This is a genomic window from Mesorhizobium vachelliae (assembly GCF_033977325.1).
In the GTDB taxonomy this organism is placed as follows: Bacteria; Pseudomonadota; Alphaproteobacteria; order Rhizobiales; family Rhizobiaceae; genus Mesorhizobium; species Mesorhizobium vachelliae.
The window spans coordinates 1-56200 of sequence record NZ_JAVIIR010000014.1; the positions used below are offsets into that span (position 1 = coordinate 1).

Annotated in this window: 57 protein-coding genes (1 of these 57 cut by a window edge); 36 read left to right on the top strand and 21 right to left on the bottom strand. The window is 64.4% G+C overall.

Features of this window, described 5'->3' with window-relative positions:
• Window positions 1–276 precede the first annotated feature (276 nt).
• The gene (locus RFM41_RS25375) at window positions 277–1251 is read right to left on the bottom strand and encodes a threonine/serine dehydratase family protein (protein ID WP_320252299.1); all 975 of its coding nucleotides are present in this window, start codon (window positions 1249–1251) and stop codon (window positions 277–279) included.
• A gap of 165 nt (window positions 1252–1416) precedes the next feature.
• The gene (locus tag RFM41_RS25380) at window positions 1417–2670 is read right to left on the bottom strand and encodes a DNA recombination protein RmuC (protein ID WP_320252298.1); all 1254 of its coding nucleotides are present in this window, start codon (window positions 2668–2670) and stop codon (window positions 1417–1419) included.
• A gap of 104 nt (window positions 2671–2774) precedes the next feature.
• Between RFM41_RS25380 and def the strand changes: the two genes are divergently transcribed.
• The 4 genes from def to truA all read left to right on the top strand — a co-directional run bounded on the left by def (window position 2775) and on the right by truA (window position 5648).
• Window positions 2775–3305 (top strand): peptide deformylase, encoded by a 531-nt coding sequence (gene def, locus RFM41_RS25385; RefSeq protein ID WP_040984875.1) that lies wholly within the window; start codon window positions 2775–2777, stop codon window positions 3303–3305.
• Between the two features lie 5 nt (window positions 3306–3310).
• Window positions 3311–4246 (top strand): methionyl-tRNA formyltransferase, encoded by a 936-nt coding sequence (fmt, locus tag RFM41_RS25390; protein WP_320252297.1) that lies wholly within the window; start codon window positions 3311–3313, stop codon window positions 4244–4246.
• Entirely contained in the window at window positions 4243–4749 is a 507-nt protein-coding gene (locus RFM41_RS25395; RefSeq protein ID WP_320252296.1) for a GNAT family N-acetyltransferase, read from the top strand. Before fmt ends, RFM41_RS25395 begins: the two co-directional genes overlap by 4 nt.
• 116 nt (window positions 4750–4865) lie before the next feature.
• Window positions 4866–5648, top strand: a complete 783-nt coding sequence (gene truA / locus RFM41_RS25400; protein WP_320252295.1) for a tRNA pseudouridine(38-40) synthase TruA — start codon at window positions 4866–4868, stop codon at window positions 5646–5648.
• On the opposite strand, the gene RFM41_RS25405 is transcribed toward truA, so the two are convergent.
• Together RFM41_RS25405 and dapE are read right to left on the bottom strand one after the other, a co-directional pair.
• On the bottom strand, window positions 5645–6250 hold the full coding sequence (locus RFM41_RS25405) for a transporter (protein ID WP_320252307.1): 606 nt from the start codon (window positions 6248–6250) through the stop codon (window positions 5645–5647). The genes truA and RFM41_RS25405 overlap by 4 nt on opposite strands.
• Window positions 6251–6252: 2 nt before the next feature.
• A complete protein-coding gene (gene dapE, locus RFM41_RS25410; protein ID WP_320252294.1) occupies window positions 6253–7452 on the bottom strand; it encodes a succinyl-diaminopimelate desuccinylase in 1200 nt (399 codons plus the stop codon).
• Between the two features lie 116 nt (window positions 7453–7568).
• Here dapE and RFM41_RS25415 point away from each other — a divergent pair, with 116 nt between their 5' ends.
• Window positions 7569–8603 (top strand): 2-dehydropantoate 2-reductase, encoded by a 1035-nt coding sequence (locus tag RFM41_RS25415; protein WP_320252293.1) that lies wholly within the window; start codon window positions 7569–7571, stop codon window positions 8601–8603.
• Between the two features lie 100 nt (window positions 8604–8703).
• Here RFM41_RS25415 and RFM41_RS25420 read toward each other — a convergent pair whose 3' ends face one another.
• The 3 genes from RFM41_RS25420 to dapD all read right to left on the bottom strand — a co-directional run bounded on the left by RFM41_RS25420 (window position 8704) and on the right by dapD (window position 10768).
• Window positions 8704–9405, bottom strand: coding sequence for a hypothetical protein (locus tag RFM41_RS25420; RefSeq protein ID WP_320252292.1), 702 nt, complete (start codon window positions 9403–9405; stop codon window positions 8704–8706).
• A gap of 7 nt (window positions 9406–9412) precedes the next feature.
• Entirely contained in the window at window positions 9413–9784 is a 372-nt protein-coding gene (locus RFM41_RS25425; RefSeq protein WP_320252291.1) for a DUF805 domain-containing protein, read from the bottom strand.
• A 129-nt stretch (window positions 9785–9913) separates the two neighbouring features.
• Window positions 9914–10768 (bottom strand): 2,3,4,5-tetrahydropyridine-2,6-dicarboxylate N-succinyltransferase, encoded by an 855-nt coding sequence (gene dapD / locus RFM41_RS25430; protein WP_320252290.1) that lies wholly within the window; start codon window positions 10766–10768, stop codon window positions 9914–9916.
• Window positions 10769–10912: 144 nt separating this feature from the next.
• Between dapD and RFM41_RS25435 the strand changes: the two genes are divergently transcribed.
• Window positions 10913–11752, top strand: a complete 840-nt coding sequence (locus RFM41_RS25435; RefSeq protein WP_320252306.1) for an LOG family protein — start codon at window positions 10913–10915, stop codon at window positions 11750–11752.
• 30 nt (window positions 11753–11782) lie between these two features.
• Here RFM41_RS25435 and RFM41_RS25440 read toward each other — a convergent pair whose 3' ends face one another.
• A complete protein-coding gene (locus tag RFM41_RS25440; RefSeq protein WP_320252289.1) occupies window positions 11783–12406 on the bottom strand; it encodes a response regulator in 624 nt (207 codons plus the stop codon).
• Between the two features lie 298 nt (window positions 12407–12704).
• Window positions 12705–13385, bottom strand: a complete 681-nt coding sequence (locus RFM41_RS25445; RefSeq protein ID WP_320252288.1) for a sensor histidine kinase — start codon at window positions 13383–13385, stop codon at window positions 12705–12707.
• Window positions 13386–13661: 276 nt separating this feature from the next.
• Between RFM41_RS25445 and RFM41_RS25450 the strand changes: the two genes are divergently transcribed.
• From RFM41_RS25450 to RFM41_RS25460, 3 genes are all read left to right on the top strand, one after another.
• Window positions 13662–14078, top strand: coding sequence for a hypothetical protein (locus tag RFM41_RS25450; RefSeq protein WP_320252286.1), 417 nt, complete (start codon window positions 13662–13664; stop codon window positions 14076–14078).
• Between the two features lie 207 nt (window positions 14079–14285).
• On the top strand, window positions 14286–14750 hold the full coding sequence (locus tag RFM41_RS25455) for a hypothetical protein (protein WP_320252284.1): 465 nt from the start codon (window positions 14286–14288) through the stop codon (window positions 14748–14750).
• A complete protein-coding gene (locus tag RFM41_RS25460) occupies window positions 14750–15217 on the top strand; it encodes a hypothetical protein (RefSeq protein ID WP_320252282.1) in 468 nt (155 codons plus the stop codon). Before RFM41_RS25455 ends, RFM41_RS25460 begins: the two co-directional genes overlap by 1 nt.
• A 65-nt stretch (window positions 15218–15282) precedes the next feature.
• Here the strand turns inward: RFM41_RS25460 and RFM41_RS25465 are convergent, their stop codons facing one another.
• Window positions 15283–15990, bottom strand: coding sequence for a pyrimidine 5'-nucleotidase (locus RFM41_RS25465; RefSeq protein ID WP_320252281.1), 708 nt, complete (start codon window positions 15988–15990; stop codon window positions 15283–15285).
• Window positions 15991–16140: 150 nt separating this feature from the next.
• Between RFM41_RS25465 and RFM41_RS25470 the strand changes: the two genes are divergently transcribed.
• From RFM41_RS25470 to RFM41_RS25480, 3 genes are all read left to right on the top strand, one after another.
• Window positions 16141–16902 carry a GGDEF domain-containing protein gene (locus RFM41_RS25470; protein WP_320252279.1) on the top strand — a complete coding sequence of 254 codons (762 nt, stop codon included), beginning with the start codon at window positions 16141–16143 and terminating at the stop codon, window positions 16900–16902.
• 171 nt (window positions 16903–17073) lie between these two features.
• Entirely contained in the window at window positions 17074–17247 is a 174-nt protein-coding gene (locus RFM41_RS25475) for a hypothetical protein (protein ID WP_320252277.1), read from the top strand.
• Window positions 17244–18683: a GMC oxidoreductase gene (locus tag RFM41_RS25480; RefSeq protein ID WP_320252275.1), complete on the top strand. Its 1440-nt coding sequence runs from the start codon at window positions 17244–17246 to the stop codon at window positions 18681–18683. Before RFM41_RS25475 ends, RFM41_RS25480 begins: the two co-directional genes overlap by 4 nt.
• Window positions 18684–18819: 136 nt before the next feature.
• On the opposite strand, the gene RFM41_RS25485 is transcribed toward RFM41_RS25480, so the two are convergent.
• The 5 genes from RFM41_RS25485 to hslV form a co-directional block, all read right to left on the bottom strand.
• Complete coding sequence (locus RFM41_RS25485) at window positions 18820–19854, bottom strand: DUF1402 family protein (protein ID WP_430691562.1); 1035 nt, start codon at window positions 19852–19854, stop codon at window positions 18820–18822.
• Window positions 19855–19949: 95 nt separating this feature from the next.
• Window positions 19950–21260, bottom strand: a complete 1311-nt coding sequence (gene hslU, locus RFM41_RS25490) for an ATP-dependent protease ATPase subunit HslU (RefSeq protein WP_320252271.1) — start codon at window positions 21258–21260, stop codon at window positions 19950–19952.
• Between the two features lie 5 nt (window positions 21261–21265).
• On the bottom strand, window positions 21266–21865 hold the full coding sequence (locus tag RFM41_RS25495; RefSeq protein ID WP_320252269.1) for a DUF2585 domain-containing protein: 600 nt from the start codon (window positions 21863–21865) through the stop codon (window positions 21266–21268).
• Window positions 21866–21869: 4 nt separating this feature from the next.
• The gene (locus tag RFM41_RS25500; protein ID WP_320252267.1) at window positions 21870–22394 is read right to left on the bottom strand and encodes a GNAT family N-acetyltransferase; all 525 of its coding nucleotides are present in this window, start codon (window positions 22392–22394) and stop codon (window positions 21870–21872) included.
• Window positions 22395–22439: 45 nt separating this feature from the next.
• On the bottom strand, window positions 22440–22991 hold the full coding sequence (gene hslV, locus RFM41_RS25505) for an ATP-dependent protease subunit HslV (protein ID WP_201412722.1): 552 nt from the start codon (window positions 22989–22991) through the stop codon (window positions 22440–22442).
• Window positions 22992–23206: 215 nt separating this feature from the next.
• On the opposite strand from hslV, the gene hisB reads away from it, so the two are divergent.
• From hisB to coaA, 9 genes are all read left to right on the top strand, one after another.
• Window positions 23207–23803, top strand: a complete 597-nt coding sequence (gene hisB / locus RFM41_RS25510) for an imidazoleglycerol-phosphate dehydratase HisB (RefSeq protein WP_320252266.1) — start codon at window positions 23207–23209, stop codon at window positions 23801–23803.
• 4 nt (window positions 23804–23807) lie between these two features.
• A complete protein-coding gene (locus RFM41_RS25515) occupies window positions 23808–24281 on the top strand; it encodes a DUF2628 domain-containing protein (RefSeq protein WP_320252264.1) in 474 nt (157 codons plus the stop codon).
• Window position 24282: 1 nt separating this feature from the next.
• Complete coding sequence (gene hisH / locus RFM41_RS25520; protein ID WP_320252262.1) at window positions 24283–24933, top strand: imidazole glycerol phosphate synthase subunit HisH; 651 nt, start codon at window positions 24283–24285, stop codon at window positions 24931–24933.
• 2 nt (window positions 24934–24935) lie between these two features.
• On the top strand, window positions 24936–25226 hold the full coding sequence (locus RFM41_RS25525; protein WP_320252260.1) for a DUF1330 domain-containing protein: 291 nt from the start codon (window positions 24936–24938) through the stop codon (window positions 25224–25226).
• A 3-nt stretch (window positions 25227–25229) separates the two neighbouring features.
• Window positions 25230–25973: a 1-(5-phosphoribosyl)-5-[(5-phosphoribosylamino)methylideneamino]imidazole-4-carboxamide isomerase gene (hisA, locus tag RFM41_RS25530; protein WP_320252258.1), complete on the top strand. Its 744-nt coding sequence runs from the start codon at window positions 25230–25232 to the stop codon at window positions 25971–25973.
• Complete coding sequence (locus tag RFM41_RS25535) at window positions 25973–26812, top strand: arginase family protein (protein WP_320252257.1); 840 nt, start codon at window positions 25973–25975, stop codon at window positions 26810–26812. Before hisA ends, RFM41_RS25535 begins: the two co-directional genes overlap by 1 nt.
• Window positions 26809–27603, top strand: coding sequence for an imidazole glycerol phosphate synthase subunit HisF (hisF, locus tag RFM41_RS25540; protein ID WP_320252256.1), 795 nt, complete (start codon window positions 26809–26811; stop codon window positions 27601–27603). Before RFM41_RS25535 ends, hisF begins: the two co-directional genes overlap by 4 nt.
• Before the next feature lie 9 nt (window positions 27604–27612).
• Window positions 27613–27936 carry a phosphoribosyl-ATP diphosphatase gene (locus tag RFM41_RS25545; protein ID WP_320252254.1) on the top strand — a complete coding sequence of 108 codons (324 nt, stop codon included), beginning with the start codon at window positions 27613–27615 and terminating at the stop codon, window positions 27934–27936.
• An 81-nt stretch (window positions 27937–28017) separates the two neighbouring features.
• Entirely contained in the window at window positions 28018–28977 is a 960-nt protein-coding gene (gene coaA / locus RFM41_RS25550; RefSeq protein ID WP_320252252.1) for a type I pantothenate kinase, read from the top strand.
• An 87-nt stretch (window positions 28978–29064) separates the two neighbouring features.
• Here the strand turns inward: coaA and RFM41_RS25555 are convergent, their stop codons facing one another.
• Complete coding sequence (locus RFM41_RS25555) at window positions 29065–30192, bottom strand: phosphatase PAP2 family protein (RefSeq protein WP_320252250.1); 1128 nt, start codon at window positions 30190–30192, stop codon at window positions 29065–29067.
• Between the two features lie 431 nt (window positions 30193–30623).
• Between RFM41_RS25555 and RFM41_RS25560 the strand changes: the two genes are divergently transcribed.
• Genes RFM41_RS25560 through RFM41_RS25570 form a run of 3 tightly spaced genes read left to right on the top strand, consistent with a single transcriptional unit; the run spans window position 30624 to window position 33723 of the window.
• The gene (locus RFM41_RS25560; RefSeq protein ID WP_320252249.1) at window positions 30624–31661 is read left to right on the top strand and encodes a glycosyltransferase family 2 protein; all 1038 of its coding nucleotides are present in this window, start codon (window positions 30624–30626) and stop codon (window positions 31659–31661) included.
• Window positions 31662–31663: 2 nt separating this feature from the next.
• The gene (locus RFM41_RS25565; RefSeq protein WP_320252247.1) at window positions 31664–32182 is read left to right on the top strand and encodes a GtrA family protein; all 519 of its coding nucleotides are present in this window, start codon (window positions 31664–31666) and stop codon (window positions 32180–32182) included.
• Window positions 32179–33723 carry a hypothetical protein gene (locus tag RFM41_RS25570; protein WP_320252245.1) on the top strand — a complete coding sequence of 515 codons (1545 nt, stop codon included), beginning with the start codon at window positions 32179–32181 and terminating at the stop codon, window positions 33721–33723. Before RFM41_RS25565 ends, RFM41_RS25570 begins: the two co-directional genes overlap by 4 nt.
• A gap of 236 nt (window positions 33724–33959) precedes the next feature.
• On the opposite strand, the gene RFM41_RS25575 is transcribed toward RFM41_RS25570, so the two are convergent.
• The 5 genes from RFM41_RS25575 to RFM41_RS25595 form a co-directional block, all read right to left on the bottom strand.
• Window positions 33960–35135 (bottom strand): glycosyltransferase family 87 protein, encoded by a 1176-nt coding sequence (locus RFM41_RS25575; RefSeq protein ID WP_320252243.1) that lies wholly within the window; start codon window positions 35133–35135, stop codon window positions 33960–33962.
• Between the two features lie 113 nt (window positions 35136–35248).
• Window positions 35249–35866: an alpha-ketoglutarate-dependent dioxygenase AlkB family protein gene (locus RFM41_RS25580; protein ID WP_320252241.1), complete on the bottom strand. Its 618-nt coding sequence runs from the start codon at window positions 35864–35866 to the stop codon at window positions 35249–35251.
• Window positions 35867–35961: 95 nt separating this feature from the next.
• The gene (gene lysM / locus RFM41_RS25585) at window positions 35962–36441 is read right to left on the bottom strand and encodes a peptidoglycan-binding protein LysM (RefSeq protein WP_320252239.1); all 480 of its coding nucleotides are present in this window, start codon (window positions 36439–36441) and stop codon (window positions 35962–35964) included.
• 79 nt (window positions 36442–36520) lie between these two features.
• Window positions 36521–36958 carry an alternative ribosome rescue aminoacyl-tRNA hydrolase ArfB gene (gene arfB, locus RFM41_RS25590; RefSeq protein WP_320252237.1) on the bottom strand — a complete coding sequence of 146 codons (438 nt, stop codon included), beginning with the start codon at window positions 36956–36958 and terminating at the stop codon, window positions 36521–36523.
• A gap of 143 nt (window positions 36959–37101) precedes the next feature.
• A complete protein-coding gene (locus RFM41_RS25595; protein WP_320252236.1) occupies window positions 37102–38712 on the bottom strand; it encodes a phosphoenolpyruvate carboxykinase in 1611 nt (536 codons plus the stop codon).
• 341 nt (window positions 38713–39053) lie between these two features.
• Here RFM41_RS25595 and RFM41_RS25600 point away from each other — a divergent pair, with 341 nt between their 5' ends.
• The 12 genes from RFM41_RS25600 to addA all read left to right on the top strand — a co-directional run.
• Window positions 39054–39755 (top strand): response regulator transcription factor, encoded by a 702-nt coding sequence (locus tag RFM41_RS25600; protein WP_006201274.1) that lies wholly within the window; start codon window positions 39054–39056, stop codon window positions 39753–39755.
• Between the two features lie 132 nt (window positions 39756–39887).
• Window positions 39888–41672: a sensor histidine kinase gene (locus RFM41_RS25605; RefSeq protein ID WP_320252235.1), complete on the top strand. Its 1785-nt coding sequence runs from the start codon at window positions 39888–39890 to the stop codon at window positions 41670–41672.
• Window positions 41673–41686: 14 nt separating this feature from the next.
• Window positions 41687–42148: an HPr kinase/phosphorylase gene (locus RFM41_RS25610; RefSeq protein WP_320252233.1), complete on the top strand. Its 462-nt coding sequence runs from the start codon at window positions 41687–41689 to the stop codon at window positions 42146–42148.
• Between the two features lie 164 nt (window positions 42149–42312).
• On the top strand, window positions 42313–42714 hold the full coding sequence (locus RFM41_RS25615) for a PTS sugar transporter subunit IIA (RefSeq protein WP_006201271.1): 402 nt from the start codon (window positions 42313–42315) through the stop codon (window positions 42712–42714).
• Entirely contained in the window at window positions 42711–43007 is a 297-nt protein-coding gene (locus tag RFM41_RS25620; protein ID WP_320252230.1) for an HPr family phosphocarrier protein, read from the top strand. The genes RFM41_RS25615 and RFM41_RS25620 overlap by 4 nt, the downstream gene beginning before the upstream one ends.
• A 268-nt stretch (window positions 43008–43275) precedes the next feature.
• Window positions 43276–43764, top strand: a complete 489-nt coding sequence (locus tag RFM41_RS25625; protein ID WP_320252228.1) for a hypothetical protein — start codon at window positions 43276–43278, stop codon at window positions 43762–43764.
• 368 nt (window positions 43765–44132) lie between these two features.
• Entirely contained in the window at window positions 44133–45533 is a 1401-nt protein-coding gene (gene ahcY, locus RFM41_RS25630) for an adenosylhomocysteinase (RefSeq protein ID WP_320252226.1), read from the top strand.
• Between the two features lie 190 nt (window positions 45534–45723).
• The gene (locus tag RFM41_RS25635; protein WP_320252224.1) at window positions 45724–48303 is read left to right on the top strand and encodes a sensor histidine kinase; all 2580 of its coding nucleotides are present in this window, start codon (window positions 45724–45726) and stop codon (window positions 48301–48303) included.
• A 9-nt stretch (window positions 48304–48312) separates the two neighbouring features.
• Window positions 48313–49824, top strand: a complete 1512-nt coding sequence (tsaE, locus tag RFM41_RS25640; RefSeq protein WP_320252222.1) for a tRNA (adenosine(37)-N6)-threonylcarbamoyltransferase complex ATPase subunit type 1 TsaE — start codon at window positions 48313–48315, stop codon at window positions 49822–49824.
• Window positions 49821–50558 (top strand): nucleotidyltransferase family protein, encoded by a 738-nt coding sequence (locus RFM41_RS25645; protein ID WP_320252220.1) that lies wholly within the window; start codon window positions 49821–49823, stop codon window positions 50556–50558. Before tsaE ends, RFM41_RS25645 begins: the two co-directional genes overlap by 4 nt.
• Window positions 50555–53689: a double-strand break repair protein AddB gene (addB, locus tag RFM41_RS25650; RefSeq protein WP_320252218.1), complete on the top strand. Its 3135-nt coding sequence runs from the start codon at window positions 50555–50557 to the stop codon at window positions 53687–53689. The genes RFM41_RS25645 and addB overlap by 4 nt, the downstream gene beginning before the upstream one ends.
• A protein-coding gene (gene addA / locus RFM41_RS25655; protein WP_320252216.1) for a double-strand break repair helicase AddA crosses the window boundary here: on the top strand, window positions 53686–56200 show its 5' portion. The gene runs 998 nt beyond the window's last position; 2515 of the gene's 3513 nt are visible here — the first part of the coding sequence; it begins with the start codon at window positions 53686–53688; the stop codon falls past the right edge of the window. Before addB ends, addA begins: the two co-directional genes overlap by 4 nt.

The window sequence follows — 56200 nt, forward strand, 5'->3', positions numbered from 1 at the left end:
CGCCATTGGCAGCCCTGCGTCAAAATCTCCATGCCTTGCGACATCGTTGGCGTGAGCCACCACGAAAACGCAAGTTTCAGTCCATGCCAACACTATCTTAGCGCTTATGCCCACGAGGGGGGAGATCAGCTTTCACGCCGGCTTTCGCCAAACGCCAAGGTCCCAGGAAGAGCGAGGCGCCGAAATTGCCAATCTCCCCCCTCGTGGGGGAGATGTCCGGCAGGACAGAGGGGGGCGCGAAGGATCGCGGCGCTTCCTGCGTTCGATACGCAGCTCCTACGCCGCCATGATCTCCGCGTAGGTGCCGAAATCGACATTGCCGCCGGAAAGCACCACGGCAACGCATTTGCCCTTGAGATCGATCTCGCCGGACGAGAGCGCGGCCAGCGCGACGCAGCCGCCGGGTTCGACCACCAGCTTGAGATAGGCCATGGCATCGCGCATCGCCTGGGCGGCAGCCTTGTCGGAGACGGCGATGGCGCCGGCGAGGTTGCGGCGGTTGATCTCGAAGGTGATGGCGCCAGGCTCGGCGGTGAGCAGCGCATCGCAGATCGAACTGTGGCCGGGCTCGTTCGCGACCCTTTCGCCCCTGGCCAGCGAGCGGCGCGTGTCGTCGAAATGCTCGGGCTCGACCGCCCAGACCTGCGTGCGCGGCGAAGCGTCCCTGACCGCGAGCGAGATGCCGCTCGACAGGCCGCCGCCGCCGCAAGGCACGATGACGGCGTCGAGCGCCACGCCGAGCGCTTTCGCCTGCTTCATCAGCTCCAGGCCGATCGTGCCCTGGCCGGCAATGATGGCCGGATCGTCGAAGGGCGGCACCAGCACCATGCCCTTCTCGATATAGGGGCGCACGACCGTCATGCGGTCGTCCTTGAAGCGGTCGAACGGCACCACTTCGGCGCCCATCTTGCGGACATTGCCGATTTTCAGCGCCGGCGCGTCGGCCGGCATGGCGATGACCGCCTTGACGCCGAACATTGCGGCCGAAGCCGCCACGCCTTGCGCGTGGTTGCCGGAAGAGAAGGCGACGACGCCACGGCCGCGCTCTTCCTTGCTCAGGCTCGACAGCTTGTTGTAGGCGCCGCGGATCTTGAAGGAGCCGGTGCGCTGCAGCGTCTCGGGCTTGAACAGGATGCGGCCGCCATGGCGCTTGTTGAGCTCCGGCGATTCGATCAGCGGCGTTTCGACGATCAGGCCGGAAAGCCGCTCGGCGGCGGCGCGGATGTCTAAGATGCCGGGCAGGGTGGTCATGGGGCGAGGGCCTTGCGAGAACGGGATCGCCCATGGTGCACGCAAAAGGCCGCTGCGCGCCAACGAAAAAATGTCATGGAGACAAGGTTGGCGGCGGTGGCGCCGTCGGCTTTAGCCCTGAGACGCCGAAGGCGAAGACTGTGGCCCTTTCGGGTGCTTAATCGGCTACTCGTCGCCGTCGACGACCCGCAGCCTGAGCTGACCCGTCTTTGAATCGGCCACGCGCGAACCGCCGTCGGCCTTCGGCGCTGCGCTTCGCGCGGCCTCGGTTTCGACCTCGGCGAATTCCAGCGCCTCGATCTTCTGGCCGCGTTTGGTCACCTTCGACGTCGACACGAGAATGTCGTCTATGTCCCGAGCCGCCTGACCGAAATGCGTCTGCAGCCGGCGCACGCGCTCGTCGACGCGCGCCACATCCTCCATCAGCCGGATGACCTCGCCCTGGATAAGATGCGCCTGTTCGCGCATGCGGGCGTCCTTGAGGATCGCCTGGATCACCTGGATCGACAGCATCAGGAGCGAGGGCGATACGATGACAACGCGGGCGCGATGCGCCTTCTGCACCACTGCCTCGAAATTCTCGTGGATCTCAGCGAACACCGATTCCGACGGCACGAACATGAAGGCGGTGTCCTGCGTCTCGCCCTGGATCAGGTATTTTTCGGCGATATCGCGGATATGCACCTCGATGTCGCGCCGGAAAGCCTGCGCCGCAACCTTCTGCATGTCGGCGCCTCCGGCGGCGCGGATCGCGTTCCAGGCTTCCAGCGGGAATTTTGCGTCGATGGCCAGCATCGGCGCGCCATTCGGCATCCGCACCAGGCAATCGGGCCGGCTGCCATTGGAGAGGCTGGCCTGGAATTCATAGGCGCCGTGCGGCAGGCCGTCGGCGACGATCGCCTCCATGCGCGACTGGCCGAAGGCGCCGCGCGTCTGCTTGTTGGAGAGGATCGCCTGCAACTGCACGACCTGGCCGGCCAAGGACTGGATGTTGCCTTGCGCGGTGTCGATCACGGCCAGCCGCTCCTGCAGCTTGGCCAGGCTTTCATGCGTCGACTTAGTCTGCTCGGCCATTGTCTGGCCGAGACGGCCGGTCATGGCGTCGAGCCGTTGTCCGAGCGACTGGGTAAGCTCGGCCTGCCGCGCCCCGAACACTTCGGCGATGGCGCCCATGCGCCCCTGCATCTCGGCCTGCGCCTGCAGGACGTCGGCAATGCGTGCCTCGGTGTCGCGGGCGTGATCAGCGGCTTCCGCGGCTGCAACCGCACGCGCCTTGGCCGCGCGCCACAGAGCAATGACCAGCACCGCGAAAAGAACGACAAACAGAACAATGGCGAAAGCAAGCGCGTGGCCGAGCGTGATCGTAGAGGCCCCGAGCCGCGCGATCGGTTGCGAAAGAATGGAGGTCATGTCGTTCATGAGAGGCAGCATAACCGATTCGGCCGCGTGGCACAGATCAAAACGTGAACAGGTCAACTCCACACCGGTTGACGCTTTTCCAACGACGTCTTAGGTGAGACGCCATGTCGATCAAGCCGCTCATCATTCTCCCCGATCCCGTCCTGCGCCAGGTTTCCAAGCCGGTCGAGCGCGTCGATGCCGATTTGCGCAAGCTCGCCGACGACATGCTGGAGACGATGTACGACGCGCCCGGCATCGGCCTTGCGGCGATCCAGGTCGGCGAGCCGCGGCGGCTCCTGGTCATAGACCTCGCCAAGGAAGGCGAGGAGCCTCAGCCGCATGTCTTCATCAACCCGGAAGTACTCGAGAGTTCCGACCAGCGCTCGGTCTATGAGGAAGGCTGCCTGTCGATCCCCGATTATTACGCCGAAGTCGAGCGCCCGGCCTCGGTGCGGGTGAAATATCTCGACCGCGACGGCAAATTGCAGGAGATGCAGGCGGAAGGCCTGATGGCCACCTGCCTGCAGCACGAGATCGACCATCTCAACGGCGTGCTGTTCATTGACCACATCTCGAAGCTCAAGCGCGACATGGTGGTGCGGAAGTTCAAGAAGCTCGCCAAGGACAAGGCGCCGGGCAAGATGGTGGGCTAGGGGGCATGCCCCTTCGCGTCATCTTCATGGGTACGCCGGATTTTTCCGTGCCGACCTTGCGCGCCATCGCCGATGCCGGTCACGAGATCGCGGCCGTCTACACGCAGCCGCCGCGCGCCGCTGGGCGGCGCGGACTGGAGCTGACGCCCTCGCCGGTGCAGCGCGAGGCCGAGCGGTTGGGGCTCGAGGTGCGCACGCCGACATCGCTGAAGGGCGAGGCCGAGCAGCAGGCCTTCGTCGCCTTGCAGGCCGATGTCGCGGTCGTCGTCGCTTATGGATTGCTCCTGCCGAAAGCCGTTTTGGACGCGCCCAGCCTGGGCTGTCTCAACGGCCACGCCTCGCTTTTGCCACGCTGGCGTGGTGCTGCTCCCATCCAGCGCGCGATCATGGCCGGCGACGCCGAGACCGGCATGATGGTCATGAAGATGGAAGAAGGGCTGGACACCGGGCCGGTGGCAATGGTTGAAAAAATCGCCATCGCACCCGATATGACGGCCGGTGAATTGCATGACCGCCTGATGGCTCAGGGCGCTTCGCTGATGGTTGAGGCGCTTGCGCAGTTGGGGATAAATTGTCTGACATTTACCCCGCAGGCGGCGGAAGGGGTGACCTACGCCCGAAAGATCGATAAATCGGAGACACGCGTAGACTGGACGCGGCCTTCTGGCGAAGTCCACAATCACATTCGCGGCCTCTCGCCCTTCCCGGGCGCGTGGTGCGAGGTCGAAATTGGCGGCCGCATGGAGCGGCTGAAACTGCTTCGCTCGACGCTCTCTGATGGCGTCGGCGAGTCGGGAGGAATTCTCGATGACCGGCTGACGGTCGCCTGCGGGTCGGGTGCGGTCAGGCTGGTCGAAGTTCAACGGGCGGGCGGAAGGCCCGCCGCCGCGCAGGAGTTTTTGCGCGGAGCCAAGATCGCAAAAGGAATGAAACTCACATGAGCATGATGTCGATACGTGCGGCGACGCCGCGGGATCGCGAGGCGATCCGTCTCGTCGAAGAGCATGCCTTTGGCCAGCAGGCGGAAGCCGGCTTGGTCGACGCCCTGGTCACCGGCGGCGACGCCGTCGTCGAACTGGTTGCCGAGGAAGACGGCCAGGTCGTCGGCCACATCCTGTTTTCCAGGCTTTACGTGCAGAATGGCGGCAAGCGTTTCGCGGCCGTCGCGCTGGCGCCGCTGGCGGTCGAGCCCTCCTTCCACGGCACCGGCATCGGCGGCGCGCTGATCCGCGAGGCGCATATCCGCCTCAAGGACGCCGGCGAGACGCTTGCCGTGGTTCTGGGCGATCCGGTCTATTACGGCCGCTTCGGTTACACCCATGCGCGCGCTGCAGGATTCGAAAGCGAGTATCAGGGCGAAGCGCTGCAGGCCCTGGCCTGGGGAGACGTGCCCGAGACCGGCAGGCTGGTCTACGCTTCGGCCTTCACCGCGCTCGCTGCTTAGAGCATGATCCCGAACCGAAGGTCCGCGTTCGCGAAAAGTGGGAACCGGTTTTCGGGTAAGATCATGCTCTACGGAGAAGACAAGGTCTCGTTTCAGACATCGGCATTTGTCTGAACATGCCGCGTTTTCGGCTCGATATCGAATACGACGGCAGCCAGTTCGCCGGCTGGCAGCATCAGGCCGACCAGCCCTCTGTGCAGCAGGCGATCGAGCAGGCGATCGAGAAGTTCTGCGGTGAAGACCTAAGAATACGTGCCGCCGGCCGCACCGATGCCGGCGTGCACGCCACCGCCCAGGTGGCGCATGTCGATCTCGCCAAAGCGTGGTCGGGCGACAAGGTGCGCGACGCGGTCAACGCCCATCTGCAGGCGGTCGGCGCGCGCGTCGCCGTCTTGAAAGCTGCCGTCGTCGCCGACGATTTCGATGCGCGCTTTTCCGCCACCGGCCGCCACTATCTCTATCGCATCCTCAACCGCCGGGCGCCGGCGGCGCTGGAAAAGGGCAAGGTCTGGTGGGTGCCGAAGCGGCTCGACGCCGAGGCCATGCACGAGGCGGCCAAGGTGCTGCTTGGAAAGCATGACTTCACCACCTTCCGCTCCACCCAGTGCCAGGCCGAAAGCCCGGTCCGCACGCTTGACCGCCTCGATGTCGGCCGCGATGGCGACTTCATCGAGGTGCGCAGCTCGGCGCGCTCCTTCCTGCACAACCAGGTTCGCTCGATGGTCGGCTCGCTGAGGCGCGTCGGCGACGGCTCCTGGGGCGCCGCCGATCTCAAGGCGGCCCTCGAAGCGCGCGACCGCGCCGCCTGCGGCCAGGTAGCCCCGCCGGATGGGCTTTTTCTTGTCGGGGTTGACTATCCGGAGGCGCTCGGCAAATCCGCCAGGGACACCGACACCTAACCCGTCGTGCTGTCCGGTATGTCGATGCCGAGCAGCATCTGCAGGCCGAACAGGACGAGCAGCGAGGCAATGAACATGCCGACGAACACGGCCGTGCCCATCGCGGGGCCTTTGCCGATGGTTGCGTTGGTCATGCGCCAGGTCAGCACCATCGACAGGGCGAACAAAACCAGCGACAACAGGCTGGTGATCTCGCTGCTGGAGGGGAGGAAGAGCCTGAGCAGCGCCGAGGGCAGCATCAGCCAGGCGATGATCGCCGACGCCCAGTTGGAAGCAACGACGTAGTGGACGAAACGGCCGCCTATGCCGGCGCGCGGCGCGACCAGCGCCAGCGCCACCAGCGGCAGCACCCAGGAGCCGAGATCGACGGTTGCCAGCCTTATCAACATGCCGAGGCGTCCGGCGAAGGCGTCCGGGTCGCCGACCTCGTTGGCGATCCCGACCCAGCCGACGATCAGCGCCGGCGCCGCCACGACGATGGCGAAGAAGGAATTCCAGAAACCGTCCGCCGACAGGTCGAGCAGGCGTAACCCGTCGGCCTTGCCGAACATCAGCCGCCAGGCGCCGGCCAGCGAAGCATAGGTTTCGTCCGCCGAAAGCATGGTCACGAAAGGCCTTGTCCGAACCAGTCTTCGATAAAGCGTTCGTAGATTTGCGTCAGCGTCTCAAGATCGGCAAGCGCGACGCGCTCGTCCACCATATGCATGGTCTTGCCGACCAGGCCGAATTCGACCACCGGACAATAATCCTTGATGAAGCGCGCGTCCGACGTGCCGCCGGAGGTGGAGAGCGCCGGCGTCTTGCCGACCACGGCCTTGACCGAGCTGCTCAGAGTATCGATCAGCCTGTCGTCGCGGGTCAGGAAGACATGGCTCGGCCGGTCGCGCCAGACAAGCTCGTAGTCGACCGGCGTCTTCTTGCCCGGCCGGTATTTCTTGCGCCCGGCGGCCTGATCGAGCCGGTTGTGGATCTCGGCCTGCACCGTTTCGGCATCCCAAGTGTCGTTGAAGCGGATGTTGAAGGTGGCGGTTGCCTTAGCCGGGATGACGTTGGTCGCCGGGTTGCCGACATCGATCGACGTCACTTCCAGATTGGTCGGCTGGAAATCCCTAGTTCCCTTGTCGAACACCGGATGGAGCAGCGCATCGACCAGGCTCATCAATCCGCGCACCGGGTTGTCGGCAAGCTGCGGATAGGCGGCATGGCCCTGGCGGCCGTTGACGATGACGCTGCCCGACAGCGAGCCGCGCCGCCCGATCTTGATCATGTCGCCGAGCGCATCCGGATTGGTCGGCTCGCCGACGATCGAGGCGTCCCATTTCTCGCCCTTGGCCGCCGCCCAGTCGAGCAGCTTGGTGGTGCCGTTGATGGCCGGCCCTTCCTCGTCGCCGGTGATCAGCAGCGACACCGAGCCTTTCGGGCCGCCATTCCTGGCGACGTGGCGCGCCACCGCGGCGACGAAGCAGGCGACGCCGCCCTTCATGTCGACGGCGCCTCGCCCATACATCTCGCCATTGGCGATTTCGGCGGCGAAGGGCGGATGCGTCCAGGCCGCCTCGTCGCCCACCGGCACCACGTCGGTATGGCCGGCAAACATCAGATGCGGGCCGTTGCCCGAGCGCCGCGCATAGAGATTTTCGATGTCCGGTGTGCCGTCTTCCGAGAAGGTTGGGCGTTCGACCGAGAAGCCGAGCGGCTTCAGCATATCTTCCAGCGCGGCAAGCGCGCCGCCTTCGGCGGGTGTCACGGAAGGACAGCGGATCAGGGCGGCAAGGTTGGCGGCGGGATCGGTCGGCAATGTCATGGGCAAAGCGATAGTCGAAAGCGTTTGTCGTGTCACGGTGGCAGATGATCGCCGGTCATGCCGCCGACAATATGGTTTTCATCGCGTATAGTTCCGGGCCAAGCGAGGACGAATGCATGGCCAGTGAAACAAGCACCATTGCGATAGCCGGCGCCGGCAGCATCGGCTGCTATGTCGGCGGCTGCTTGGCGCTCGCCGGACGCAAGGTCGTCTTCCTCGGTCGCGGCCGCATCGTCGAGACGCTGCGCGAAGGTGGGTTGCGCATCAGCGATCTCGATGGCCGCGACCGCCGCCTCGCGACGCAGGCGATTGCCGTTGCCGACGATCCGGCGGCGGCACTGCCGGACGCGGATGTCATCCTGGTGACGGTCAAGAGCGGCGCGACCGCGGAGATGGCCAGGCTGATCGGCACCCACGGGCGCCCGGATGCTGTGGTGGTCAGCCTGCAGAACGGCGTCGACAATGCCGACAGGTTGCGCGCCGCGCTCCCCGGCTGGCGGGTGCTGACCGGCATGGTCATGTTCAACGTCGTCCTCTCGCCCTATGGCGAGGCGCCGTTGCGCGCGCATCGCGCCAGCCAGGGCGAAGTGATGATCGATACCGGCGTCGAAGGTCTCGTCGATCTGCTCGATGTCGATGGGCTTGCCGTCGAAGCGCGCGCTGACATGAAGGCGGTGCAGTGGGGCAAGTTGCTGATGAACCTCAACAATGCCCTCGTGGCGCTCTCCGACCTGCCGCTGGCAAGGCAACTGGCCGACCGAAGCTGGCGCGTCATCCTTGCCGCCGAGATCGATGAGGCGCTCGCCGCGATGAAGGCCGCGGGCATCGCGCCGGCGCGTATCACCGGCCTGCCGCCGGCGCTGCTGCCGAAAGTGCTGCGGCTGCCCGACTGGCTGTTCGGCCTTCTGGCCCGCCGCATGCTGGCGATCGACCCTCAGGCGCGCTCGTCGATGTGGGACGACCTGAAGCGCGGCCGCCCGACCGAGATCGACGAATTGCAGGGCGCCATCATTCGCCTGGCGAGGCAAACCGGGACTCCGACGCCGGTCAACGAACGCGTCGCCGCGCTGGTGCGTCAGGCGGAAGCGGAAAAGCGCGGCCCACCGAAGCTGGCAGCGGAGAAAGTCAGAGCAATTCCAGGAAAAGTGTGACGCGGTCAAGTTCGGCGCCTTCGCCGTAACCTTCCGTTCGGAATTGCGTAAAAACAAAGAGATAGAGCGGTCCGGCGTTTCCGCGAAACGCCGAACCGCTCTAGCGGCGGTCCTCGATCAGCGTGATCTTCTGCCAGATCTTGCGCGACAGGTTGGAGCTCAGGTTCTCGATGTCGTTGACGGCATTGACGACGACGTCGTCATTGACCGACTGCGCGAACAGCGCCGCGATCTTGCCGGTGATCGACAGCATTTCCGAGCAATAGTCGAGATAGCGGGCGAGGTCGGCGGCGTTGGTGATGCGGGCGGGCGAGTGCGAGGTCGGCTTGAAGTCGGCCGACAAGGTCGCCGGATCCTTGGTCAATTGATGCATGTCGATGACATGGATCAGCGAGCGCAGCCCGTGCAGCTTCCGGAAAACCTGCTTGCGCTTGATCCGCTCCTCGGTGCGGATCAGCGCCAGCAAGCCGAGCACGGCCAGGATGACCGTATTGATCGTCGCCTCGATGCCTTGCATCGACTGCACGGCATCGTCGGCGCCCGAAATGCGGTCGAGCGGCAGGATGGTGCCGACGAACAGGAACATCGCCACGCCGGCGATGAAGGCCGCGATGATGACGCCGCGCAGCCACCAGATCGGCGCTTCCAGCTCCTTGGCGGCCTTGGCGAGGTCCAGCGACAGCGACACCAGTTCGGCGGCAATGGCGCGCAGGCCCCTTTCCGGAAAACGCTCGGCGACACGCTCCTCCAGCCTTTGGGCCGTCTCGATGATCCGCGTCGGGTCGAGCGTGCGGTAGCGCATGGCGGTCTCAGCTGTCTCCCGGCGCGTTGGTGCGCCTGCCGTAGCGATTCGGTCCGGGATCGCTGCGGAAACAGGAGAGGATGATGAGCAGGATGGGCCCGATGATGAGCGAGATCAGCGCGAAATAGGTCGGCTTGCCGAAATCATGGAAGCGCTTTGCCGTCACCGCGAAGGTGGCCCAGGCCGAGATCAGCAGCACGCCCCAGCATATCATGGCCCAGTTCTGGCTGGCGGTGGTGTTCAGCTCCACCCGCGCGAACTGGTAGAACGGGAAAAACTGGACAAGCACCAGCAAGACCCCGGCCAGCGCATAGGCGACCGGGCTCAGCCGCCCTGAAAGGCTGAAGAACACCCAGAGGAATTGCGATCTTTCAGACAAACGCGTCCGCTCCGTCAAAGCATGTCTCCCGAAAGTGGGAACCGGTTTTCGGGACAAAGACATGCGCAAGATCAAAAACCTAAAGCGCAGGGAGCGAATCTGAAAGATCGCGACGCGCTTTAGGCAGGATCAATCGCGCAGCAATTCGTTGATCGAGGTCTTGGAACGGGTCTTGGCGTCGACGCGCTTGACGATCACCGCGCAGTAGAGGCTCGGGCCCGGCTCGCCATTGGGCAGCGGCTTGCCCGGCAGCGATCCGGCGACGACCACGGAATTCGCCGGCACCTCCCCGTAAAAGACCTCGCCGGTGGCGCGGTCGATGATCTTGGTCGACTGGCCGATGAACACACCCATGCCGAGCACCGAGCCTTCGCGCACGATGCAGCCTTCGACCACTTCCGAGCGCGCGCCGATGAAGCAATTGTCCTCGATGATGGTCGGGCCGGCCTGCATCGGCTCCAGCACGCCGCCGATGCCGACGCCGCCGGAAAGATGCACGTTCTTGCCGATCTGGGCGCAGGAGCCGACCGAGGCCCAGGTGTCGACCATCGTGCCCGAATCGACATAGGCGCCGACATTGACGAAGGACGGCATCAGCACCGCGCCCGGCGCGACATAGGCCGAGCGGCGCACGATCGAGGACGGCACGGCGCGGAAGCCGGCCTTCTCGAAGTCGACGGCGCTCCAGCCGTCGAACTTGGACGGCACCTTGTCCCACCACACGGCCTGGCCGGGGCCGCCCTTGATGATCTCCATCGGATTCAGCCGGAAGGAGAGCAGCACCGCCTTCTTCAGCCACTGGTTGACGTGCCACTTGCCGTCGTCCCGCTTTTCGGCGACGCGGGCGACGCCGCGATCGAGCAGGCCGAGCGCTTCCTGGATGGCGTCGCGCGTCTCGCCGCGCGTAGCGGTCGAAATCGCGTCGCGCTCCTCGAAGGCCCTTTCGATGGTCTTTTCGAGGCTCGCCAGATCGGGCTTCGACATGATTTCGCTCCATTACCAAGCTGTTAAGACGCTCAGCCTTAACCTGTTTAAAAGTCGCGCGGACCCTATGTTAAGGCTCAATGAGGGTCAATCGCGCCAGCGTCACGGGACGGCGCAAGTGAAGGAATTGGACGGGTGGATTCGATGACTCCCATGGAAAAGGCAGGGTGGACGCCGCTGCCGCATTCGGACGAGGACCTGGAGCGCTCGAAAAGCGTGCCGGATACCCCGCAGACGCGCGCCGAAACCTACCGGCTGGCCTGGAACGATCCCGACTTCATGACCAGGCGAGAATTGCGCGCCGTGCGGCTGCAGCTCGAGCTGCTGAAGCCGGAGATGATCCTGGCCGAACGCGGCATCCGCTCGACCGTCATCCTGTTCGGCGGCGCCCGCCTGCCGGAACCGGGCGGCGAGGCCTGGGCGGCCAAGAACGAGACGCAGAAGAAGAACCTCGAGGCCAACAGCAAATATTACGAGGAAGCGCGCAAATTCGCCCGCCTGTGCTCGCGGCAGTCGGCCACCTCCTATTATCGGGAATATGTCGTCGTCACCGGAGGCGGACCGGGCGTCATGGAGGCAGGCAACCGCGGCGCCGACGATGTCGGCGCACCGTCGATCGGCTTGAACATCGTGCTCCCGCACGAGCAGGCGCCTAACGCCTATGTCACGCCGGAGCTCTGCTTCAACTTTCACTACTTCGCCATCCGCAAGATGCATTTCGTCATGCGCGCCAAGGCAGTCGCGGTGTTCCCGGGCGGCTTCGGCACGATGGACGAATTCTTCGAGACGCTGACGCTGATCCAGACGGGACGCATGGAGCGCGTGCCGGTCATCCTCTTCGGCAAGGCGTTCTGGCAAAGGGCGATCGATCTCGATTTCCTCGCCGAGCAGGGCACGATCTCGCCCGGGGATCAGGATATCATCGATTTCGTCGATACGGCCGACGAAGCCTGGGACATCATCCGCCGCTTCTACAATCTTTAGAGCGGGTCCGATGACGCGCCAGTCGCCCGCTCACACGGGCAGCTCGGCCAGCCAGCCATTCGAATGCGCGAAGCGCACGATGGCTGCCCGTGAATGCAGCTCGAGCTTCTCGGTTGCCCTGGTTCGGTAGGTCTCGATCGTCTTTATGCTGAGATTGAGCCGGGACGAGATCTCCTTGTTGCTGTAGCCGAGTGCCACCAGCTGGATGACCGACCGTTCCCGTTCGCTGAGATTGCCGGGATCGCCCTGCGGGGCGCTGCGCGGGCTCAATATGCGCGCCGCAAGCGCCGGATCGACATAGTTGTCGCCGGCCAATACGCAGCGGATGGCCTGCAGCAGGTCCGTCGCGGTCGACCGCTTGACCACGAAGCCGCGCCCGCCGGCCGCCAGCACCTGGCGCAGGCAGCCGGGGTCTTCGTGCCCCGTCAGCGCTATGCAGCTGATCTCGGGAAAGCGCTCGCCGAGCCGTTCGATCAGCGTGACCCCGTTGACGCCCGGAAGCGATATGTCGACCACCACGACTTCCGGCAGCGCCTTGCCGATCCCTTCGAGGGCATCTTCGGCATTCCCGGCAAGCCCGACGATCGTCAGATCCTCCTGGCTGTTGATCATCGCGCCGACCCCCGACAGGATGATGGGATGGTCGTCGACCACAAATATTCGCCTACAGCACACCTTGTAACCTCCATCAATCGATGAAAGAGCCCATCACCTGGAAGAGGCTCTCTTGTTCTTGATGGTCTAGGCAACTGCCCCGCCTGATGCGGGACGCCCGTCTGTCTCGGCAAGCCGCGAGGCGCCGGTGCGGGTAAGCCATCCCCCGCCTAACCCAATGGGCCCGGATTGTAAGCCGGGGCTAATGTCCGGGATGTGCGGCGCTTCACGTAAGCCCACCTGACGCCGAAGATGCCATTTCAGACGTGACCACGTATTGTCGGCAAGAAGCCACCGATCAGCCGGCGAGGGGCACATCGGCGTATATGGTGGTCCCCTTGCCCCTGGCGGTTTCAACCGACAATTTGCCGCCAACCAGCGCGAGCCGCTCCCTCATCCCGGCAAGTCCCAGATGGCCCGGACCAGGTTCCGCGCCACCGTCAAAGCCGCGGCCGTCATCCTCGATCGTCAGGCGCATCCGGTCGTCATGGATGTGCGCCGTGACGCTTACGCGGCTAGGCGCGGCATGCTTGCCGATATTAGTGAGCGCTTCCTGCGCAATGCGGTAGAGCGTGAGCGCGATCTCGGCAGGCGGCGGGCTCGAAAGGGCTTCGAGATCCATCTCGCATGGAATGCCGAGTTGACCGCAAAGCACGCTGGCGAGGTCCTCGACCGAAGCTCTGAGGCCGAGGCGATCGAGGTCCGCGGGTCGCAGGCTCCAGGCGGCGTCATGCACCTTGGCGTTCAGCCGGTCGACCAGCATCGCGGCGCGCTCGAGGCGAGCGTCCATCTCCGGCGAGCCGGCACGAACCATGTGCAATTCGAGCGCGACGCTGGCGAGCATCTGGCCCAGATCGTCATGCAGCTCGCGTGACAGGCGCAGGCGCTGCTCTTCCTGCACGGCAACCAGATGCCGCGCCAGGCCACGGCGCCGGACTCCCAAGCTATCGTCTTTGCCGGTGTCGATGCCACCCTCCATCGACTTCTTTTCCCGTCAACGCCGCAACGTGCCGGCCCCGCGAGAAAAGGAACAAGGGGCTGATCCCAGCACAATATACACCCAGCATATGCCTTTATGCCTGTCAGTTTTTTCCCGATGGCTTCAAATTTTCCCGACAAGGGGATCAGCAGAAAAACCGACGGCACCTGCTGATCAGCCCGAATTCATGGGCGCCATTTCTGCATGCATCCTTCAAGCGTCCTCCCGGTCATCTTGAACTGGCCGGGAAGCTCAACGCAAACCAAGGAGAACGTCATGAGAAAGATCATCCTGGCCGCGGCCGTGCTGTCGGCTCTGACCGGTTCGGCATCCGCATTTTCGGTCGGTAGCGGCAATGGCAACGGCAATGGCAATGTCGGCGTCGGCAACGGCAATGGCAACGGAAACGCCAATACCGGCGCCTTCAACGGCAACTTCAACGGCAACGGCAATTTCGGCTTCGGCAACGGCAACGGAAACGGCAATGCCAACATGGGCGCCTTCAACGGCAACTACAACGGCAACCTGAATGCCGGCGCCGCCAACGGCAATGGCAACGGGAACGGGAACTTCGGCCTGGGCAATGGCAACGTGAACGGCAACGGCAACTTCGGCCTCGGCAATGGCAATGCCAACGGCAACGCTAATGCGGGCATTGGCAACGGCAATGGCAACGGCAACGTCAACCACTAGCGCCGTCCCACCGACAGCGTCGCCAAGCCCCAACTTGGAAAGATGCTGACGTCTCTGGGACCGCCGAGCCACGCGCCCGTCCCCCGCGCAAGGCTATCGCGATATGTCGCCGGCGGTCCCAGTCCTTTTCGACGCCGGTCCGTTTCGAAACAGGTGCCAATTTCAAAAGCCCAATTTCAAAAGCTAAGCCATGGAAGGAGCTCGCAGATGAAACGCTATGTCATATCGGCGCTATGCCTGGGGTTGTTGAGTGCAACCGCGGCGAAAGCTGACACCACGACCGGCAGCCAGGCCTTCGGCATGTCGGCCGTCCAGGCGGCGGTCGGCAAATACGGCCAAGCCATCGGCTCGAATGTCAGGAGCATGAACCCGCTCGGCAATTTCGGCGGCAATGTCGGCTACAAGAACAGCGGTACCGGCAATGTCGGCGCCTTCAACAGCGGCACCGGCAATGTCGGGGCTTTCAACGGCAACTCCAACACCTCGCCGACAAGCGGCAACGGCAACATTGGCGCCTTCAACGGCAACTCCAACACCGGCCAATACAACGGCAACGGCAACATCGGCGCTGGCAACGGCAACTTCAACGGCGGCAGCTTCAACGGCAACGGCAATGTCGGCGCCTTCAACGGCAACCACAACGGCAACTTCAACGGCGGGAGAAGCCACTGATGACCGGCTTGAGATCGTCCGCGTCCGCCCGGCTTCGCAAGCGCCGGGTGGCGGCGAGGCTGCTTGATGGAAACGGCCTCACGCTCGCCGCCCTGCTTGCCGCGTTCCTGGCCGCCGATGCCTCGACTCTGGTCAGGGTTTCCGACCTTCCAATCGGGGCCGGTGTCACCAACGGCCTTGGCAATACCGGAAATTTCAACGGCAACGGGAATACCGGCAACTTCAACGGCAATGGCAACAGCGGCAATTTCAACGGCAACGGCAATGCCGGCAGCTTCAGCGGCAATTTCAACGGCGGCAGCTTCAACGGCAACGCCAATTGCGGCAATGGCTACGGCAACGGCCATTCGTCCGATGGCAATGGCAACGGCAGTGGAGCCGGCGGCAATCCGGACTTGTGCAGGTTCTTGAAGGAACTGAACGGCCGACTGGGACTGCCGCCCGGCACGATCCCGGATTTCGACTAGATCAGGTCACTCGCGGCAGCGGAACGCGCTGCGCGCGGACGGCGTACCGGTAATCCGACCTGGGTTCAGGCCACCACGTCGACTATCGCGGTCAGGAAGCCGGCGAGGTCGTCGGTGACGAAATCGACATCGTCTTCGTTTGCGGGGTCGCGCTCCCAGATTTCCGAGAAGGTCGGCTCGAAATTGCGCGGCACCACCAGCACGGTCGTCATGCCGAGCGTTTTCGGCACGGCCAGATTGCGCGCCAGATCCTCGAACATCACCGCATTGTGTCCTGTCACCGAGTGCAATTCGGCAAAACGCTCATAGGTCTGGCGCTCCGGCTTGGGGTTCAGCCCCGCCGCGACAATGTCGAAGATGTCGTCGAAATGCTCCAATATGCCGAGCTGGCGCGCGGTGCGCTCGGCATGCCTGCGGTCGCCATTGGTGAAGATGAACTTGCGCCCGGGAAGCTGGCGGATCGCAGCGCCCAGCACCGGATCCGGCACCAGCCGCGAATAGTCGATGTCGTGCACCTTCTCGAGGAAATCGTCGGGATCGATGCCGTGCCGCTTCATCAGCCCGTTCAGCGTCGTGCCGTACTCCAGGTAGAGCTCCTTCTGCAGCTTGCGCGCCTCGTCGCGCGAAAGCGTCAGCAGCTCGCCGACATAGGCGGTCATCTTCACGTCGATCTGCGCGAACAGGTTCGAGTGATGCGGATAGAGCGTGTTGTCGAGGTCGAACACCCAGTCCGTGACATGGGCGAAGCGGGCGGGATCGGGTGTCGTTGTCATGGGTTTCTTATGGCATGCCGGCGCTGATTTTATCCACAACTTATGCGCGTCACGAATTGTGAAAAAGGCGTCTCACTTCAAATTTTAAAAGTCTCGGAAAGGTCGCCTTTAACGCTTGCTGGCACAGAGGCTCTCCGTTGGGAGCAAGTGATGAGTCGCATATTTCTGAGGGCCGCTGCCGTGGCGTTCGCTTCGGTCGCTGTCTCGCTGTTGTTGACGCTGATTGTGGTTCCGGCAATGGGCTTTCCGATGAGCCGCACCGTCTGGCTGGCGTCGACGGTCTGCCCGCTCGTGCTCGCCTGGGCTGCCAGCGCCAGCAGCTTCTGGCAGAGCGACCGGTTGCAGAATGCCCACCGCGAGCTTGCCCGGGCCCACGCGCAGCTCGCGGCGGCGCACCGGCGCCTGTCGGAAAAGGCAAGCCGCGACGACATGACCGGCATGCTCAACCGCGAGACCTTCTTTGCCGCGCTCGACGGGTCGCGGCGCAAGAGCGACCGGGGCGCGCTGCTCATCATCGACGCCGATCACTTCAAGAGGATCAATGACAGCTACGGTCATTTGACGGGGGACGAAGCGCTGCTTCTGATCGCCGGCGCCATCGAGCGCGGTGTCCGCAGCGGCGACGTGCTGGGCCGCATCGGTGGCGAGGAATTCGCGGCTTTCCTGGTCGGCGCCAGCGAACCGGAAGCCAAGCATGTCGCCGAACGCATCCGCCGCGAGGTCGAATTGATCCGTTTCCGCCCCGTCGACGAGCGCACCGTGCCGCTTACGGTCTCGATCGGCGGCATAAGCTGCGGCGAGAGCGCGGCCGTATCCGATTTGATGCGCGCCGCCGATCGCAGGCTTTACGAGGCCAAGAACCGCGGCCGCAATCTTTCGATCCTCGACCGCGAGCTTCCCGAGGCGGCTTGAAGCTTACCGGAGCGTTAGGAAAGCCCTAACCATGTCCATATTCAGCCGCGCTAAACTTCCTCGTGTAACGCGGTTTTCACCTGGCTTTGGCACGGAATTGGCTTCCCCGGCGGCATGTGTGCCGTTCAGGAACGGCATGCGTGCATCGAGGCCGCTATCGAGAGGCGTGTCATGAGCAATTTCATGAAAAGGATGTCGCGCCGCGCGATCGTGCAGGCGCTGATCGTATTGCCCGCGCTGTCGCTGTTCCGCAGCCGGACGGCCCCTGCCAACCCTAACGAGATCGACCCCGATGAAATCGTCGAGATCAATGGCTGGATCCTGCGCCGGAGCGACCTCGCATGATCTTCGACAGCTACGAAGCCTATAAGCAGGCCGGCTTCCAACCCAAGGCCTGCATCCTCGGCTCCGGTCCCGCCGGCACGACGATCGCCAGGAAGCTGGGCGCCGCAGGCATCCCGGTCGTCGTCCTGGAGGCGGGCTCGCGCGAATTCAGCGACGAGTCGCAGGATTTCTACCGTGGCAAGACGGTCGGCGATTTCTACTTCGACCTCGACATCACCAGGCTGCGCTTCATGGGCGGCTCGTCCAACCACTGGGCCGGCTGGTGCCGCGTGCTCGACAAGCAGGACTTCGAGCCCAAGGCATGGGCGCCCGACACCGGCTGGCCGATCAGCCGCGCCGACATCGAGCCCTATCTTGGCGAAGTCCATGACATCCTCGAGCTTCCGGCGTTCCGTCCGGACGTCCAGGTTTCGGACGACATCCGCTGGGTGCAGTTGATCAAGAGCCCCGCAGTGCGCTTCGGCGAGAAATTCGCCGATGAGCTCGACAAGAGCGAGAACATCGCCGTCGTCCTCAACACCTATGCGACCGAGCTTGCCGGCGACGGCAAGCGCGTCACCGGCGCGAAGCTCTGGTCGAACGGGCAGGACGCGGGCACCTTCACGGCGGACTATTTCGTCACCTGCACCGGCGGGCTCGAAAACTCGCGGCTGCTGTTGTGGTCGAATGAGGGCTCGAATGGCGGCGTGGTGCCGAACGCTACGGCGCTCGGCCGCTACTGGATGGAACACCCGACCTTCGAGGGCGGCAACGCCATCCTCGCCAACTACTCGGAATTCGAGGTCGACGGCTCGAACGAGGCCTTCTTTTCGCCGACGCTTGCCGCGATGGAGCGGCTGCAGATCATGAATTTCGGCATCCGACTGATCGAGAGCCCCTATCCCAATGTCAAGAAGCTGATCGCCGACCTCGCCTGCACCGCGCCCAACATGGCGGAGTGGATGTCGTCCCAGCTTGACCAGAGGCTGCGCTGCGCGGCTCAGCTCTACGTCGCCTGGGAGCAGGCGCCGCTCGCCTCGAACCAGATCGAGCTGTCGAAGACCGATGTCGATCACGCCGGCGTGCCGCGCATCGAACTGCACTGGAAGAAATCGCCGCTCGAGCGCCGCACCCTGCTCGAGGGCCTCAGGCTGTTCGGCACGACGATGGCGCAGAAGAATCTCGGCCGCGTCCGCATCGACGAGTGGATCAGCAATGGCGGCGATTATCCGACCAACGAGGAGACGGCGGGCCACCACCATATGGGCGGCACCCGCATGGGCACCGATGTCTTGAAAAGCGTCGTCGACGCCAATTGCAAGGTGCATGGCATGGACAATCTCTATGTCGGCGGCTCGTCAGTGTTCTGCACCTCCGGCCAGTGCAACCCTACCACCACCATCACCGCGCTCGCCTGCCGCCTGGGCGAGCATCTCGGCAAGGTGATCGCCGTCTGATCTCAAAAACGCCGGCGGCGCCGGCGCCTGGAGCGGCAACTTTAGGTCGATCGCCGACGAAATTGCGAGGGCGGCCTTGGACGCGCGGCGCGCGCCCACCCGGGACTTCGGTGCGATCTCCCCACGAAGGGCATGATCAAAACAGCGCCTTCAGCTCGTCCAGCTTGTCGTTGACCAGCCAGCCGTAATAGTTCTCCTCGGGCAGCTTTTCGGCTTGGCCTTCGGCGCGGCGTTTCTCGTTCTCGGCCTTCAGCGCATAGGCGCGCTGCTCGGGGTTGCCGACATTGTAGAGCGTCGCGGTGAGGCCCGGATTTTTCGAGATGTCGAAGCCGGCGATGCTGCGATAGGCGTCGATCGACTTCCTGATGGTCGCGGCGACGTAAGGCAGCGTCAGGTCGGGGTCCATGATGGTCTTGTAGACGGTGTTGGGATCATCGACATCGAGCTTCGGCAGGCCGGAGACCTTGTGCACCAGGTCGCTCATCTGCAGCGCGGTCAGCGGGTTCAACTGGCCGAGGCCGAAGGTCTGGCCGGCATAATAAGGCTGGAAGAAGGTGGCGCCGAAGCGGTCGTTGGGAAAATCCTCGCCGCCGACGGTTTTGCCGCGGAAGGAGCGGTTCCAGACCTGCTCGCGGCATTCCCACAGATCATAGCTGTCGTCCATGCCGGCGCATTTCTTGAATTCCGGCCGCTGGATGAAATCCGAGATATCCTCGCCGTGATAGGCGAAGGAAAGCTTGCTCGACAGGTACGAGATCGCCTTGATGTAATAGGTCTGCAGGCGGTCATAGGCGTCGACATTGTAGGTATGCTCGCCAACGATGGCGCCGACGATATGCATCGGGTCGATGCCGTAGGCCGCCGCCGCTTTCTTGATCTTGGCACGAAGGTCGGCGTCGTTCTGCAAGAGCGCGTAGACCTTGCGGTACTTGGCCTGGAAGGTGGTGTTGGTGGCCTGGGTGCGCCGGCTGGAGGCGCCTGGAATGTCCGGCTGCACACTGTTGCGGTTGCCTGGGGGCACCATGGTCGCGGCATCGGCGGTTGCCACCGCCGCCACCAAGGCAATGCCTAGAAAAAGCAGGATAAGTTTCTTCATACGCCGCCGCTTTCGAATGCGCGGCAAACTAGGTAAAGCGCGTCGCAGAGTCGAGAGAAGGCTTCGAGCCGCCACCAAGAATAGTGGCCAGATGCTTCCATTTGGCCACAGTTTGCATTGGGAGGGCGTTTCGGGCCGGCCTGAGGGCCGGCCCGAAACCACGACAGAGCTTAAAGGATGAAGCGCGACAGGTCGGTGTTGCGCGACAGGTCGCCCACATGCTTCTGCACATAGGCGGCGTCGATGGTGACCTGGGTGCCGTGGCGGTCCGGCGCGTCGTAGGAAATCTCGTCCAGCACGCGCTCCATTACCGTCTGCAGGCGCCGGGCGCCGATGTTCTCGACGCTGGCGTTGAGATCGACGGCGATGCCGGCAAGCGAATCGATGGCGTCGTCGGTAAAGCTCAGCTCGACGCCTTCGGTCTTCATCAGCGCGATATACTGCTTGATGAGGCTCGCCTCCGTCTCGGTGAGGATGCGGACGAAATCCTCCTTCTCCAGGGCGCGCAGCTCGACGCGGATCGGCAGGCGGCCCTGCAGCTCCGGCAGAAGGTCGGACGGCTTGGAAACGTGGAAGGCGCCGGAAGCGATGAACAGGATATGGTCGGTTTTGATCGGTCCATATTTGGTCGCGACCGTGGTGCCTTCCACCAACGGCAGCAGGTCGCGCTGCACGCCTTCGCGCGACGGACCGCCCGAAATGTCGCTCCTGGCAGCGATCTTGTCGATCTCGTCGAGGAAGACGATGCCGTCATTCTCGGCCGATTCCAGCGCCCTGCGCACCACCTCGTCCTGGTCGAGCAGCTTGTCGGACTCGTCGTTGACCAGCAGGGCGTAGGAATCGCGCACCGTGGTCTTGCGGGTCTTGGTCTTGCGGCCGCCCATCGCCTTCGACAGCATGTCGTTGATGTTGAGCACGCCGACATTGGCGCCCGGCATGCCGGGAATCTCGAAGCCGGGCATGCCGCCGGTGCCGGTGTCGGCCACCTCGATCTCGATCTCCTTGTCGTCGAGCTCGCCGTCGCGCAGCTTCTTGCGGAAGGAGTCGCGCGTGGCCGGGCTCGCCGTCTTGCCGACGAGCGCTTCCAGAACGCGTTCCTCGGCATTGATCTGAGCGCGGGCGGTGACGTCCTCGCGCATCTTCTCGCGCGTCAGGCCGATGGCGACCTCGACGAGGTCGCGCACGATCTGCTCGACGTCGCGGCCGACATAGCCGACCTCGGTGAATTTTGTCGCCTCGACCTTGACGAAGGGCGCGCCGGCGAGCCGCGCCAGGCGGCGCGAGATCTCGGTCTTGCCGACGCCGGTTGGGCCGATCATCAGGATGTTCTTCGGCATCACCTCTTCGCGCATCTGGCCTTCCAGCTGCTGGCGGCGCCAGCGGTTGCGCAAGGCGATAGCCACGGCGCGCTTGGCGTCCTTCTGGCCGATGATGAAGCGGTCGAGTTCCGAAACGATTTCGCGGGGAGAAAAGGTGCTCATATTACTCAAATTCCACTTTGCCACTGCCTGATAAACTCGAACGGATGCAGCAGCATGATCACGTTGAGCGTCAGATTGTCCCGGATGATGTAACCCGTGCCGAGCTCGAAGATGAGCGCCAGGGCCACGATCACCCATATAGGTAGCTTTCGCGCCATCACAAATCCCAGCGCCATGAACAGCGTGTCGGACACCGAGTTGATGATGCTATCGCCGTAGTAGCTGAGCGAGATGGTGCCGGCGCGGTAGCGCTCGATGATGAAGGGGCTGTTCTCCAGGATCTCCCAGCCGCCTTCGATGAGGACGGCCAAGGCGAGCCTCAGCCCGATCGGCGAGCGCGGGAACAGCGCCCAGGCCAGCGCGTAGAACAGGAAGCCGTGGATGATGTGCGAGAAGGTGTACCAGTCGGCGATGTGCTGGGAATTCTCCGAGCTGTTGACCACGCCATGCCAGAGCTTGACGTAGCCGCAGGTGCAGATCGGCGGATGGCCCATGCCGTACAGGGCGCCCGCCTGGAAGAGGATCAAGGCGAGCGCCAGCAGCAGGCCTATGCGCCAGCTGTCCTCATAGGCCGAAAGCGTCTTGTCCTCTCCGGATGCGGCCATTCAATCAGTCCCCCAGATTTTCATCGTCCTCGACCGCATCGACGGCCATCAGCACGACGTCCCCATATTGCGAATGCCTGCGGCCGATCGGCCTGAAGCCCGCCTTCTCATAGGCGCGGATGGCGCGGCCATTGTCGGGATGCGGATCGATGATGACGCGCGGCGCGCCTTCCTCGAACAGCTCCTCGACGAACTGCCGCACGATGGCCGAGCCATGGCCGATGCCGACCAGTTCCGGCGGGCCGATCGTGAGGTCGATGCCCAGCGTGCCGAAGGGCTGGTCGGCATAGGGATGGTCGTCCTCCATATGCGGATCGTAGCTCTGCAGATAGGCGATCGGCCTGCCGTCGAGCTCGACGATCAGCGGCTCCACCGAGACCGAATCGATATGCTCGCGAATCTCAGCGATCTCCTTGTCCGGATCGTCCCACCACCGGGCGACATGCGGCTCTTTGAGCCAGCCGGCGATCATCGGCAGGTCCTTTTCCGTGACCGGCCGAAAATCGTAGCTGTCTTCTCTTTCGACCATGATCTCTTCCGAAAACCTGCGACCACTTTTCGGGATCATGGTCGCTCAAGCGGCATCGAGCGTTTCGACAACAAAATTGTTGTTGGTGTAGACGCAGATGTCGGACGCGATCTGCATGGCCTTACGGGCGATCTCCTCGGCGTCCTTGTCGGTGTCGATCAGCGCGCGGGCCGCGGCCAGCGCGTAATTGCCGCCGGAGCCGATGGCCATGACGCCATGCTCGGGCTCCAGCACGTCGCCATTGCCGGTCAACGCCAGCGAGACCGACTTGTCGGCGACCAGCATCATGGCTTCGAGCCGGCGCAGATAGCGGTCAGTGCGCCAGTCCTTGGCGAGCTCGACGCAGGCGCGCGTCAGCTGATCCGGATATTGCTCGAGCTTGGCTTCGAGCCGCTCGAGCAGGGTGAAGGCATCGGCCGTGGCGCCGGCGAAGCCGGCAATGACGCTGCCGCCCTTGCCGATGCGGCGCACCTTGCGGGCGTTGCCCTTCATGATGGTCTGGCCAAGGCTGACCTGGCCGTCGCCGGCGATCACGACCTTGTTGCCCTTGCGCACGCTGACGATGGTCGTGGCGTGCATGGTGAGTTCATTCGACATCTTGAGCTCCGATTCGCGCTATCCCTTGAAAAGGCGATTGGCGCGGTACGAGTAAGTTTGATCGGCCATATGTATGCATAGGGCCAACGATTGCAAACCGCCCATGGCCGAGGCCGATAGCGGCCGGAATGGCAACTGGCAATCGCCGGATCATGCTGATAGAAGGCTCTCGTTTTCAAGCCCCGGGCCTCCGAACAGGCAATAAGGACAGAGCGATGACGCGTTCCGCCGAAGTCAGCCGCAAGACCAAGGAAACCGAGATTTCGGTCTCGGTCCAGGTCGACGGCAAGGGCAAAGCCGACATTTCGACCGGCGTCGGCTTCTTCGACCATATGCTCGACCAGCTGTCGCGGCATTCGCTGATCGATATGACGATCAAGGCCAAGGGCGACCTGCATATCGACGACCACCACACCGTCGAGGACACCGGTATCGCGATCGGCCAGGCTTTGAGCAAGGCGCTGGGCGAGCGGCGCGGCATCATGCGCTATGCCTCGATCGACCTTGCCATGGACGAGACGCTGACCAGGGCGGCGATCGACGTTTCCGGCCGGCCGTTCCTGGTCTGGAACGTCGCCTTCTCCTCGCCGAAGATCGGCACGTTCGACACCGAACTGGTGCGCGAGTTCTTCCAGGCGCTGGCGCAGAATGCCGGCATCACGCTGCATGTGACCAACCATCACGGCGCGAACAACCATCACATCGCCGAGACCTGCTTCAAGGCGGTGGCGCGGGCGTTGCGCGCGGCGCTGGAGCCCGATCCGCGCCAGCCCGACGCGGTGCCGTCCACCAAGGGATCCCTGAAAGGATAGCCCTATGGCGATCTATGTCGTGATGGAGCCGCCGGTCGGCAACAAAGCCGAGGACGCAATTTTCGTCCGCGACAGCTTCACCTGGCTGGGTTTCCTCGTCGCGCCGCTCTGGCTTGCCTGGAACCGGCTGTGGATCGAGGCGGCCTTGACCTTCATCGTCATGGCGATCCTGTCGGTGGCCGGCGAGAAGCTCGGGCTCGAAGGGGCCGGATCGCTGCTGTCGCTGCTGGTCTCGCTCTATGTCGGGTTCGAAGGCCGGGGCCTGCGCATCGCTTCGCTGCGGCGGCGCGGCTGGCGGGAATGGGGCGTGGTCGAGGCCGGCAATCTCGGTGATGCCGAGACGCGCCAGGCGCTGGAGACCGGCGACGACAGCGAGGAGGAAGCGCCGATGCCGCGCATCGTGCCGGATGCGTCGCTGGCGCGTCCGCCGCAAACCGGCATGGCGTTGGGGCTGACCCATACGCCTGGAAGGCCCTGACATGCGGGTAGCCATCATCGATTACGGCTCGGGCAATCTGCGCTCGGCCACCAAGGCCTTCGAGCGCGCCGCGCATGAGGCGGGCCTTGCCGCGACGATCGAGCTGACGGCCGACGCCGAGCGCGTGCGTTCGGCCGACCGCATCGTGCTGCCGGGCGTCGGCGCCTATGCCGACTGCGCCGCCGGCCTGCATGCGGTGCCAGGCATGTGGGAGGCGGTGGAGGAGGCGGCAATCGCCAAGGGGCGGCCTTTCCTCGGCATCTGCGTCGGCATGCAGCTGATGTCGCAACGCGGCCTCGAGAAGACCGTCACCAATGGACTCGGCTGGATCGCCGGCGACGTCAAGGAGATCCAACCCTCCGATCCGGCGCTGAAGATTCCGCAGATCGGCTGGAACACGATCGAGCTCCAACGCAAGCATCCGCTGTTTTCCGGCATCGACACCGGCCCGAAGGGGCTGCACGCCTATTTCGTCCATTCCTACCATCTGGAAGCAAAGAACCCGGCCGAGATCGTGGCGACCGCCGACTATGGCGGCGCGGTGACGGCCGCGGTGGCGCGCGACAACATCGCCGGCACGCAGTTCCATCCTGAGAAGAGCCAGGCGCTCGGCCTGGCTCTGATCACCAATTTCTTGAAGTGGAGGCCCTGAAATTGAGCAAGAAGGGCTATTGGATGGCGATGATCGATGTCCGCGATCCCGATGTCTACAAGCAGTATATCGAAGCGAATGCCGTCGCTTTCGCGAAATACGGCGCGAAGTTCGCGGTCCGCGCGGGCCGCTATGAGAGTCCGGAAGGAGCGATCGGCAACCGTCACGTGCTGGTCGAGTTCGACACCTACGGCAAGGCGATCGAATGCTATCATTCGCCTGAATATCAGCATGCCTCGAAGTTCCGGCTCGCCGCATCGACCGGCCATTTCGTCATCGTCGAGGGCGCCTGACCCATGATCCTGTTTCCGGCGATAGATCTCAAGGACGGCCAATGCGTGCGCCTGAAGCACGGCGACATGGCCACCGCGACCATCTACAATGACGATCCCGCCGCGCAGGCCAAAGCCTTCGAGGACCAGGGTTTCGAGTGGCTGCACGTCGTCGACCTCAACGGCGCCTTCAAAGGCCAGACCGTCAATTCGGCGGCGGTCGGCGCCATCCTGAAAGCGACGAAGAACCCGGTGCAGCTCGGCGGCGGCATCCGCACCCTGCCGCAGATCGAAGACTGGCTGGATCGCGGCCTCGCCCGCGTTATCCTCGGCACGGTCGCGGTGCGCGAGCCGGAGCTGGTCAAGCAGGCCTGCAAGGCTTTCCCGGGCAAGGTCGCCGTCGGCATCGACGCCAAGGGCGGCAAGGTGGCGGTCGAAGGCTGGGCAGAGGCCTCCGAGCTTGGCGTCATCGAGCTGGCCAAGAAATTCGAGGGCGCGGGCGTCGCCGCCATCATCTACACCGACATCGACCGCGATGGCGTGCTTTCCGGCATCAACTGGGATTCGACAATCGGCCTCGCCGAGGCCGTCTCCATTCCGGTGATCGCATCCGGCGGCCTCGCCTCGATAGCCGATATCGTGCGCATGACCATGCCCGATGCGCAAAAACTCGAAGGCGCGATCTCCGGCCGCGCCCTATATGACGGACGTATCGACCCGGCCGAGGCGCTGGCGATCCTGCGCGGCGAAAGGGCGGAGGCAGAATAGTGAACATCTCCATCATCCTGGCATCCTATGACAGCGGCCATTTCCACGGCGGCTGCGGCCAGGGCCCGGACGCGCTCATCTCGGGCGGGCTGGCCGAGGCGCTGAAGCTCGCCGGCCACGATGTCGAGGTGAACGACATCGGCAAAGTGGTCGAGGACGAAGACGAGCGCGAGATCGGCACCGGATTTTCCGTCTGCAACGCGGTTTCGGGCGAAGTCCGCATGGCGCTGGACAAGAAGCGGTTTCCCATCGTGCTGGCCGGCAACTGCCTGACCGCCGCCGGCTCCGTGGCCGGTGCCGGCGCCGACGCCATCATCTGGGCCGACCAGCATGGCGACCTCAACACGCCGGAAACCACCACGACGGGCTTTCTCGACGGCATGGCGCTGGCCACCGTGCTCGGCCTGTGCTGGCGATCGATGGCGAACCAGATCCCCGGCTTCAGGCCGGTCGATCCGTCGCGCTGCGTCCTCGTCAACGCGCGCGACCTCGACGCTGCCGAAAAGGAATTGCTGGAAAAGCTACCGATCATCCGGACCGAATGCCCGGACTGGAAGGGCGCCGCGCAAAGGCTGAAAGCCGACGGCGCACGCCAGGTCCATATGCATGTCGACCTCGACGTGCACGACCCCGAGAAGCTGCAGGCCAACCGCTATACCACGCCCGGCGGTCCGGCGCCGGAGCAGGTGCGCAGCGCGATGTGCGGCCTCGCCGGGCCGCTCAGCATCGCCGGGCTCACCATCTCCGCCTACGATCCGGCCTTCGACCCCAAGGGCGACGTGCCGCCGCTGGTCGGCGAGCTGGTTGTCGATCTGCTCTCGACCCTGGAAGGCAAGTGATGCTGAAGGCCCGCGTCATCCCTTGCCTCGACGTCAAGAACGGCCGCGTCGTCAAGGGCGTCAATTTCGTCGATCTCGTCGATGCCGGCGACCCGGTGGAGGCCGCCAAGGCCTATGACGCTGCCGGCGCTGACGAGCTCTGCTTCCTCGACATCACCGCGTCGTCCGACAATCGCGAGACGATCCTCGACGTCGTCGCCCGTACGGCCGAGCAGTGCTTCATGCCGCTCACCGTCGGCGGCGGCGTGCGCCAGGTGGCCGACATCCGCAAGCTGCTTCTGGCCGGCGCCGACAAGGTGTCGATCAACACCGCGGCGGTGAAGAACCCGGATTTCGTCGCGGAAGCGGCCGACAAATTCGGCAACCAGTGCATCGTCGTGGCGATCGACGCCAAGAAGGTGTCGGCGCAAGGCGAGGCCGACCGCTGGGAGATATTCACCCATGGCGGACGCGAGAAGACAGGCATCGACGCCGTCGACTTCGCCAGGCGCATGGTCGAGCGCGGCGCCGGCGAGATCCTTTTGACGTCCATGGACCGCGACGGCACCAAGGCGGGCTACGACCTTGCGCTGACACGCGCGATCGCCGACGCGGTGCGCGTGCCGGTGATCGCTTCGGGTGGCGTCGGAACGCTCGATCACCTGGTCGAAGGCATCCGGGACGGCCATGCGGGCGCGGTGCTTGCCGCCTCGATCTTCCATTTCGGCACCTACACGATCGCCGAAGCCAAGGCGCATATGGCCGGGGCCGGCCTGCCGATGCGGCTGGACTTGGCCGCCCATCGGACTTAAACCACTGCTATGGCTCAATTTTCGCTCGCCGAGCTGGAAACGATCATCCACCAACGCGCCCATTCCGGCGACCCGGAATCGTGGACGGCGAAGCTGTTCGCCAAGGGCATGGACAAGGCGGCCCAGAAGCTCGGCGAGGAAGCGGTCGAAACCGTGATCGCCGCCATTCGCGGCGACCGCCAGGCCCTCGTTTCGGAAAGTGCCGATCTTATATATCATTGGCTGGTCGTCCTTGGCATAGCGGGCGTTCCGCTTGACGACGTGCTGAAGGAGCTCGAGGGCCGGACCGGGCGCTCGGGCATCGCTGAAAAGGCAGCCCGGTCAAAGGGTTGAAAGAAACGGGATAGCGCATGATGTCGCCCGAAAACCGCTTCGCACTTTTCGGCACCATGCTCTAGGAGGGCAGGAAACCCGATGGACCAGCTGGCTCCGACCGAGAAGTATTCCCCTTTTCGATTCTTCTCCGCCGAGCAATGGTCGCAGTTCCGCGCCGACACGCCGCTGACGCTCACCGGAGACGAGATCGACCGGCTGCGCTCGCTCAACGACCCGGTCGACCTCGAAGAGGTCAAGCGCATCTACCTCTCGCTTTCCCGGCTGCTTTCGGCGCATGTCGAGGCAAGCCAGCTGCTGTTCAGGCAGCGCCAGGCCTTCTTCAAGGTGAAGGACATCATCAAGACACCCTTCATCATCGGCATTGCGGGCTCGGTCGCGGTCGGCAAATCGACCACCGCGCGCGTGCTGAAGGAGCTTTTGGCGCGCTGGCCTTCGAGCCCGAAGGTCGACCTCATCACCACCGACGGCTTCCTCTTGCCCAACGAGATCCTGCGCCGCGAAAACCTCATGGAGCGCAAGGGGTTCCCGGAGAGCTACGACGTCGGCGCGCTGCTCAGGTTCCTGTCCGGCATCAAGTCGGCACAAGGCAGCGTCCAGGCGCCGGTCTATTCGCACCTGACCTATGACGTCATTCCGGGCGAGTTCGTCACCATCGACCGTCCAGACATATTGATCTTCGAAGGCATCAACGTCCTGCAGCCGGGCAAGCTGCCGAAGGACGGCAAGATCGTGCCGTTCCTGTCCGACTTCTTCGATTTCGCCATCTATATCGATGCCGACGAAAAGCTGATTCATCAATGGTACATCCAGCGTTTCATGCGGCTGCGCGAAACCGCCTTCCGCAATCCGGACTCCTTCTTCCACCGCTATTCGCAGCTCTCCCAGGATGCCGCGCGAGCCATAGCGGAGGGGCTGTGGGCCAACATCAACCTGAAGAACCTGCGCGAGAACATCCTGCCGACCAGGGCGCGGGCCGACCTCATCCTGCGCAAGGGCGCCAACCACCTGATCGAGGAAGTGGCGTTGAGGAAGTTGTGATCCTGGAGGGTTTCATTCGTTTCATGGAAACGGCGAAACTCTCGCAATTCCGGGGCGCGGAAAGCTGCTTCGCGGAAGCGCGCAGTCTCAGGAAGCCGCGAGAGCGGCCTCGGGACAATTCATGGTAGCGTTCGGCCCTCGCCGGGCCGGCAATCGCGGGTCCGCCGGGATCAGTTTCCGCGCGGCGAGGTAGATCAACAGCACCACAGCGGCGCCGACATAGCCGTCGATCGCATAATGCCAAGCCAGGTAGACAGAACTGGCCGCGACAAACGCCACATAGACAAACGCCAGCGTGCCGAGATGGCGGTTGTATTCGCGCAGGAACAGCGCGTTGAGCGTGACCAATCCGACATGGACGCTGGGGAATGCCGAAATGCCCGAGGCGAAGCCCGTCTGTCCGGCGTCGTTCAAGGCCCAGAGGTAGTTCTGGTAGGAAACAGCGGAGTTGGGCGCTCCGACGCCATTGGCCAGGAAAGCCAATTGGTCGCCGAAGCGCGCGGGGTCGCCTGTAACCAGACCGTAAAATGCCGGACCCGCCGACAGGAACAGGGCTGCCAACACGTTTCCGACAAGGACCCACACCGCCATGAAGCAGGCCAGATAGCGCGTTCGAACCGGCGCCGCATTGGGCGAGGTCGCGACGAAGAACAGAATGCTGAAATTAAGCAGAAACCAGAAGACGTTGTAGTTCCACTCCACCGCGACACGCACCCAGTCGGCTCCGGCCACAGCGTAAAGCCACCGCCACGGATCCACCCCGAAATGCAGGAAGGCGTCGATGTCAGCCTGCACGGTGTCGAACTGGAAGCCATCCTGCCAGACGGGCATGGCGTTCTTGACCGACGTGAATGTGCCCTGGAAGACCATGAGCCCCATGAGAAGGCACAGGCCGGACAGCGAGTATGCCAACCGGTCGGGCGAAAACGTCCGCCTGATGGCAAGACGCCGCCGGGAGCTGAAACGGTGAATGACGAGGACCAAATCGAAAATGACGGCAAATATAGGAAATACCAAGCAATTGAGCTTGGTCCAGTCGACGACATAGATCGAGTAAGCGCTGCGATCGGCGGCGTCGAGGGCATTGAGAAAGGCCATACCGGCCAAGGTGTAGACGGCAATGATGAGATAAAGGCCCGCGTCCGTGCGGACAAGCTGCGCAAGGGTCCCGCCGATCAGCCGCAGGCGATCAGGAAACGGCCATCCTACAATCATTGTCCAAGCCCTGATGTTGCAGCGCCCTGGCCGATCTGGTCCTGAATGCGTCAGACCGTTCCGGCTCCGAACTTGTCTTTACAATTCCGGGCAGAACCCCTTTGCGCCGCCTCGGTGAGATTACTTCAGCTTTATTGGAGAAATCTGTAGATTCAGTTAGTTGCGGGAAGGCCAGCGGCGGCCTCGAAACCATCCCGGCCGCGACGGCGAGGTCCAAGACGTGTTCGGCCCTTGGAGGGTCTATTTGGGCCACCTTCCTGGCGACAGAACATCCTGCCGACCAGGGCGCGCGCCGACCTCATCCTGCGCAAGGGCGCCAACCACCTGATCGAGGAAGTGGCGTTGAGGAAGTTGTGAGGCCCTCGGGTTAACGGCAGCTTAGGCAATCCCGAATAGGTTGTACCCCAACCCCGGCGGGTTGGGAGCGACAGGTGATCAACGCGAGCAGTGCCGCGGGCAACAAAGCCCCGGTCTATTCCCTGGTCATACCGATCTTCAACGAAGAGGCGGTGCTGCCGCTGCTTGTCCGGCGGATCACCGCCTTGCTGGACAAGCTCGACGCCGGCGCCGAGGCGATCTTCGTCGACGACGGCAGCCGGGACACAAGCGTCATCTTCCTGCGCGGCATGGCTACTTCGGATCCACGCTTCCGGCTGATCGAGCTGTCGCGCAATTTCGGCCACCAGATAGCGATCACCGCCGGCATGGACGCTGCCGCCGGCGATGCCGTGATCGTCATGGATGCGGACTTGCAGGATCCGCCCGAGGTGGTGCTCGACCTCATCGCCAAATGGAAGGAAGGCTACGAGATCGTCTATGCCCGCCGCACCAAACGCGAGGGGGAAACGCTGTTCAAGCGCGCAAGCGCCAGCCTCTTCTACCGAGCTCTCGAGCAGATGACCTCGGTGACCATTCCCCGCGACGTCGGCGATTTCCGCCTCGTGGGAAGGAAGGCCCTGGATACGTTCAAGCAGATGCCCGAGCGCGACCGCTTCGTGCGCGGCATGTTCGGCTGGATGGGTTTCAAGCAAACGGCGGTGCTGTTCGAACGACCAGAGCGAGCGGCCGGCGAAACCAAATATCCGTTCTGGAAAATGGTGCGGCTGGCGGTCCACGGCGTCATCAGCTTTTCCGACAAGCCTTTGCGGCTGGCGCTGTGGGCGGGTCTCGCCATCTCCGGCTTTGCCGCCCTGCTGGGGGTCTATGCGCTGTTCTCCTGGATGTTCACCAGCGGCGTCGTCCATGGCTGGACCTCGACTGTCGTGATCATCTCCTTCCTGTCGGGCATCAATCTCTTCATGACCGGCATTATCGGCCTTTATGTCGGCGGCATCCACGCCGAGGTGAAGCGGCGGCCGCTCTATGTGGTCGATCGCCTGACCGGTTTTGAGGAAGCGGTCGCGGCGATGAGAAACGCCGAAGCGCCGAAGGATCGGATGCTGGCGGCGCGCGAACGGCGGCTCGGCTGACTTTGCAGCAGTCGCTGAAATCCGAAAGCACGTTTGCCGCTACCGCAGGCACAGGCCCCGTCAGCCATCCATTCTGGTCATGGGCGATGGGTCGCTCGGAGCCTGCGCGTATCCTGCGGTTCGCCGCAATCGGCGGCCTGTCGACCGTGATCTATGCTGTGGGGACGCTTGCCCTTTCGGACCGTTTCGGCCTGCCGGCGGCGGTCGGCTCGGTCGTCGCCTATGGCGCCGGGGCGGTGTTTTCCTATTGCGGGCATCGCTTCGTGACGTTCATGTCCGACGGCGCGGTCGGCTTCGAAATCGTCCGCTTCGCCTGTGCCACTGCGGCCGGGTTTCTCCTCTCCGTCGGGCTGGCCGCGATTCTCACCGATCTCGCCGGATTCCCGTCGTCGGTGCCGGTGGCGCTGGTTTCCATTCTGGTGCCGGTTCTGAACTTCGTGGTCTTGCGCAAGTTTGTCTTCGTGGGAGGCGGTCCCGCGGGCACCAACAGGCCCCTCTGCCCCGAAGGAGGGAGCGGATGACCGTCGCCCTCGACAGGCCAACGGCGCACGCGCCGATCGGCCAAGTGCGCAACCCGCGGGCATGGATCCTTTGCCTGCTGGTGCTGGCAGCCGCCATACCCTGGCAGACCCGATGGGGCGTCATACCTGATACGAGCTGGATCATCACCATGTGCGAGCAAATGCTTGCCGGATCACGGCTCTATGTCGACATTCTCGAAGTCAATCCGCCTTTCACGCCATGGATGTTCATGCCGGTCGTGGCGGTCGCGCACAAGCTCGGCATGTCACCGGAAGTCGCGGTTCATGCCTACGCCTATGCGATCTGCCTGGCAGGATTGGGCCTTGCCGCATTGATCGCCAGGCGGGCCGGTTTTGTCGAGAACCGCACCCTGTTTTCATTGCTGCCCCTGTTTCTGGCGCTGTTGGTGATCTTCCCCGGCAATGCCTTCAGCGAGCGGGAGCACCTGGGAACCGCACTGTTTCTGCCCTTGCTTATGCTGACGGCCTGGCGCGCGGCGCCAATCGAGGGTCGAACACCCAGTCTGCCGGTGGCACTGCTTGCCGGATTGAGCGCCAGCATCCTGGTTCTGGTGAAGCCTTACTATGCGCTGGTCGTGCTTATTCCGGCGCTTTACGCCGCCTGGCGTCGCCGATCGATCCGAACGCTTTTCGCCGTCGAGTACTGGGTGATCGGCCTGCTCTGCGTCGCCTATGTCGTTGCCGTGCAGTATTTCTATCCGGAATTCCTGAGCGTCATCTATCCGATGCTGGCCGACACCTATATGCGAATGCAGAAGATGCAGGCGCTGCTGACGACCTATGTGCCGATCTATATGGTCGCGCTTGCGACGCTATACCTTCTTAGACCGGGATTGCCTCTGTCGCCGCTGGTCACCGTGTTCACGCTTGCTTCGCTGGCTGCGACCGTGCCGCTGATCTACCAAGCCAAAGGCTGGGCATATCACGCATTTCCGGCCTTCAGCCTAATTCTGGCGGCCCTCCTATTGAGGATGGCGCAAGCTGCCCCGGCGACATACAAGTCGCCGAGCATGGCAATGGAACTAGGGCGCAAGATGCTGCTGGCTGCCATCATTGCCGCCGCTGCCATCCCGTTCATGCAAACACAGAAGCTCAGTGGCGAGCTTGTCGCCAAGCTCGAGGACGTGGCTCATCAGCCGACCGTCGCGCTTGTCGGCGCCGACCTCTCGGGGGGCCATCCGCTTACCCGCATGCTCGGCGGGATATGGATTTCAAGCTATTGCAGCGACTGGCTGGGTGAATCGGCGCGTTATCTTTCGGGCATCGCAACCCTGGAGGGCGACAAAGAGAAGGCGTCCCACTACCGGCAGATCGCCGATCGCTACATCGAGGGCAAGCTCGCCGAACTCGAAGCCAAACAGCCTTCCATGATAATCATCGAGAAAAACGACAGGGATTGGAATGCGGAGCTTGCCCGGTGGCAGGACTACGTCAACTTCCTGCGAGGCTACCAGCAGATCGCCGAGGATGACCAAGTGCAGGTGCTGCTACGCAATGCAGGAACTGCCCAGGCGGAGTGAACCTTAGCGGCTCTTTTCGCGAGAGGTCGCGAGATAGTATCGTCCAAAGCGGGGGCGTTCGGATGAGCCTCGGCTGCCCGCAATTTCGCGGCATTGCGTGAGATCGATCTTAAAGCATGTCTCCCGAAAGTGGGAACCGGTTTCGGGATAAAGACATGCGTAAAATCAAAACCTAAAGCGCATGGAGCGAATCTGAAAGATCGCGACGCGCTTTAAGCCTGATTTCCGGCGGGGCGCTACGCCAAGGACGGCTCGCCGGAGATTTCAGCTTTCCGGCCTCCGGTCCATATCGAAAGCAGCATCCACGCAGCGAGAAACAGCGGTACCACGACGCCGACGCAATATCCGCCGTGGATGAACAAATGCGCGACGAAAGGCCAGAGCCAAAAAATCGCCAGTATCAGCCGAGGCGGCCTCGAAACCATCGCGGCGAGCATCGCGACCGCCACGGCCACACCGATCGTGTCATAGGTGTAGCCGTAGGGCGTGGCGAGGATCGCAAGGACAGCGGTAAGCACTACGCGTTCCTGATGCGAAACCGCGCGGCCTGGCCACCAGAGCCAGATCGCCGCGGCAATGGAAGCGACGGTTGCGACCGCCTGGATGCCATAGGCGGAGGTCAGCCCGGCACCGGCAGCTCTTGCCGTGAAGAACACCGTTATCGCGTTGTACTGATAGGGTTGCGGATAAGGCGCCTCCATGATCGCCGTCATCAAGGGGCTGGTTTCGGCCAGGAACAGCCGCCAGACATCGAAGCCGAAGAACAGGCCGGTGGCGACGGCGATCACGACGCTGGTGCCGATGGCCGCCAGAATGGCTCGCCAGTTGCCGCTGGCGAGCAAGCAGAAGGGCACGAGGATGCCGAGATGCGGTTTGATCGTCAGCAGGCCGAACAGGATTCCGGCCAGCAGCGGACGCCTAGGCGCCACGGCGAGGCCTCCGATCAATAAGGCTGTGGTCAATGCGCCGTTCTGGCCGAACACCGAGTTCCAGATAACGGCCGGGCTTAAGACAATCGCCAGTTCCAGGGCCGCCCCGAGCTTCAGCGGCCGTATCGCCAGCCACAGACACAAAACGGTCCCAACTGTCCAGATCAGATAGGCAGGCAGGATCGGCAAGGTGGCAAGCGGAACGCCGAGCAGGAGGATGTTCGGCGGATAGCTCCATTCCTGATTGGGAAGATCGGGTGAAAACATGGCGCGCAGCGCAGCGCGGTAGGCGTCCACGTCGAACAGGGTGGCAACATGGCCGTCGACGGCCATGCGGGAACCAGCCCAGAGGTTGGTGAAGTCCCAGTAGGGAAGCCTGTGCGAAAGCTCAGAAAATCCCCGATTGTCGAGGTTCCATAACATGCTCAGGTAGAATTCGGTCATCCACAGGGCGATGATAGATACGACCGTGACGATGGCCACGTCCAAGAGGCTTCTGGTCCTGATCCAATCCGGCTGCATGGCGACCTCGGTTTCGCAACCGCGGTTGTAGCCCGGTTGTCCTTAAGATCGCGTTGCCCCGACGGCAGGCATGCTCAGCCAGGTACCGTCACCCGCCGCAACGTCAGATTGATACGGCCGCCATTCTTCAAAAGCGCCGACGTCGCGGGGTAGATGCGGTCGACGCCGTGGAAGGCGAGGCGTCCTTCGCCGCCGAGCACGACGACGTCGCCGCTCTTCAGCGTGAACGACTTGGTGCCGCCTTCGCGCCTGTTCTGACCGACCCGGAACAGGCAGTCGTCGCCCAGCGAGACCGACACGACGGGCGCGGCGAAATCCTTTTCGTCGCGGTCCTGATGCAGGCCCATCTTGGCATCCGCCGCATAGAAGTTGACCAAGCATGCCTCGGGCGGATGCGGATAGGCCGCAACCTCGCGCCACAGTTTCAGCAAGGCTTCCGGGATCGGCGGCCAGGGCTCGCCCGTCACCGGATGCGTCGGTTGGTAGCGATAGCCGCGCTCCTTGTCGGTCACCCAGCCAAGCGCGCCGCAATTGGTCATGCGCACGCTCATCTCCTTGCCGGTGCGTGGCATGGCCGGCACGTAGAGCGGTGCTGCCTGCACGACGCGCCTGATCTCCTCGACCAGCGCTTCCTGGGCTGGGCGCGGGAGGTAGCCCGGCATATGGCGGACGCCTTTGGGCAGAACGAGCATGGATCGATCCGGTCTATCCGCCCAAGCATGCCACCGGCAAAGCAAAACGGCGACCCGAAAGCCGCCGTTTTGTGCAATCTCTATGATACGGGCCGTCAGGCGTGGCTGATATCCGGTATGCGCAGGACCTGACCCGGATAGATCTTGTCGGGATGGGTCAGCATCGGCTTGTTGGCCTCGAAAATGATGGTGTTCTTGGCGCCCTGGCCCTTGCCGTAGCTCTTCTCGGCGATTTTCCAGAGATTATCGCCCTTCTGGACGGTATAAAGCGTCGGCTCCTTGGCCGGCGCCGCCGCCGTGCCGGCTTCAGGCGCGACCTTCAGCTCGTCCGCCTGCACCTTGGAGACGCCGAGCGTGTTGCCGACGGCGATCACCGCCTTTTCGAAAACCGACTGGTCCTTGACAGTGCCCTTCAGCACCGCGGTGTCGCCCTGGACGGCAATCTCGACGCCGTCAGTGCCCAACTTGTGCGAATCGAGCTCCTTCTTCAACGTATCCGCGTTTGGCGGTGCCTCGTCCTCGCCGCCGATCCCGAGCTTCTTGCCGACGCCTTTGACGAAATCGAAAATACCCATAGCTGGTCTCCTCGCTGTTGCAGCAATCCAAGATTGCCATCTGCAACCCTGAATTGTAAGCAGCTGATTTCAACCGTGCTTAATCGCTGTCGACACGGCCGCGCAGCTTCTTGACCGTGGACCGGCCCGCCTTGCTCTTCAGGCGGCGCTCCACGGCGCCTTTGGACGGCCTGGTCTTCTTGCGCGGCGGCGGCGGCGGCTCGGCCGCCTTGGCGATCAACGCCGTCAGCCGCGCCCGCGCGTCGGCTCGATTCTGCTCCTGGGTGCGGAAGCGACCGGCCTCGATGACGATGACGCCGTCCTTGGTGGCGCGCTGGCCGGCAAGCTTGAGGGCGCGCTCACGAACGCGCTCACTGAGGCCCGAAGCATTCGCCGCGTCGAAGCGCAGTTGCACGGCGGTCGCCACCTTGTTGACGTTCTGGCCGCCCGGACCGGACGAGCGGATGAAGTCCTCATGCAGGTCGCCCGCACGGATGACCGCTTCGCCGGTGATGATGATATCGTCGTCGCTCGCCATAGACGCACTCATGACGCGATGGCGGCAAAAAGAAAAGGCCCGGCGCAAGCCGGGCCCTGGAGGGAAAGACGTCTGAAGACGGCGCCGTTTGTCTTGACGCAATTCCAAACGGAAACCGCTTCCCACTTTTCCTGGAATTGCTCCTATTCAGCCGCTTCCTGCAAGCGCGGCGCGGCGCCGAGGATGGTGGCGTCGACATGGCGTTCGAACTTTTCGAAATTGGTCGCGAACATGTTGACCAGCTTCGCGGCCTGACGGTCATAGGCAGCCTTGTCGGCCCAGGTCGAGCGCGGGTCGAGAATGGCACCGTCGACGCCCGGAACGGCGACCGGCACCTCGAAGCCGAAATTGGCGTCGGTGCGGAACTCGGCCGACTTCAGCGAACCGTCGAGCGCGGCGCCCAGCAAGGCGCGCGTCACCTTGATCGGCATGCGGCGGCCGGTACCGTAGGCGCCCCCGGTCCAGCCGGTGTTGACCAGCCAGCAGTCGACGCCATGGCTGGCGATGAGCTCGCGCAGCAGATTGCCGTATTCGGACGGATGGCGCGGCATGAACGGGGCGCCGAAACAGGTCGAGAAGGTCGCCTCCGGCTCGGTGACGCCCTTTTCCGTGCCCGCGACCTTGGCGGTGTAACCCGACAGGAAGTGGTACATGGCCTGCGCCGGAGTCAGTTTTGCGATCGGCGGCATGACGCCGAAGGCGTCGGCGGTCAGCATGATGATGTTCTTCGGATGGCCGGCGCGGCCGGTCTTCGAGGCATTGGGGATGAAGTCCAGCGGATAGGCGCAGCGCGTGTTCTCGGTGAGGCTGCCGTCGTTGAAATCCGGAACGCGGCCGGCATCGAGCACGACGTTCTCCAGCACCGTGCCGAAGCGCTGCGTGGTGGCGAAGATCTCCGGTTCGGCTTCGGCCGACAGCCTGATCGTCTTGGCGTAGCAGCCGCCCTCGAAATTGAAGATGCCGTGCGGACCCCAGCCATGCTCGTCGTCGCCGATCAGCGTGCGCGACGGATCCGCGGAAAGCGTCGTCTTGCCGGTGCCGGACAGGCCGAAGAACACCGCCGCGTCGCCGGCCGGCCCCTCATTGGCCGAGCAGTGCATCGGCATCACGCCCTTTGCCGGCAGCAGGTAGTTCAGCATGGTGAAGACCGACTTCTTCATCTCGCCGGCATAGGAGGTGCCGCCGATCAGCACGATCTGGCGGGTGAGATCGACCGCGATCACCGTTTCGGTGCGGGTGCCGTGACGCGCCGGATCGGCGCGGAAGGAGGGCAGGTCGATGATCGTCATCTGCGGCGCGAAACGCTCGAGCTCCGCGGCTTCCGGACGGATCAGGAGATTGCGGATGAACAGCGAATGCCAGGCGAATTCGGTGACGACCCGGGTCGGCAGCTTGAGATCGGCGTCGGCGCCGCCGACGAGGTCCTGGACGTAGAGGTCCTTGCCAGCTGCATGTGCCCGGAAATCGGCAAGCAGCGTTTCGAACTGAGCTGGCGATATCGCCTTGTTGTTGTCCCACCAGACATGCGGGCTAGTCGCCTCGTCGCGCACGACAAATTTGTCCTTCGGCGAGCGTCCGGTGTGCTGGCCGGTCTCTGCGACCAGCGCGCCCTGCGCGGTCAGCCGTGCCTCGCCGCGCCGGATCGCTTCCTCATAGAGTTCGGCCGCGCCGAAATTGTAGCGTACCATGCCCGTGGTCTTCAGGCCGATCGCGTCGATGGCGCAGTCGGGGTTGCGTTTGCCGGCTTCCGACATCAAATTTCCTCTCTGGATTTGGCCGCATGTGACGGGAGGTTTCCCGGAGCCCGCACTGGGGCCGCCAGGTTCAGAACCAGAAAAGCCGAATGATATCAAATCATTAATCGATTTAAAAAATTTGAAAGTTGTTTAAATCGTTTATATGTGCAAAAAACCGCAGAGGTTGCCCAAAGGATTGGCAAGCTTGGTTCGTCCAATCCCAATCGGGGTGCGATCGTGTGTAGCGGCAGGCCGCCCGTGACTTCGGACAGGGCCCGTGCCACATTTTGTACCCAATTTGTCCTGCAAAAGCCCCTTCTCGACGACAGAAGGGACAGCTCATGAGGGAGCCGCTTGAAATGGCAACAATCGCGCTTGTCGACGACGACCGCAACATTCTGACCTCGGTGTCGATCGCGCTCGAATCCGAGGGCTATCGGGTCGAAACCTACACCGATGGCGCGTCGGCGCTGGAAGGCCTGGCGGCGCGGCCGCCGAACCTCGCCATCCTCGACATCAAGATGCCGCGCATGGACGGCATGGAGTTGTTGCGCCGCATGCGCCAGAAGTCGGACCTGCCGGTGATCTTCCTGACATCGAAGGACGACGAGATCGACGAATTGTTCGGCCTTAAGATGGGCGCGGACGACTTCATCCGCAAACCGTTCTCGCAGCGCCTGCTGGTCGAGCGGGTGCGCGCGGTGCTGCGTCGCACCAGCGCCCGCGAGGCGGCGGCCAAGGCGCCCAGCCAGCAGGCCCGCTCGCTGGAACGCGGCCAGCTGGTGATGGACCAGGAGCGGCACACCTGCACCTGGAAGGGCGAGCCGGTGACGCTGACGGTGACCGAGTTCCTCATCCTGCATTCGCTGGCGCAGCGCCCCGGCGTGGTAAAAAGCCGTGATGCGCTGATGGATTCGGCCTATGATGAGCAGGTCTATGTCGACGACCGCACCATCGACAGCCACATCAAGCGGCTGCGCAAGAAGTTCAAGGCCGTCGACGACGACTTCGAGATGATCGAAACCCTTTACGGAGTCGGGTACCGGTTCCGCGAGGCATGAATAGGCAGTAGGGAATAGTCAGTAGTCAGTTTTGAATGATGCGAGCGGCCGCTCATGCATAGCCGCGGTCAGCCAACCATTCTTCCCTACTGCCCACTCACTACTCACTAACCAAGCAGGGCCTGCTATTCGATGGCAGTGGAAGTAGAGCGAGGCAGACGGGTGGGCGCGGCAAAGCGCCCACCGCGGATCGTGCCCGCCTTCGTGTCGAAGTTCACGGTGCCGATGCGCCGGTTTCTCGGCCATCACATCTTCTCCAGCCTGACCCGGCGCATCCTGTTCCTCAACATGGCCGGCCTCGCGGTGCTGGTCACCGGCATCCTCTATCTCAACACCTTCCGCGACGGGCTGATCGACGCGCGCGTCGAAAGCCTGATGACGCAGGGCGAGATCATCGCCGGCGCGATCGCGGCTTCGGCGACTGTCGAGACCGATTCGATCAGCATCGACCCGGAAAAGCTGCTCGAGCTGCAGGCCGGCGAGAGCCTCGGACCGGGTTCCGACCAGCTCGACAATCTCGATTTCCCGATCAATCCGGAACGCGTCGCGCCAGTGCTCAGGCGCCTGATCTCGCCGACGCGCACACGCGCCCGCATCTATGACCGCGACGCCAATCTGCTGCTCGATTCGCGGCATCTCTATTCGCGCGGCCAGATCCTGCGCTACGACCTGCCGCCGGTCGAGGACGAGCAGCCGGACCTCCTGGAGCGGGTCGAGAAATTCATCTTCGACTTCTTCCGCAACAAGGACCTGCCGGTCTATCACGAGCAGCCCGGCGGCAATGGCGCCGCCTTCCCGGAAGTGGTCAAGGCGCTGACTGGCAGCCCCTCGACAATCGTGCGGGTGAGCGAGCAAGGCGAGCAGATCGTCTCCGTCGCGGTGCCGATCCAGCGCTTCCGCGCCGTGCTCGGCGTCTTGATGCTTTCGACCGAAGGCGGCGACATCGACAAGATCGTCGCGGCCGAGCGCAAGGCGATCCTGCGCGTGTTCGGGGTGGCGGCGCTCGTCACCGCGATCCTGTCATTGCTTCTGGCGTCCACCATCGCCAATCCGCTGCGCCGGCTTTCCGCCGCCGCCGTCAGGGTGCGGCGGGGCGTGAAGAGCCGCGAGGAAATCCCCGATTTTTCCGATCGTCAGGACGAGATCGGCAATTTGTCCATCGCCGTGCGCGACATGACGAATGCGCTGTATGCGAGAATCGAGGCGATCGAAAGCTTCGCCGCCGACGTGTCGCATGAGCTGAAGAACCCGCTGACGTCGCTGCGCAGCGCGGTCGAGACGCTGCCTTTGGCGAAGAACGACACGTCTCGCGCGCGCCTGATGGAGATCATCCAGCACGACGTGAAGCGGCTCGACCGGCTGATTACCGACATCTCCGACGCCTCGCGCCTCGACGCCGAATTGGCGCGCGACGATGCGGCCACCCTCGATTTGAAGAAGTTCATCACCGACCTCATCGCCGTCTCGCGCGAGACGACGCGCAACAAGAAGGCGGTCGAGATCGAGCTCAAGGTGGCCAAGCTGCCGGCCGGCGCCCGAGGCTATTTCGTCGTCGGCCATGACCTCCGGATCGGCCAGGTCATCACCAACCTGATCGAGAACGCGCGCTCCTTCGTGCCCGACGAGCACGGACATATCGCGATCTCATTGGCTCGCGCGGGCAAGTTCAACATCGTCACCGTCGACGACAACGGCCCGGGCATCCGGGCGGAGAAGATCGACCGCATCTTCGAGCGCTTCTATACCGACCGGCCGGCCGGCGAGGCGTTCGGCCAGAACTCCGGCCTCGGGCTATCGATCAGCCGCCAGATCGTCGAGGCGCATGGCGGCACGCTGACCGCCGAGAACATTCCCGGCACCAAGCCCGGCGAGATCAAGGGCGCGCGTTTCGTGGTGACGCTGCCGGCGGAAAGCTGATCGCCGAACCGACCATGCCGGACACCGCCACGAAGCCCCGCAACATCCATGGGACGGCCCTCCTGATCGGCGAGCATGGCGTTCTGATCACCGGGCCGTCCGGCGCCGGTAAGACGACGCTGGCGCTGGCGCTTATCGATCATTGCCGCACCCGCGGCATGTTTTCCCGGCTGGTCGGCGACGACCAGTTGTTTGCAACCGCGCATGGCGGCCGGCTGGTGTGCCGCGTGCCGGCAAGCATCGCCGGACTCTGCGAGGTGCACGGCATCGGGCCGCGGCCGCTGGCCTTCGAGCCGGCTGCCGTGATCGATCTGGTGGTCCAGCTGGTCGAGCCGGCCGACATGGCGCGTCTGCAGGACGAAGCCATAGAGACGATCGCCGGATGCCGGCTTCCCCGCATCGATGTCGCCCGGCAGAATGTCACGGCCGCGCTGCCCATGCTGATGGCGCGGCTGTCGATCCAGCCTTTTTCATGATCCGCCCGGGGTTTTTTGCTGCGATGCGTCAAAATGGCCCGGGCCGCCGCAATTTTGGGCTTGTCAACCGGGCGTGCGTCGACAAGATAGCGCTCCCGCCGCCTGGAATGGCTGGCGAACATAAGATACGCCTGTGAAGCGGCGATGACGGGAGCCACCAGAGAATGATCGGACTCGTGCTCGTGACGCACGGTCAACTCGCCACCGAGTTCCGGCATGCCGTAGAGCATGTTGTCGGGCCGCAAGACAATTTCGAGACCGTGGCGATCGGCGCCGACGACGACATGGAGCAGCGCCGGTCCGACATCGTCGACGCCGTGGCGCGCGTCGACACCGGCGCCGGCGTCATCGTGCTCACCGACATGTTCGGCGGCACACCCTCCAACCTCGCCATCTCGGTGATGGAATCCGGCCGCACCGAGGTCATCGCCGGCATGAACCTGCCGATGCTGATCAAGCTCTCCTCGATCCGCAAGGGCGACAACATGGCCGCCGCGCTCGACGAGGCGCAGGCGGCGGGCCGCAAATACATCAACGTCGCCAGCCAGCTCCTGAGCAGCAAATGAACGCATCGGCGCCGCAGACAGACGAGGTGGTGCGGGAATTCCCGATCGTCAATCAGCGCGGCCTGCATGCGCGCGCCTCGGCCAAGTTCGTCCAGGTCGCCAGCGGCTTCGACGCCACCATCCATGTCGAGAAGGACGGCGTGAAGGTCGGCGGCACCTCGATCATGGGCCTGATGATGCTGGCGGCGAGCCCGGGCTATTCGATCCGCGTCATCGCCAGCGGCCCGGAAGCGGTGCCGGCCATGGACGCGCTGGAGCAGCTCGTCGCCTCGCGCTTCGGCGAGGAAATCTGACGCGAAAGTTCGTTGGCCTTATGCCAAGGCCGACCTGAACTCATTGGCCGATCTCCCGGCCCGTTACGATCCAACCGGGCAAGCAAGACTAGGCCGTGAGCCCTGGGACATAGCGAAAAATGTGAAAGGGAAGCTCGGGATTAATCGAGCCGGGACAGGCGTTGTCCTTGGACTAGGGTAGGAAAGCCCACAACAGAGCAAGCCTGCCGCGCACCGCTCGAGTAGCGGCGACGTCAGCGCATGCGCTCTCTAAAATCGGAGAAATCCAATGGCACCCCATGGAAACGTCGCATTTGCGGCGGCGATAACGCTTGGCTTGTGGTCGCCCACGGCGTCGGCGGCAACAACGGTAAATGTCCAGCTTTGGGACCAGGGCGCGGGCATGGTGATGAGGACCGGCATGGCCTACCAGGCTCCGGACCTCGATTTGTCCAAAGCGACGATGGGAGTGAGAGTGTCGCGATCCACCGTCCCGGCGGGCGTCGTATCGTTCAAGGTCACCAACACCTCGAAGAATACGGTCCATGAGATGATCGTGATGCATCTAAAGGACCCGGCGCAACCGCTTCCCTATGTCGGGGACGACGCCAAGGTGGACGAAAGCAAGGCTGACGATAGGGGGGAGGTTCCCGAGCTCGACCCGGGCAAATCGGGCACGCTGACCGTGACCCTGGAACCGGGCAAGTACCTGTTGATCTGCAATCAGCCGAAGCACTTCGCCAGCGGCATGTGGGCCAAGTTTGAAGTCACCAAGTAGGCAGCATGGGTTGGCCTCTGCGCGCCGTGCCCCAGCTTGGGCCTCGCGAAACCCCAGCCCTCGTCCCTGCCCCAGCCGTCACGTCCGCACGGCCGAAGATCGTGGGTCGGTCGCGAGGCTGGATGGCGTTGAAGCACGTGCGGCTTCACCGCTCATGGGCAGGACTCGGTCCAAATGCATGTCTTCGCCCGAAAGTGACCCGGCGCTTTCGGACGACATGCACTGCCTCGAAGATATGCGCGCATAAAGATTTCTTTATATCCCATTGTCGTCCAGCGACCGATCTGCTAGTCAAGCCGGCGATCGCGCCCTCCCACGCGCCTCCCGGCGCCGGCGCGCCATTGAGAAAAAATCACCGGAGCACTGCCATGACGGGTAGCAAGGACTATGTGGTCGCCGACATCTCTCTTGCCGGCTGGGGCCGCAAGGAGATCGAGATCGCCGAAACCGAAATGCCGGGCCTGATGGCCTGCCGAGAGGAGTTCGGCGCCAAGAAGCCGCTCAAGGGCGCGCGCATCACCGGCTCGCTGCACATGACCATCCAGACGGCGGTTCTGATCGAGACGCTGAAGGCGCTGGGCGCCGACATCCGCTGGGCCTCCTGCAACATCTTCTCGACGCAGGACCACGCGGCCGCCGCGATCGCCGAGGCCGGCATCCCCGTCTTCGCCGTCAAAGGCGAGTCGCTCGAGGATTACTGGAACTACACCGACCGCATCTTCCAGTGGACCGACGGCGGCACCTCCAACATGATCCTCGACGATGGCGGCGACGCCACCATGTACATCCTGCTCGGCGCGCGAGCCGAGGCGGGTGAGGACGTGCTGTCCAATCCCGGCAGCGAGGAGGAAGAGATCCTGTTCGCCCAGATCAAGAAGCGCCTGAAGGCCTCGCCCGGCTTCTTCACCAAGCAGCGCGAAGCGATCCGCGGCGTCACCGAGGAAACCACCACCGGCGTCAACCGCCTCTACCAGCTGCAGAAGAAGGGCCTGCTGCCCTTCCCGGCGATCAACGTCAACGATTCCGTCACCAAGTCGAAATTCGACAACAAATATGGCTGCAAGGAATCGCTGGTCGACGGCATCCGCCGCGGCACCGATACGATGATGGCCGGCAAGGTCGCGGTGGTCTGCGGCTATGGCGACGTCGGCAAGGGCTCGTCGGCCTCGCTGCGCGGCGCCGGCGCCCGCGTCAAGGTCACCGAGGTCGACCCGATCTGCGCGCTGCAGGCGGCGATGGACGGCTATGAGGTGGTGACGCTGGAAGACGCAGCCCCCACCGCCGACATCGTCATCACCACCACCGGCAACAAGGATGTCGTCACGCTCGACCATATGCGGTCGATGAAGGACATGGTGATCGTCGGCAATATCGGCCACTTCGACAACGAGATCCAGGTCGCGTCGCTGCGCAACCTGAAATGGACCAACGTCAAGCCGCAGGTCGACCTGATCACCTTCCCGGACGGCAAGCGGATGATCCTCCTGTCGGAGGGCCGGCTGCTCAACCTCGGCAACGCAACCGGACATCCGAGCTTTGTCATGTCGGCCTCGTTCACCAACCAGGTGCTGGCGCAGATCGAGCTTTTCACCAAGCACGGCCAGTACCAGAACCAGGTCTATGTGCTGCCCAAGCATCTCGACGAGAAGGTGGCGCGGCTGCATCTCGACAAGCTCGGCGCCAAGCTCACGGAGCTGTCGGGCGAACAGGCCGCCTATATCGGCGTGACGCCGCAGGGCCCGTACAAGCCGGAACACTATCGCTATTAACCAAAGCGAAATTATCTACCAGATATTGAAGCCGGGTGGTTGACTTTCCGCCCGGCTTTATTTTTTGCGCCAATGATTCTTCACGCCGATTCCGGCAGGCGTTATTGTTGTGATTCGCGGTCCGGGGACATGTTGGGCCGGGGACGCATTCAGGGCGGTCTTGCATTCAAGCGGCGAAGAGGACCAAGACATGCCGGGGGATTACCCGCCACGCGCGGGAAAGGCCGTTTCCGGCGGCCATGAGGATTCGAACAAGGCCGGCCCCGCCGTGAGCGGCGGCGGGTTTCGTGCCGGCTTGCGGCTGGCCTCGCTTCTTGCGACCTCGGCGCTTGCCGGGCCGCTGCTGGCCTTTGCCGCCCACGCCGAGACGGGCATTGCGGGAAAGGCCGCCGCGCCCGTCAGCACCGTTGAGGTCATGCAGCTCGCCATGTTCGTCGGCGTCATGGGCGCAGCACTTGTCTCGGCCATCTTCCTGATCCGCGAGCGCGCCCGCACCGCTTCCCAGAATGTCCAGCTCAGGGCCCGCGTCGCGGACGTCAACGCGGCGCTGCAGCGTTCCGAGGCGCTGCTCAATCTGCGCGACCAGCGGCTGGTGGTCTGGGCCACGGACAACAAGAAGCCCGAACTCATCGGCAGCCTGCCGCTGGACAGCGGCGCGCCGGACGACCGGTCCGCCTTCCTCGCCTTCGGCCGCTGGCTGATGCCGCGCTCGGCGGCGGCGCTGGAGCACGCGGTTGCCGCGCTGCGCGAGCAGGCGAAGGCCTTCGACCTGATCATCGAGACGCAGGCCGGCGTGCCGCTGGAGGTGCATGGCCGCAAGAGCGCGGCGCATGTGCTGGTGCGCTTCGTGTCGCTGTCGGAGACGCTGCGCAACCAGGCCAGGCTGAAGATCGAGAATCAGCGGCTCAGCGCCGCCTACGACACCTTGGTCGGCCTGCTCGACGCGTTGAAGATGCCGGTGTGGCTGCGCGCCGCGGACGGCCGACTGCAATGGACCAACCGCGCCTATGCCGAGGCGGTGGAGGCCGAAAGCGCGGCCGCGGCCGTGCGCGACGCCAAGGAATTCCTCGGCGGCCAGGCGCGCGAGCAGATCGCCGAGCAGCACAAGACGCGCCCGGTCTTCGAACAGACGCTTTCCACCGTGATCGAAGGCGACCGCCGCATGTTCGCGGTCACCGATTACGCCGGCGCCGACGGCTCGGCGGGGCTTGCCTGCGACACAAGCGCGGCCGAAACGATCCGCGCCGAATATGAGCGAACCGTGCGCAGCCATGCCGACACGCTCGACCAGTTGAACACCGCGGTGGCGATCTTCGACACCGAGGAAAAGCTGCGCTTCTTCAACCAGGCCTTCCAGAAGCTGTGGGGTCTCGACTCGGGTTTCCTGCTCAGCGCTCCTTCCAACACGCTGCTGCTCGACAGGCTGCGCTCAGAAGGCAGGATCGCCGAGCAGCCGGAATGGCGGCGCTGGAAGGAAAACCTGCTCAGCGCCTACCGCGCCGTCGAATCGCAGGAGCACTGGTGGCACCTGCCGGACGGCAAGACGATCCGCGTGGTGGCGAACCCGCAGCCGAAGGGCGGCGTCACCTGGGTATTCGAGAACCTGACCGAGAAGATGGATCTCGAAAGCCGCTACCAGACCGCCGTGCGGGTGCAGGGCGAGACGCTGGACAACCTCGCCGAAGGCGTGGTCGTGTTCGGTCCGGACGGGCGGCTCCGGCTGTCCAATCCGGCCTTCGTCGCGCTGTGGGGACTGACTGCGGAGGCGGTCAAGCCGAACGTCCATGTTTCGGCGATCCGCGACCTGTGCGACCAGCGGGCCGCGAACAGCCCGTGGGGCGGCTTCGTCGCCGCGGTCACCGGCTTCGACGACGAGCGCCGCGACCGCCGCGGCCAGATCGAGCTGATGAACGGCAACGTGCTGAGCTACGCGGTGATCCACCTGCCCAACGGCCAGGTGATGATCACCTTCGTCGACGTCACCGACACCGTCAATGTCGAACGGGCGCTGAAGGACAGGAACGAGGCGCTGGAGAGATCCGATCAGCTGAAGAACGAATTCGTGCAGCATGTGTCCTATGAGCTGCGCTCGCCGCTGACCAACATCATCGGCTTCACCGAGCTTTTGTCGCTGCCCGCGACCGGGCCGCTGACGCCGAAGCAGCGCGAATATGTCGAGCATGTCGGCTCGTCGTCATCGGTGCTGCTCACCATCGTCAACGATATCCTCGACCTGGCAACCGTCGATGCCGGCATCATGCAGCTCGACATCTCGGAGATGAACATCGACCGGACGATCGCCGCGGCCGCCGAACTGGTCGCCGACCGGCTGGACGAGCACCAGATCAAGCTCGAGATCGACGCGGCGGAGGCGCCGGCGAGCTTCCATGGCGACGAGACACGCATCCGCCAGATCCTCTACAACCTGCTCAGCAACGCCGCGAACTATGCGCCGGAGGCAAGCACGATCCGGCTCACCTGCCGACGCCTGGCCGACGGCGTCGAGTTCTCGGTGCATGATGACGGCCCGGGCATGCCGCCGGATGTGCTGGAATCGGTCTTCCGCCGCTTCGAGCCGCGCGCCAATGGCGGACGACGGCGCGGCGCGGGGCTCGGGCTCTCGATCGTCAAGAGCTTCGTCGAGCTGCATGGCGGAACCGTGCGTATCGAGACCGGCCAGGACAAGGGCACCACTGTGATCTGCACCTTCCCGGACAAGCCCTCGGGCATTCCCGATACGCCGGCGGGCATCCGCGACGCTGCCGAGTAGCGCGGCCCTATGGCAGGAACGGTGCTGGAGCGTTTTCTCGCCGACGAGGCGGCAACGGCAAGGCTTGGCGAGGACCTCGCCATGGCGCTGCGCGCCGGCGACGCGATCGCGCTCAAAGGCGATCTCGGCGCCGGCAAGTCGACGCTCGCCCGCTCGCTGATCCGGGCGCTCGCCGATGACGCCAATCTCGAAGTGCCGAGCCCGACCTTCACGCTGGTGCAGAGCTACGAGACGCGCGTTCCGGTGCATCATTTCGATCTTTACCGCCTCTCCTCGCCGGACGAGCTCGACGAGCTCGGCCTGGACGACGCGCTCAGCCAAGGCGCGGCGCTCATCGAATGGCCGGAACGGGCCGCAGACCGCTTGCCGGAAAACACGCTGTGGGTCGAGCTTGCCGAGCATGGCGAAGGCCGCGTGGCGCGGTTGTCGGGACAGGGACCGGTCTACGAGCGCGTGGCGCGATCGCTGGCGATGCGCGATTTCCTGGCCACCGCCGGATGGGGCGACGCCAGCCGCCGCCATTTCGTCGGCGACGCCTCCGCCCGCTCCTACGAGATCGTCGCGCTGGCCAATCAGGCGCCGCGCGTGCTGATGAATTCGCCGCGCCTCGTGCTCGGCCCGCCGGTGCGCGACGGCAAGCCCTATGCGGTGATCGCCCATACCGCGCAATCCGTCACCGCCTTCGTCGCCATCGACCGGGCCCTGCTCGCCGCCGGCGTCAGCGTGCCGGTCATCCATGCCCAGGACCTCGACCAGGGATTTCTGCTCATCGAGCATCTCGGCTCGGAAGGTTTTCTCGGCCACGCCGGCCAGCCGATTGCGGAACGCTACGAGGCGGCGGCGGAACTGCTGGCCATGATGCACGGCAAGGCCTGGCCCGAGCGGATGGAAGCGGCGCCTGGCGTGTTCCACGACGTGCCGCCTTTCGATCGGGAAGCCATGCTGATCGAGGCAGATCTCCTGGTCGACTGGTATGTGCCGTGGATCACCGGCGGACCGGCGAGCGATGCATTGCGGACCGGCTATCACCAGGTGTGGAACGCCTTTCTCGATCGCCTCGCGGCCAGCGAGTACACGCTGATGCTGCGCGACTTTCATTCGCCCAACATCATCTGGCGCGGCGAGCGCGCCGGCCTGGACCGGCTCGGCATCGTCGACGTCCAGGACGCGCTGATTGGCCCGGCTGCTTATGACGTCGCCTCCTTGGCCATGGATGCGCGTGTCACCGTCTCGCCGAAGATCGAGCGGCGGACGGTCGCCGCCTATATTGCGGCCAGGCGCGCCGCCGGCGCTTTCGACGAGGCCGGTTTCGCCGAGGCCTATGCGATCATGGCGGCGCAGCGCAATTCGAAGATCCTCGGCATCTTCGTGCGGCTCGAAAAGCGCGACGGCAAGCCCTACTATCTGAAACACCTGCCGCGCATCCGCGACTATCTGAGGCGGGCGCTGGCGCATCCGGCGCTGGCCAGCCTGAAAGAATTCTACATGGCCCACGGCCTGCTCGAGGAACGGGTTCCATGAAGCCCCCAACCATGAGGCCGAAGACCGCGATGGTGCTGGCGGCCGGGCTCGGCAAGCGCATGCGGCCGATCACCGACACGATGCCCAAGCCGCTGGTGAAGATCGCCGGCAAGACCTTGCTCGACTGGGGGCTGGACAGCCTGGAAGCCGCCGGCGTCGACAGGGCGATCGTCAATGTCCACTATCTGCCCGAGCAGATCGTCGCCCATGTCGCCGGACGCAAAGCACCGAAGATCGTCATCTCCGACGAGCGCGAGGCGCTGCTGGAATCAGCGGGCGGCATCGTCAAGGCGCTGCCGCTTCTGGGCGCCGAGCCCTTCTACATCATCAATTCCGACACCTTCTGGATCGACAGCGGTCAGCCCAGCCTCGAGCGCCTTGCCCTTGCATGGGACAGCACGAGAATGGATATTCTCCTGATGCTTACCGATCTCGACTCAGCGACCGGGCACTGCGTCGGCACCGATTTCCTGGTTGCGTCCGACGGCGCGCTGCGGCGCTCGAAAGGCGATCCGACGGGCCTGATCTATGCGGGCGCTGCGATCATCCATCCGCGCATCTTCAAGGACGCGCCCACCGGCTCGCACTCGCTCAATGTCTATTTCGACAAGGCGATCGCCGCCGGGCGCCTGTTCGGCATGAAGATGCATGGACGCTGGATCACCGTCGGCACGCCGGACGCAATACCTGCCGCCGAGGCGGCCGTCGCCGCCGCCTTAGCGAAAGCGGTATGAGCGGCGCGCGCCGCGTCCTTTCCATCCCGCCCGGAGCGCCGTTCCTGCCGACGCTGGCCGGAGCGTTGCTCGACGGGCGCCTGATCCCCGGCTTCCGCTTCGACGGCGATCCGCTGGCGCTGGCCGACGCCACCATCTATGTGCCGACGCGCCGCGCCGCACGCGCCTTGCGCGGCGCCTTCGTCGACATTCTTTCCGAGTTGGGAGGGGGCAAACGCTCGGCCATCCTGCCGACGGTGCGGCCTCTCGGCGAGTTCGACGAGGACGAGGCCGCCTTCGACGCCGAAGCGGCGCCGGCGATAGACCTCGCGCCGCCGATTGCGGCGCAGGAGCGGCTGCTGTTACTGGCGCCGCTGGTGCGCGCCTGGAAGGAAAGCCTGCCGGACCATGTCAGGGCCCGGTTCAACGAGGAATTCGTCGTGCCGACCTCGGCCGCCGACGCCATCTGGCTGGCGCGCGACCTCGCCCGACTGATGGACGAGATCGAGACTGAAGGCACGGATTGGGCGAAGCTCGCAACGCTGGTCACCGGCAACCTCGCCGGCTGGTGGCAGGTGACACTCGACTTCCTCGGCATCGTCACCGACAACTGGCCGGCATTGCTCAAGGAGCGCAGCCGCTCCAACCCGGCCGCGCATCGCAGCGCGCTGATCCGGCTGGAAGCGGCGCGGCTGAAGCGCAACCCGCCGGCCGGACCGGTGATCGCCGCCGGTTCGACCGGCTCTATCCCCGCCACCGCCGAACTGCTTGCCGTGATCGCCGGCCTACCCAACGGCGCCGTCGTGCTGCCCGGGCTCGACCGCGAGCTGGACGACGCATCCTTCGCGGCGATCACGGCGCCCGGCGCGCGTCCGGCAACGCTCGGCCACCCGCAATACGGCCTCGCGAAGCTGATCGGCGGCATCGGAATTCCGCGCCGCGATGTCGAAGACGTCGTCGCCCCGCCACCGCCGCTCGCATTGCGTGCAGCGCTTGTCGGCGAGGCATTGCGGCCGGCCGAAACCACCGAATACTGGACCGAGACACGGCCGCGCTTCACGGCATATGACCTCGAACAGGCGCTTGCCGGCGTGACGCTGGTCGAGGCGGCGAACGAACGCGACGAGGCGGCGGCAATCGCCATTGCGCTGAAGCGCGCCGTGGAGGCTCCGGGCAAGCGCGCGGCGCTCGTCACCGGCGACCGCGCGCTGGCGCGGCGGGTTTCGGCCGAGCTTCTGCGTTTTGGCGTCGTCGCCGACGATTCCGGCGGCGCGCCGCTCATCAACACCCCGGCCGCCAGCCTGCTCAGGCTGGCGCTCGGCGCCGCATTCCGGCCCGGCGATCCGGTCGGTCTGTTGTCCTTGCTCAAGCACCCGCTACTTGGGCTCGGCCTTGAGCGCCAAGCCGTGCGCAAGGCGGCCGAACTGGTCGAGCTGGTGGCTCTGCGCGGCGGCACGGGCCGGCCGGACGTCGCATCGCTCGGCGCGCTTTTCGACACGCGGCTGGCGGAACTGGGCGGCGACACAAGGCAGCCTTTCTGGTTTTCGCGCCTGACCGTGCGCGGCATCGAGCAGGCGCAAGCGGTGCTTAGCCGCCTTATGGATGCGCTCCTGCCACTCACCGCAATGCGCGACGAGAAAGACGCCGACATCGCGACGCTGACGCGCGCGAGCGTCGTCGCGCTGGAGGATCTGGGCCGCGCGGCCGACGGCAGCCTGGGCGAGCTCTATGCCGGCGACGCCGGCGAAAAACTGGCCGAGCTGCTACGCGGACTGGTGGCTGCGTCCTCGCCCTTCACCTTCGCCGCTTCGGAATGGCCCGACGTGATGGAGGCGCTGATCGCGCCGGAGACGGTGAAGCCAGCGCAAGGCACCGACCGCAACATCGCCATTTGGGGCGCGTTGGAAGCCCGATTGCAGAATGTCGACACGCTGGTCATCGGCGGGCTCAATGAAGGGGTCTGGCCGCGCAAGCCCGAGAGCGATCGCTTCATGTCGCGGCTGATGAAGACCGGCATCGACCTCGAGCCGCCGGAACGGCGCATCGGCCTCGCCGCGCATGATTTCCAGATGGCGATGGGTACGAAAGAGGTCGTGCTGACGCGTTCGGCTCGCTCCGGCGACGCGCCGGCGGTGCCGTCGCGCTGGCTGCAGCGCATGCTGACCTTCATCGGCAAGGAGCCGGCTGCAGCACTGCGCAGTCGCGGCGACGCGCTGCTTGGCTGGGCGCGCGCGCTCGACGCCGGTGAGAAGAAGGATTTCGCCGCCCGCCCGCAGCCCAAGCCGCCGCTCAGCATGCGCCCGCAGCATTTCTCGGTCACCGAGATCGAGACGCTGCGCCGCGACCCCTACGCGGTCTACGCCCGGCGCATTCTTGGGCTTTCGCCGCTCGAGCCGCTGATCCGCGATCCGGGCGCCGCCGAGCGCGGCACGCTGTTCCACGAGATCCTGCATCTGTTCTCGCGGCGGGTGGAGGATCCGAGGGCGCCGAATGCGCTGGCAAGCCTCATCGAAGCCGGGCGGATTTGCTTTGCCGAGGCAAAGCTTCCGCCGGATATCGAAGCTGTCTGGTGGCCGCGTTTCGAAAAGCTCGCCGAAAACATCATCGAATGGGAACATACCCGCGCCGATTCCGTCGCGAGGCGCTATGCCGAGGAACGCGCCGAAAAGACGGTGGTCGGCCGCACCGGCGTGACGCTGTCCGGCTATGCCGACCGCGTCGACCTGCTTGCCGGCGGCATGGCCGACATACTCGACTACAAGACCGGCTCCTCGCCCTCGAAAGCGCAGGCGCACACGCTGCTGTCGCCGCAGCTTGCGCTGGAAGGCGCCTTGCTCCGGCGCGGCGCTTTCAGGGAGCTCGGCATTCGCGAGCCTTCGCAGCTTGCCTTCGTGCGGTTGAAGCCGAATGGCGAGGTGTTCGAGGAATCGATCCTCGAATACAACCGCAAGCCCCGCACCGCCAACGACCTTTCCGAGGAAGCCTGGGCGCGGCTGGAGCGGCTGCTGTTCCATTATGCCGATCCTGCGACCGGCTATCTGTCGCGCGCGCTGCCGTTCCGCGAGGGAGAAGCCGACGGCGACTACGACCATCTGGCGCGCGTGCTCGAATGGTCGGCGGGCGGCGCCAGCGAGGACGAGGTGGAAGGATGAAATATCCGATCCCCTCCGATACCGCCGCCAGCCAAGCGCGCGCCTCGGATCCGGCCTATTCCGCCTGGGTGTCGGCCAATGCCGGCTCGGGCAAGACGCATGTGCTGGCGCAACGCGTCATCCGGCTCCTGCTCAACGGCACCGACCCGTCGAAGATCCTGTGCCTCACCTATACGCGCGCCGCCGCCGCCAACATGTCGAACCGTGTGTTCTCCACCTTGTCGGAATGGACGGCGCTGCCCGATGCGGAGCTTGGCGCGCGGATCGCGGCGCTGGACAGCCGCGGCGCCGACCGCGGCATGATGCAGCGCGCGCGCCGATTGTTCGCCGAAGCACTGGAGACGCCGGGCGGACTGAAGATCCAGACCATCCACGCCTTCTGCGAATCCGTGCTGCACCAGTTCCCGCTCGAAGCCAACATCCCGGCGCATTTCGAGATGCTCGATCCGCAGATGGAGGCCTCGCTGTTCGGCGATGCCCGCCGCGACATGATCTCGGGCGCGGGCGCCGGCGTCGAAGGCCTGGCGGAGGCCTTTGCCACCGTGCTGGAACGCGGCGGCGAGTTCGGGCTCGATACGCTGCTCGCGGAAATCGTCGGCAAGCGCGACGAATTGCGCCATTTCATCGCCAAGCTCGGCAGGGATCGGGACTTCGGACCGCTGTTCGCCGAATTCGGCTTCAGGCCCGGACAGACGGCTGAGGGCATCGCCGCTTCGCTCTGGCCGCTGCCTGGCTTCGCCCCGGGTCAGTTCGCCGAATTCGCGCAGGCCGCCGAAGCCGCCGACGCGCGGCAGGTGCTGAACAACGTCATTCCCTATGCGCGGGGCGCATTCGCCGAGGCCGACCCGATCCGGCGGCTGCGGCTGTTGGCAAAGGCCTTCCTCAAGGCCGACGGCGACCCTTATGAGCCGCCCAAGATCTTCAAGAAGGCGCTGGTCGACCGGCTGCCGGATCTGCCAGAACGCTATCTGGCCGCGGCCAAGGCGATCCTCGACGTGACCGACAGGCTGGCGCTGTTCCGTATGCTGGAAGGGACAGCGGCGGCGCTCACCGTCGCCGGCTGGCTGATCGCGCGCTACGAGCAGTTGAAGCGCGGACGAGGCTTCCTCGACTTCAACGACCTCATCACCCGCACCGTGAGCCTCTTGTCACGGCCGGATGCCGGGCCATGGGTGCAGTTCAAGCTCGACCAGGGCATCGACCACATCCTGCTCGACGAGGCGCAGGACACCAGCCCGGACCAGTGGGAAGTGGTGAAGAAGCTGACGGAAGAATTCTTTGCCGGGCTTGGTCAGCGCGAAGCGGTCACGCGCACGATCTTTGCCGTGGGCGACGAAAAGCAGTCGATCTATTCCTTCCAGGGCGCGGCACCGGATTCCTTTGCCGAAAGCCGGCTTTTGTTTGCCGGCCGCGTGCGCGACGCGGAAGCCGCCTTCGCCAATCTGAAGCTCACCTGGTCGTTCCGTTCGAGCGACGATGTGCTGGCCGCCGTCGACCGCGTCTTTGAGGAGCCGAGTGTGCGGCGCGGCATCAGCCACGATCCCGATCCGCTCAGCCATAAGGCGATCCGCAACGACGCGCCGGGCTATGCCGAGGTGTGGCCCTCGATCGGCGCCGAAATGGTCGAGGAGCCGGACGACTGGACCTTGCCGGTCAACCATGCCAGCGCGCCCGCGGTGCGGGTGGCCGAGCATGTGGCCGCCACCATCCAGACCTGGCTCAAGCACGGCGAGGTCATCGAAGGCAAGGGCAGGAGACTGACCGCAGGCGACATCCTTGTCCTGGTGCGCAAGCGCGACCGTTTCGTCCATGCGCTGTCGCGCAGCTTGAAGAACCGGCAGATTCCGGTCGCCGGCGCCGACAGGCTGAGCCTGCCCGGCCATATCGCCGTGCAGGACCTGATCGCGCTTGGGCACTTCTTGATCCAGCCGGAGGACGACCTTTCCCTGGCCGCCGTGCTGCGCAGTCCGATCTTCGAGGTTCCCGAGGAAACGTTGCTGGCGCTGTCTGGCTCAAGGCCGAAGGGCCAGTCGCTGATTGCCTCGCTGCGGCAGCATGCGGCCGAGGATGTGGCCCTCACCGCTGTCGTTAGCCGGCTCGATGGCTGGGCAACCGAAGTGGCATTCAAGCCGGTGTTCGAATTCTATGCCGCGGCGCTGGCGCGCGACGGGCTGCGCCGCAAGATGACGGCGCGGCTCGGACCCGAAGCCGGCGACATCCTCGATGAGTTCCTGAGCTTTTGCCTGGCCGAGGAACGGACCGGCCTGCCGGGGCTGGAATCCTTCCTGTCGACGCTGGAAAACGCCGGCCCCGAGATCAAGCGCGAGATGGACCAGACGCGCGACGAGGTGCGGGTCATGACCGTGCACGCGGCGAAAGGCCTGGAGGCGCCGGTGGTTTTCCTGGTCGATGGCGGCTCGGCGCCGTTCAGCGACCAGCATCTGCCGCGGCTGATGCCGTTCGAGAGCTCGGGTGGGCAATGGAAGGGCAAGGGCTATCTGTGGCGCTCGG

Coding starts and splice junctions, on each gene's coding strand:
- RFM41_RS25420 (WP_320252292.1), bottom strand. CDS start 9,405: ATGCGCTACCGCACGCTCGACCCGACGCGGATCATCGAGACGGCCCAA.
- tsaE (WP_320252222.1), top strand. CDS start 48,313: ATGGCAGGAACGGTGCTGGAGCGTTTTCTCGCCGACGAGGCGGCAACG.
- hslU (WP_320252271.1), bottom strand. CDS start 21,260: ATGAGCACCTTTTCTCCCCGCGAAATCGTTTCGGAACTCGACCGCTTC.
- hisA (WP_320252258.1), top strand. CDS start 25,230: ATGATCCTGTTTCCGGCGATAGATCTCAAGGACGGCCAATGCGTGCGC.
- ahcY (WP_320252226.1), top strand. CDS start 44,133: ATGACGGGTAGCAAGGACTATGTGGTCGCCGACATCTCTCTTGCCGGC.
- RFM41_RS25620 (WP_320252230.1), top strand. CDS start 42,711: ATGAACGCATCGGCGCCGCAGACAGACGAGGTGGTGCGGGAATTCCCG.
- RFM41_RS25480 (WP_320252275.1), top strand. CDS start 17,244: ATGATCTTCGACAGCTACGAAGCCTATAAGCAGGCCGGCTTCCAACCC.
- RFM41_RS25595 (WP_320252236.1), bottom strand. CDS start 38,712: ATGTCGGAAGCCGGCAAACGCAACCCCGACTGCGCCATCGACGCGATC.
- RFM41_RS25470 (WP_320252279.1), top strand. CDS start 16,141: ATGAGTCGCATATTTCTGAGGGCCGCTGCCGTGGCGTTCGCTTCGGTC.
- RFM41_RS25445 (WP_320252288.1), bottom strand. CDS start 13,385: ATGGAGGGTGGCATCGACACCGGCAAAGACGATAGCTTGGGAGTCCGG.
- RFM41_RS25625 (WP_320252228.1), top strand. CDS start 43,276: ATGGCACCCCATGGAAACGTCGCATTTGCGGCGGCGATAACGCTTGGC.
- RFM41_RS25545 (WP_320252254.1), top strand. CDS start 27,613: ATGGCTCAATTTTCGCTCGCCGAGCTGGAAACGATCATCCACCAACGC.
- coaA (WP_320252252.1), top strand. CDS start 28,018: ATGGACCAGCTGGCTCCGACCGAGAAGTATTCCCCTTTTCGATTCTTC.
- RFM41_RS25635 (WP_320252224.1), top strand. CDS start 45,724: ATGCCGGGGGATTACCCGCCACGCGCGGGAAAGGCCGTTTCCGGCGGC.
- RFM41_RS25455 (WP_320252284.1), top strand. CDS start 14,286: ATGAAACGCTATGTCATATCGGCGCTATGCCTGGGGTTGTTGAGTGCA.
- hslV (WP_201412722.1), bottom strand. CDS start 22,991: ATGTCGAATGAACTCACCATGCACGCCACGACCATCGTCAGCGTGCGC.
- fmt (WP_320252297.1), top strand. CDS start 3,311: ATGCCCCTTCGCGTCATCTTCATGGGTACGCCGGATTTTTCCGTGCCG.
- RFM41_RS25415 (WP_320252293.1), top strand. CDS start 7,569: ATGGCCAGTGAAACAAGCACCATTGCGATAGCCGGCGCCGGCAGCATC.
- addB (WP_320252218.1), top strand. CDS start 50,555: ATGAGCGGCGCGCGCCGCGTCCTTTCCATCCCGCCCGGAGCGCCGTTC.
- RFM41_RS25395 (WP_320252296.1), top strand. CDS start 4,243: ATGAGCATGATGTCGATACGTGCGGCGACGCCGCGGGATCGCGAGGCG.
- RFM41_RS25615 (WP_006201271.1), top strand. CDS start 42,313: ATGATCGGACTCGTGCTCGTGACGCACGGTCAACTCGCCACCGAGTTC.
- RFM41_RS25450 (WP_320252286.1), top strand. CDS start 13,662: ATGAGAAAGATCATCCTGGCCGCGGCCGTGCTGTCGGCTCTGACCGGT.
- RFM41_RS25555 (WP_320252250.1), bottom strand. CDS start 30,192: ATGATTGTAGGATGGCCGTTTCCTGATCGCCTGCGGCTGATCGGCGGG.
- RFM41_RS25460 (WP_320252282.1), top strand. CDS start 14,750: ATGACCGGCTTGAGATCGTCCGCGTCCGCCCGGCTTCGCAAGCGCCGG.
- RFM41_RS25380 (WP_320252298.1), bottom strand. CDS start 2,670: ATGAACGACATGACCTCCATTCTTTCGCAACCGATCGCGCGGCTCGGG.
- dapD (WP_320252290.1), bottom strand. CDS start 10,768: ATGTCGAAGCCCGATCTGGCGAGCCTCGAAAAGACCATCGAAAGGGCC.
- RFM41_RS25610 (WP_320252233.1), top strand. CDS start 41,687: ATGCCGGACACCGCCACGAAGCCCCGCAACATCCATGGGACGGCCCTC.
- RFM41_RS25375 (WP_320252299.1), bottom strand. CDS start 1,251: ATGACCACCCTGCCCGGCATCTTAGACATCCGCGCCGCCGCCGAGCGG.
- RFM41_RS25405 (WP_320252307.1), bottom strand. CDS start 6,250: ATGCTTTCGGCGGACGAAACCTATGCTTCGCTGGCCGGCGCCTGGCGG.
- def (WP_040984875.1), top strand. CDS start 2,775: ATGTCGATCAAGCCGCTCATCATTCTCCCCGATCCCGTCCTGCGCCAG.
- dapE (WP_320252294.1), bottom strand. CDS start 7,452: ATGACATTGCCGACCGATCCCGCCGCCAACCTTGCCGCCCTGATCCGC.
- hisH (WP_320252262.1), top strand. CDS start 24,283: ATGCGGGTAGCCATCATCGATTACGGCTCGGGCAATCTGCGCTCGGCC.
- lysM (WP_320252239.1), bottom strand. CDS start 36,441: ATGGGTATTTTCGATTTCGTCAAAGGCGTCGGCAAGAAGCTCGGGATC.
- RFM41_RS25500 (WP_320252267.1), bottom strand. CDS start 22,394: ATGGTCGAAAGAGAAGACAGCTACGATTTTCGGCCGGTCACGGAAAAG.
- RFM41_RS25475 (WP_320252277.1), top strand. CDS start 17,074: ATGAGCAATTTCATGAAAAGGATGTCGCGCCGCGCGATCGTGCAGGCG.
- RFM41_RS25580 (WP_320252241.1), bottom strand. CDS start 35,866: ATGCTCGTTCTGCCCAAAGGCGTCCGCCATATGCCGGGCTACCTCCCG.
- RFM41_RS25600 (WP_006201274.1), top strand. CDS start 39,054: ATGGCAACAATCGCGCTTGTCGACGACGACCGCAACATTCTGACCTCG.
- RFM41_RS25495 (WP_320252269.1), bottom strand. CDS start 21,865: ATGGCCGCATCCGGAGAGGACAAGACGCTTTCGGCCTATGAGGACAGC.
- truA (WP_320252295.1), top strand. CDS start 4,866: ATGCCGCGTTTTCGGCTCGATATCGAATACGACGGCAGCCAGTTCGCC.
- RFM41_RS25605 (WP_320252235.1), top strand. CDS start 39,888: ATGGCAGTGGAAGTAGAGCGAGGCAGACGGGTGGGCGCGGCAAAGCGC.
- arfB (WP_320252237.1), bottom strand. CDS start 36,958: ATGGCGAGCGACGACGATATCATCATCACCGGCGAAGCGGTCATCCGT.
- RFM41_RS25645 (WP_320252220.1), top strand. CDS start 49,821: ATGAAGCCCCCAACCATGAGGCCGAAGACCGCGATGGTGCTGGCGGCC.
- RFM41_RS25435 (WP_320252306.1), top strand. CDS start 10,913: ATGACTCCCATGGAAAAGGCAGGGTGGACGCCGCTGCCGCATTCGGAC.
- hisB (WP_320252266.1), top strand. CDS start 23,207: ATGACGCGTTCCGCCGAAGTCAGCCGCAAGACCAAGGAAACCGAGATT.
- RFM41_RS25465 (WP_320252281.1), bottom strand. CDS start 15,990: ATGACAACGACACCCGATCCCGCCCGCTTCGCCCATGTCACGGACTGG.
- RFM41_RS25570 (WP_320252245.1), top strand. CDS start 32,179: ATGACCGTCGCCCTCGACAGGCCAACGGCGCACGCGCCGATCGGCCAA.
- RFM41_RS25515 (WP_320252264.1), top strand. CDS start 23,808: ATGGCGATCTATGTCGTGATGGAGCCGCCGGTCGGCAACAAAGCCGAG.